Origin of the sequence: Sphingomonas faeni (assembly GCF_030817315.1) — a bacterium.
Lineage (GTDB): Bacteria > Pseudomonadota > Alphaproteobacteria > Sphingomonadales > Sphingomonadaceae > Sphingomonas > Sphingomonas faeni_C.
This window is the reverse complement of record NZ_JAUSZF010000001.1, coordinates 720,685-775,642: the sequence shown is the minus strand read 5'-3', so window position 1 is coordinate 775,642 and position 54,958 is coordinate 720,685. Positions and strand designations below refer to the sequence as shown.

Sequence of the window (54,958 nt, the reverse complement as noted above, 5' to 3'; positions counted from 1 at the left end):
CTTGAGCGCGCCGGTGTAGCGCCCGGTCGCCATGTTCGCGACCACGACCGCAGTCGCGTCGATCTTGTCCGAGCGGATCTTCAGGTTGTCCGAGAGGACGTTGACGCCCGAAATCGCGAAATCGCCATCGATCGCGACGTTGGTCGCAAGACCCCCAACCGCCGCGTTCAAGCCGGTCACGCGACGCGCCCGCGCCTTGACCGGCACGAGAATGCGATCCGAGTTCACACGGGCAAGGCCCTCGGCGTAGAGGTTCTCGACGCCCATATCGCCGAACGAGATCGTCGCCGCGCGAACCTTATAGTCCACCGTCGGCGTCGCGAACGCACCGTCGAAAACGACGCGCGCCGTGACGTCGCGACCGCGCAGGTTCGGCAGGATCGCCCCCGGCGTCAGCAGCTTCGCATTCACCGCGAAATTGCCGAACCGGCTGTTGGAGAGATCGATCAGGCCACCAGCGTCGACTGCCAGCGCGTCCGACTTCAGCGTCATCCGCGTATCGGCCTTGCGGTCGTTCAACGTCGTATCGATCGCCACGTCGAGCTGTGGCGCGGTCAGCCGCTCGACCGGTCCTTCGAGATACAGGCCCGGACGCGTCGACCCGCGCACCTGGATATGCCCGTTCTTCGCGGTCAGCCCGAGGTTCGCCAGTTGCCCGCCGCCCAGAGTCGCAATCGCTCGCCCCTGCCACGAAGCCCAACTGCCGCGACCATCGACGGTCGCAGTCAGCGGCGCCTTCAGCGAACCCATCGTCGCGACCACCCCGCCAACGGGTGCGGTCAGCTTCACGTTCACGTCGAGCTTGTTCTGCTCCGGCACCGCATTGAGCTTCAGCACCAGACGATCGCCACCTGCGATCCCCGGCCCCGTCAGCGCCGCCGCGTTGGTCGTCAACTGCGCGCGCTTGTCGGCGATGTGTACCGCGCCGTCGATCTTCACGATATGCGTCTGGCCGGTCACCGGCTTGGCGATCAGGAAGCGGTCGATCACCAGCCGGTTCACGTCGATGTCGAGATCGGGCAGCAACGGCGCGTTCGGATCGCTCGGCGTCGCGTTCAGCACGGGGCGGCGCTGCAACGTGACCAACGGCGTCGTCAGCGAGCGCACGTCGACATGGTTCCTGGCGAACGCGAACGGGCGCCAGTCGACGGCCAGCTTCGGGCTCGTCAGGAACACGCCCTTGGGATCCGACACCCGCACATCGCTAAGCGTCATCGCGCCGTAGATCGAACCGTCGATCCGCCCGACCTTGATGTTCAGCCCCGACGCGGTCGTATACCCGCCGATCTGGTCCGCGACGAGCCGCCGGCCGGGATCGGTGTTGATCCCGAACAGCACGATCAGCACGAGCGCGATCAGGCTCACGACCAGGATCGCGAGCCACTTCAGGATGCGCTGCCACAGCGGGCGCCGCTCGACAATGACGGTCTGCTCGACCGGGACCTGCTCAGCAGGAAGAGTGCCGTTGTCGGCCATCAGAATGCCTGCCCGATCGAGATATAGAGCGCGACCTTGCCGTCGCCCTCGCGTGGATTGAGCGGCGTTGCGATATCGACGCGCATCGGCCCGAAATTGGTATAGAAGCGCCCGCCGATGCCAGCGCCGTAACGCAGCGAGGACAGGTTCGGCGGTGCTGCTCTCATAGCTGTTGCCGGCGTCGATGAACGGCACGATGCCGAAATCGCCGAACCGGTAGCGCGCTTCGAGCGCGAACTCGTTGAGCGAGCGCCCGCCGACCGGATTGCCGTCGGGATCGAACGGCCCGAGCCGCTGATAGCCGTAGCCGCGCACCGATCCGCCGCCGCCGCCGTAATAGCGCCGCGATGGGGCCAGATCGTCACGATTGACGCCCTGGATCGAGCCGGCCTTGGCGCGACCGGCGATCACGATGCTGCTTGAGACGGGGTAGTAGAACGTCCCCTCGATCATCGTCCGGATGTACGGCTTCACCGATCCCTGCACCGACGTTTCCGGGCTGAGGTTGAGGGTCAGGCGGAAACCCTTGGACGGATTGAGCAGGCTGTCCGACCGATCGAACCGCACCTGGCCCGGTAGCGCGACGATGCCGTAGGTCCGCCGCACGCTCTCGCCGCGACCGAAATCATAGACGCTCTCGTTCGTCCCAACGAGCTCGCCACCGTAATAATAGGTCAGCGGCTTTTGCCAGATCGGCGTCGAATCATAGCTCCAGCGTACGCCGACGCTGGTCGTGAACGCCTCGTACGCGTCGTAGTTCGAATGGTTCGCACCCGCTGTGACGCTGAACGTGCGATCGCGGCGACCGGCGTTCGCGCGGCGGAACGTGCCCGACAGCCCCTGCTCCTGCGTACCCGCGATCACGGACCCGATCAGCGCGCCCTCGTACGGGAACCGGTTGCGGTGCTGCCACGTCCCCTCGGCACGGAAGCCCTGCCCCGTCGAATAGCCGAGATTGCCGCCGAGCGTCCGGACCTTGCCCGCGCTCTGGCGGACCAGCAGGTCGACCTGTTCGGTACCGTCGGCGTTGAGCGTACCCGTCCGCACCGGTTCCACCGACACGGTCGAGAACATCGACGTCGCGACGAGTGCATCGCGCAGATCGTCGGTCATCCGGTTGTCGTAGAGATCGCCTGCCTTGAACCGCGGGAAAACGTTCAGATGCTTGAGGTTGAAGACAGGATCGCCCTCGGTGCGCAACTGCCCGAACGACGACCTAGGACCCGTGTCGACGGGCAAGGTGTACGCGCCGGTCGGGGTCTGGTCGTCGAGCAGAATGTCGCGCTCGCCGACCTTGACGAACGGATAGCCGCGTTGTGGCAGGACGAGGCTGACATTCGCCTCGGCGCCTTCGACGCGCGCAGCCTCGATCGGATCGCCGACCTTCAGCGGCAACTGCGTCCGTACCAGATCGGGCGGTGTCGTCGCGTTCGCCTGCACGGTGACCGACGACAGTGAATAGAGCCGGCCGGGCTGCGCACTGACGGTCGCGCGCAGGCGACCCGCCTTGGTCGTGTCGGCGTTGGGGATCGTCTCGATCGTCGAAATCGCGGTCGCGTCGTAATAGCCGAGCGACTTCAGGAGCCGGACCGCCAGCGCCTCGTCCTCACGAGCGCGTGCCGCGACCTGCGTGGCATTCGCGGCCTTGCCCTTGCCTTCGGACAGCGCGGACAGCGCCTTGTAACGCGCCTCGAGCCCGTCGCCCGCCTCGTCCAGCCCCTTGATCGCGGTGTCGTACCGAATCTCGGGCGCATCCTTGTCGACAATGTCGGCCGCAGTCTGCAGCGGCGTAGTGTCGAAGCTCGACAGCGGCGTCAGCGGCTGCGCCAATTGCGGATCGCTTGGGCCGGTCGGGGGCAGCACGTCGCCGGTCACCGTGGTCGCGGGGGTCGTTGCCGTCGCAGGCGTCGCGGCTTGCGGCGTAGCGGTGGACATCGGTTCGAGCGGTGCGTTGAGATCGCTGCTTAGCGGCGGCAACGAACTGTCGAACTCGGCATCGGGCACGATCGCCGCATCGGACCGCGGGTCGTTCGCCTGCCCGTTCGCCTGCCCGTTCGACTGCGGCCGATCGCTGGGCTTGGGCGCGTTGGGACCCTTGGCCGGGGCGGTGCCCGGCTGTGCGATCTGCGCGGAAACCGGTCCCGCGAACCCCGTAGATGACGCTACCAACGCCAGAGCGAGCCAATGATGCCGGCTAGTCGAAGCTGTCACACGATCCCCTTCATGGGAGGTGTTCGTGTTCGACCAAACCCCCATCTCCGTCCCGTAACGCACGGACGACGGCTTGGTTTCACTAAAATTTACCTCAAACGCAGCCGATCAATCCGCCGACCGGTACGACCACGGTATCGCGGCTCGGGCGGTCGATCCGTAGCGTCGCCGCGGTGACGGTCGCGCCCGCGGTGATGTCGGCACGCGTCGAGATCGCGAGGTCCAGTGTCGCGGTCACGTCGTCACGTCGATACTGCGTGATTCCGCCAAAGCCGAAGCCGATCGGGTCCGACTGGGTCGCACGGGCGAAATCCAGGACCTTGCCGTCGATCGCGAGCCGGATCTGTGCGGGGTCGGCGCTCGCCATCGCCACCATCTGGCGGTTGACGTCGAGCGTCCAGAGATAGGCGGCACATCCCCGCGCGGGAAGTTTCTGCTGCCCGATCGCGCTGAGCGGACTCGCGCCCGGGTTTGGCCCCGGACTTTGCGGAATCGATGGTGTCGCGGCCTGGAGCGCGAGGACGAGGGCAAGCATCATGGCGCAAGACCTATCATGAAGAGCCAGGCCGGATAAGCCGCGATCGCCAGCAATGCGCCGAACGGCAGCGCGGTATCCGCGGCCATCGCCCGCCCCTTGAGATGCGCGGCGAGCACGACGCCGAGCCCGATCATGCTTGCGATCAACAGCACGGCAGGCAACATCTGCCAGCCGAGCCACAGGCCGATCGCGCCGAACAGCTTCGGATCGCCGCCGCCCATACCGTCACGTCCTCGCAAACGTCGATAGCCGAACGCGACCAGCCACAAAATGCCGAAGCCGGCCGCACCACCGATCAGTCGTTCGGCGATCGGCGGCTCGATGCCGAGTGCGGCACTCGCCAAGCCGGCCAGCGCCAGCAACAGCGTGAGACGATCGGGTAGCCAGAACGCGACGAGGTCGAGGCTGGCAAGCGCGAGCAGCAGCCAGCCGAACACCGCACCGGCGATCCCGACCGGCCCCGGCGCAACGATCCCTGCGGCTACGCCGATCGCTAGGGCGGCGAGCTCGATACGCCAGTGCACCGGACTGATCGCTACGCCGCACCCGCGACACCGTCCGCGCAGCACAAGCGCGCTCAGCAACGGCACCAGTTCAACAGGGTTAAGGATCCGCCCGCACCCGTCGCACGCCGACCGGCCCTGCATAACCGAACGATCGTCAGGCCAGCGGATCACCAACGCCGCGATGAAACTTCCGAGGATCGCGCCGAGCACGCCCAGCGCCATCGCCCAGACAGTGACCTCAGACATCGGCGACCTCAGACAGCGGTCATCTCAGACACCGGTCTTGCGGATAAGATAGCGATAGACGCCCAGGAGGTTGATGCCGAACAACACGATGTTCTGCGTGCCGAGCGCCCAGTCCCCGGTCAAGGCCGCCCCGCTCAGCCAGGCGATCGACGAGCCCACGAACAACACGAACCCCCACCCCGTCACGCGTCGCCCGAAATCGAGCGACACCATGAATGCCGCGATCACGCCAGAGGCTGCGGCACACCATTTGAGCGTCGTGATGAGTGTTTCCATGCCGACGGGTCTAGGCGCATCCCGCCCTGCTTTGTATTGCCGCACATCAACCCCAGATACGGGGGCATAAGAATATATGGAGAGTGAAGTGGCCGCCGATCGAGATCCCATCGTCATCCTGTCCTACGCGCGTACGCCGATGGGATCGTTCCAGGGCGCACTTGCTGGCGCTACCGCTACGCAACTCGGCGCCGACGTGGTGCGCGGTGCGGTCGAGCGCTCGGGCGTGCCCGCCGCCGAGATCGAGCGGATCTACATGGGCTGCGTACTGCCCGCGGGGCTCGGCCAGGCGCCTGCCCGACAGGCGGCGATCAACGCCGGGCTGGGCGATCACGTCGAGGCGACCACGGTCAACAAGATGTGTGGATCTGGCATGCAGGCGGCGATCCTTGCCGCGGATGCGCTGGCGGCCGGCTCGGTCGACCTGCTCGTCGCGGGCGGCATGGAGAGCATGACCAACGCGCCGTACCTGTCGAAGAGCCACCGCGGCGGAGCGCGGATCGGCCACGACCGAATGTACGATCACATGTATCTCGACGGGCTCGAGGATGCGTACGAACCCGGCAAGCTGATGGGCAATTTCGCGGAGGATACCGCGCACGAATACCAGTTCACGCGCAAGCAGATGGACGATTACGCGATCGAATCGCTCCACCGCGCGCAGGCCGCGCAGAAGTCCGGCGCGTTCGACCGAGAGATCGTCTCCGTCGATATTGCCGGCCGCAAGGGCACGACGACGGTCTCGCTCGACGAGCAGCCGGCCAAGGGCGACGTCGCCAAGATCCCGACGCTGAAGCCCGCCTTCTCGAAGGACGGCACGATCACCGCCGCCAACGCGTCGTCGATCTCCGACGGCGCGGCGGCCCTGGTCATGACGCGCGCGAGCGTCGCCGAGCGCCTCGGCATCACGCCGATCGCGCGCGTCGTCGCGCACGCCGCGCACGCGCACGCGCCGTCGCTGTTCACGACCGCGCCGGTATTCGCGATGCGCAAGGCGATGGAGAAGGCCGGCTGGTCCGCGTCGGACATCGACCTGTTCGAGGTCAACGAAGCCTTCGCCGTCGTCGCAATGATCGCGATGCGCGACCTGGGATTGCCGCATGACAGGGTGAACATTCACGGCGGCGCGTGTGCATTGGGCCATCCGATCGGCGCAAGCGGCGCGCGGATCCTCGCGACTTTGTTGTCGGCCCTCGAAACCACCGGCCAGAAGCGCGGCCTCGCCTCGCTCTGCATAGGCGGCGGCGAAGCGACAGCAATGGCCGTGGAATTGATGCGCTAGTCCTCTTCCCCCCTCCCTGAAAGGGAGGGGCCGGGGGTGGGTAGGCTTCCGCATCACGCGACACCCGCCCAAACCACGCCCCCCCAACCCCTCAGGGCAAAACCTCACCAGCCTCCACACCCCAAAGCCCGCCAATCTGAACGAACCCCGCCTGCCCCTTCACATCCATCCGGCACCACCCATTCCCGCACTGGCTAATCCGCCCGACCACCCCAGGCGCCGCGCGCCACAGCAACCGGCTCCCCGAAACGGGCTTCTCCCGCAACGCCACAGCCCCAGCCCCCCGCACGATCGCGGTCCGCGTGCCGCTCAACAAATTCGCCTGCATCCAGCCTTCGGTCCCGTCGGGATCGGCGATCCTGCGCCATTGCTTGAAGATCGCCACGACCTTGATCGGCAGATCCTGGCGTTGGTACAGCCAGCTCGCCGGATACGTCCGTGCAGGTCCCGTCCGCATCCGCGCACGGCTAGCCGAGATCGACGCATAATAGGGCACGCTTCGCTTGGTCGCGTCGGGCGCCGCCGCCGCCGGGTCGGGCACCAGCGCGGTGGCAACGAAAACGGAGAGCGCGGCGGCGAGAATGCGCATGGTCATGTCCTAACTGGCGAGGCGACGTCCTATCGCGACGAACCGCTTTCCTCAACCGAAGTTGACGGCCCGACGTTGACGGGCACGAACGGCTTCGCCAAGCCGTCCGCATGACCGACACACGCCGCTGTCCGAACCCGAAGGTCGTCGTCACTCGCGAGCTGGCCGATACGCTCATGGACCGGATGGAGGCGCTGTTCGACACGCACAACAACCGTGCCGACACCAAGCTCGACCGCGACCAGCTTGCCGCGGCGATGGCCGATTGCGACGTGCTGGTGCCGACCGTCACCGACGACATCGACGCGGCGCTCATTGCAGGCGCGGGCGACCGCCTGAAGCTGATCGCGAACTACGGCGCGGGCGTGAACCACATCGACCTGAAGGCGGCGCGGGCACGCGGGATCATCGTCACCAACACGCCGGGGGTCCTTACCGAGGACACGGCGGACATGACGATGGCGCTGATCCTGTCCGTCCCGCGCCGCCTGGCCGAGGGCGAGAAGCTGGTGCGCTCCGGCCAATGGAAGGGCTGGAGTCCCGGCGGGATGCTCGGCCACCGGATCGGCGGCAAGGCGCTCGGCATCGTCGGGATGGGACGGATCGGCCAGGCGGTCGCGCTCAGGGCGCGCGCGTTCGGGCTGACGATCCATTATCACAATCGGCAGCGCCTGCCCGCGGTCCGCGAGGCACAATTGGCAGCGACGTTCCATGCGTCGCTCGACGACATGCTTGCCGCCGTCGACATCGTCACGATCCACACGCCGCTCAATCCCGACAGCCGCAACCTGCTGGACGCGCGCCGGATCGCGCTGATGCGGCCGCATGTGTACCTGATCAACGCGGCGCGCGGCGGGATCGTCGACGAGGCGGCACTGGTCGAGGCGCTGGAGAACGGGCGGCTGGCTGGCGCGGGGCTCGACGTCTGGGCGCACGAGCCGGCGATCGATCCCCGACTGCTCGCCTTACCCAACGTCGTGATGTTGCCGCACATGGGGTCCGCCACGCTGGAAGGGAGGATGGCGTCCGGCGAACGCGTCATCCAGAATATCCGGATGTGGGCGGATGGCCACCGCCCGCCCGACCAAGTGCTCGACGGCTGGATCTGAGTCGGCCGATACAATCGGCGTCGATACTTCGGAACCGATACCGCGGTGCATCATTTGTTGGATATCCCCGGGAAAACAGGAGTATCCGAGATGAAGAAGTTTGCCGTTTCCGCCCTGCTGGTCGCTTCCGCCGTATCGATGAGCGCATGCTCGACGCTCAAGGGCGCGGGCATCGGCGCAGCCGGCGGCGCAGGCGTCGCCGCAGCGACCGGTGGTAGCGTCGAGAAGGGTGCGGCCGTTGGCGGCGCTGGTGGCGCCGTGGTCGGCACCGTCGCCGACTGACCTGAGCGTTTTTGCGGCCCCAGGTCGCGCCCCGGGGGGAGGACACGGAACCTAGGTTCCGCGTTCCTCCCCCCCGCCTGGCAAGTGCCAGCCACCTCCCCCTTGCGAGGGAGGATCAAGACAATTCCTTAAACCGCGCGCATCCAGTGCGTCCGTGCGACCGTTCCGGTCAGCACCTTCGATCCGAACGCCTTGATGATCTTCGCGGCATCCGCGCTGTTCATGAGCACGACCCTCGTTCCACCCGATGGCAGAGTCTCGATCGCGCTGATGATCGCGTCATGCTTCTTGCACATCGCGACGACCTGGGGCTGTTCGACGCTGACGTTCACCGCGCGCGAGATCGGCACGACCGTGTCGCTACCCGTCGTCACGATGCGACCCCTGAGATCACGATGGCAGAATAGATGGTCATGCGGCATTCCCGGCTTGGAGCGGGAGCGCAAAGCATCTCTCAGTCGCAGCCTGCCCGTACGAAGCGCCGCGATGCGTCAGCTATGCGCGCTATCGCGCCGAACGGCAATGGCGCAGCAAGCGTTGCTACGTTCGCACCCGCAGCAACGCGAGGCCGAAACCGATGAAGATCACGCCCGTCATACGGTCGAACGCACGACGCAGCGCCGGTCGTGTCAGCGACCGCGCGAGCGTCCGTCCACCGGCCGCATAGACGCCGTACCAGAAGCTCTCGAACACCGCGAAGGTCGCCACCAGGATCGCGAATTGCGGTACCCGCGGTGATGCGTTGTCGATGAACTGCGGAAGGAAAGCGGCCGCGAACAACAGCAGCTTGGGGTTGCTGATACCGATCGCGAACCCGCCCCGGAACAGCCGCGCGGCAGACCAGGTCGCGGGAAGGCTGTCGCTGCCGACGTCGAGCGGCGACCCTGCCCCACGCCAGGCCTTGATACCGAGGAAGATCAGGTATGCGACGCCCGCATAGCGTAGCGCATCGAAAACGCGCGGCCACGCCGCCAGCAACGCGGACACGCCCGCCGCCGATGCTGCGAGGACGAGGACCAACGCGGTAAGGCACCCGGCCATCGCCGCCATGCTGCGCCGCGCGCCGAACGCGATGCTGCGCGTCATGATGTGCAGCATGTTCGGCCCCGGCGTCCCGCACAACAGGAACACCGCGACCGCGAACAGCCACCATGCGTGCAGCGTCATATGCGGTTCCTATTCCCAGCGGCCGACCTGTTCGATGCTTTCCTCGTCGAAGCAAGGCGCAACCGCATTCGAACGACGGTTCGCCCCTCCCTTGTTCTCCCGCGAAGGCGGGAGCCCAGTCTGGGTCCCCGCCTTCGCGGGGAAACATGCGACTTTAGCCACCGCCTCACATTCAGGTCAGGCGGTGGCTGAAAATTGCACAACGCCCCAGCCTCAATCCCCCGTCAGGATCCGATCCACGAGCTGCCCGACACTCGGCACGAACCCGTTCGAATAGAACGGGTCCTTCTTGAAATTATACGCCGCATGCCCGGCGAACATCAGGTTCTGGTCGATGTCCCCGCCATGCGCGATGTCCTGCAACGTCTTCTGGATGCAGAAGCTTCGCGGATCGGCGAGGCGACCGGTCGAGTTCGTCTCGGTATCCGCCCAGCTCGAGAACGAGCATTGCGACAGACAACCCATGCAGTCCGCCTGATCCTTGCGGATCATGCCCTTCTCGGTCGGGCTGACGAACACGAGCGTATTGTCCGGCGTCTTCAGCGCGTCGGTATAGCCCTCGCCAAACCACTGGCGCGCGCTCAGCAGGTCGTTGCGCGTGACCCAGAAGTTCTTGCCCTTCACGCCGACGTCGAGCTGGAAGATATGATCGCCAGCTTCCTGCGTCGAAAACGCGATCTGGCGCTCGGACCGAGCTTCAAGCGAACGCAGGAACGGATTGCGCACCGCCGACGAATAGAACCCGGTCGGCGAGAATTTGTGCAGCAGCACGTCGCCTTCCTCGATCTGCGTCAGCGCGTCCTTCCACCCCTGCGGGATCGGGCTTTCGCGCGTCAGCAGCGGCCGCGTGCCGAACTGGAACGCGATCGTGCCCAGTTCCGGATTGTCGATCCAGTCGTTCCAGTCGCGCAGATACCAGACGCCGCCCGCCATCACGATCGGCACGTCGTCGCTGATGCCGCCTTCGCGCATCACGTCGCGCAGTTCCTTGACGCGCGGATACGGGTCCTGCGGCTTCAACGGGTCCTCGGCGTTCGACAGGCCGTTATGCCCGCCAGCAAGCCACGGATCCTCGTACACCACCGCCGCCAGCCACTCGGCCGCCTTCGAATAGGCACGCTTCCACAATGCGCGGAAGGCACGGCCGGAACTGACGATCGGAAGGTAGCTGACGCCGTAGGATGCGGTGATCTCGGACAGCTTGTACGGCATGCCTGCGCCGCAGGTGACGCCTGCGACCTTGCCGCGCGTGCGTTCGAGGACACCGTGCAGGATCCGCTGCGCGCCGCCCATCTCCCACAGCACGTTGATGTTGATCGCGCCCTTGCCGTCAGCGATCTCGTAGGCGCGCTCGACCTGCTGGACGGCGCCTTCGATCGCGTACTGGACGAGTTCCTCGTGGCGGTCGCGCCGCGTCAGCGCCGCATAGACTTGCGGGATGATCTTGCCTTCGGGATCGTAGCTGTCGGCGTTGACCGCAGAAACGGTGCCGATACCCCCGGCCGCAGCCCAGGCGCCGGCCGACGCGTGGTTGGTCGCGGCGACGCCCTTGCCGCCCTCAACCAGAGGCCAGACTTCCCGACCGTTATAGACGATAGGCTTCAGGCCCTTGAACACGACGTCACCTCTCCCGGAAAATACGGCCCCCTATATCGCAAGGACGCAGCGTGCGAGCAATATTACGACCTAGGTTAGCGCGCCCGGACGGTTCAGGGCATCTTCGTACAGCGCGCGATAGCGAGCGATCATAACCGCTTCGTCGAATTCAGCCCTCGCCTTGGCCTGGTTCGCCGCGCCTACGGCGGCTCGCAAGGCGGGATCGGCGACCAGTGCCTGCAACGCATCGCGCAGCCTCACCTCGTTGGCAATGTCGGTCACGAACGGTAGATTCTCAGGGGAAACCATCCGCTTGATGTCACCGACCGGATAGCTCGCGATCGGCAGGCCCGCCGCCATCGCCTCGACCACCGAGATCGGAAACTGTTCGCTGCGCGACGACACCGCCAGCATGTCGAAATGGCCGATATAGCGGTAGGGGCGATCGAGAAATCCGGGCAGCACCAGCTTGTCCGCCATCCCCATCGCCGCGGCCGCCTGCACGATGTTCGCGCGCTCCGGGCCCTCGCCGACGATCACGAGGCGCACGCGTCCGGACACACCGCCGACCGCACGGACCAGCGCGGTCAGATCCTTCACGTCGCGTAAGCCAGCCAGCGCGCCGATCACGACTTCCTTGGCATTGCGCGTGAAGCCCGGGATCGCCTTGGGTTCGGGCTTCTGCGCGTAATAGGCCGTGCCGATCCCGTTGACGATCCGGTGCACGCGCTCGCGCGGCTGTTTCCAGGTTTTCAGCGCGATGCCCTCGAGCACCTCGGAGGGCACCGCCAGCGCATGCGCCGCACCCAGCGCGAGCCGTCGATAGATGTTGCGCTCGATCTTGAGCCCGCCCACCTCGTCGGCGTTGAACCCATCCTCGTGATGCACCAGCGGCGGCGCACCCTTGGCGAACGCGCGGCGCGCCATCGCCCCGTCGATCGCACCCCAGTTGTAGGTCAGCACCAGGTCGAACCGTCGCATATACTGCGCGATCGCCTCGTAGCGCTTGACCGACGGCTTGCCCGTCAGCGGCGGCGGGTTCTGCGCGATCTCGTAACGGATACCCTTCGCGATCGAGTCCCGCGCGCTCAACGCGTCGGGTACTCCGGAAATGATGGTGTGTTTCGCGCGATCGCCGAACGCGTTCATCAACCGAACCGCCCGCGCCTCCTTGCCGCCGAGATCGAACGAGGAGTGGAGGTGGAGGATGTTCACGGGAGTGGCCATGGCGGACGCGATGCCGATTTCTCCGCGAGCTTTCAAGAGCTTCCGCATCGGCAGTGATCGCGGTCATAACTTTGGAGCACTATGATGACCGCCTCTTTCCATAAGCCATGACTAGATACTGTATTTCCATTAACTACGTGAATTTCGAGATGTTAGCTTTATGTATTCGTTTCGGATCATTAAACTACGGATATGGACCATGATGTGCACGCAACAACATCGAATCATTGCTAGTCATTACTTCCAAGAAAATCTTAGGAGGGACCTAGCCATGACTCATTATGATTTCGACAGCAAAGCAATCGATAGCGTACTTGAAGCAGCGCAGCAGCACAGCACTGCCCTCAAGCAGTCTTCGGTAAACCATCAGACCGATATCTCATCTGGTGGAAAGCTCGTTCTCGGCGCGACCTGCATCTCCGTCACCGTCCAAAACGGCAAGGTCTGCATCAACCTCCCGCTCGGCTTTGGCTCGGTCTGTCTGCCAATCCCGGCGATCTTCCCGAGCGGCACCGCGGCGCAGGCCTGCCTCGACATCTGCACGACGTGGGGCGTGCCGACCGGGATCAAAGTGAGCGTGTCAGTCGCCGGCCGGACCGTGGTCCAGCAGACGTTCGGCTATTGCTGAATTGAGGGAACCGGGTCGACGCGCTGCGGCGTGCACCGACCCGGCTTCCGTTCACGCCGCGAACACATCCTTGGCGACATGCGTGATCCGGCATGCCAAATCCGCCTCCCCGCTTGCCACCACGTAGAAGTCGCCTGCGTCGGCGATGCCCGTCGTGAAGACCACGTTGTCGACGTACATGCTGTCCTTCAAAGGCTCGGTCAAAGCCGGGTTGGCTTCCAGCAGCGCGCTATGCTCGGTCGCGACGGTGATCGACGGATCGTCCTTGTCCAGGATCGACCAGTACGTCCGATAGATCCCGACCACGCCCGACGGCTCCACCCCATGCCAGAGCGTAAGCCAGCCCCGATCGGTCAGGATCGGCGGCGAACCGCCACCCATTCGCGCGGTCGAGACGGTGGCGGCGTGCGGCCGGATGCCGGGCTTATCGTGCGGCTTCCAGTGCAGCGCGTCGGGTGAGCGCGACAGGTTGATCGACGGGCCGGCACGCCATTCGCTGCCCGGCGGATAGGCGAAATACAGGTCGCCGAGCGGCCGGGTCTGCGCCCAATACTGACCGTCGATCAGCCCCTCGAAGATCAGCATGTCCTTGTTCTGGTGATCGAGGACGATGCCCTCGAGCTGCCAGTCGAGCGCATCGGCGGACGAATACAGCGTCGTCGAATGTCGCTCCGGGCTGACCGAACACGTCGTCATCAGGTAGCGGTCCCCGACCTTTGAAATCCGCGCATCCTCGACGCCGTAGCATTGATAGGATTTCTGCGGGGCGATCGCCTTGTCGTAATGCACCGCGACGACCGAACGCCCCTCGGCATCCAGCTCGACCGGTAACAGCCACGACAGCGAGGTCAGCGCCATCACCTTCCACCCGCCGCCGGGGATCAGGAATTTGCGCGGATCCTTGGTATCCACCATCGACAACGGCCACGCATCGCGCAGATACGCGCCGTCCTGCCAGCGGATCGCGTGGACGTTGCCGTCCTTGATCGGCTGCTTCAACGCTTCGGCGACACGGACCATCAGCAACAGGTTGCCGTTCGCCAGCCGCGTCATCCCCGGATTGAACGCGCCGAGCACATAGGTCTCGGCACCGACCTTCCCCGCCAACGGCGAGCGCGACAGGTCGATGTCGGCGGGAGTGAAGACGAGCTGATCGAACATGCTATTCTCCTTGGTACGTTGTTGCAGACATTACGTCCCAACCATCTTCGTCCCCGTTTCCGTCCGCCCCCCCCTTCCGTTCGCCCTGAGCGAAGTCGAAGGGTGTGCCCCAAGCGACGGTGCTTCGACTTCGCTCAGCACGAACGGAATTGGGAGACCGATCAGGATCGACGACTCGTCATTCCCCTTCGAGCGCCCGCGGCACGATCACGATCTGCTGGATCACCGACCGGGTCGGCTGCGTCAGCAGGAACTCCACCCCGGCCGCGATGTCCTCGGCGCGCAGCATCTGCTCCGCCTCGATCATCTGGCGCTGCTTGTCGTCGGGCACGTCGGGATACTGCATGTCCGACCCGACCTTGCCCGGCTCGACCAGCGACACCCGGATCCCCTTGGGACCGAGTTCGCGCCGCAGCGCCTCCGAGAAACCGGCGATCCCCGACTTGATCCCGGCATACACCGTGGAGCTGGGCCCGAGGATATGCGCGCTCAGCGAGCCGATGATGACCATGTCGCCAATCGGGGCCATCCGGTGCGCGGCATGGTGTGCGCTGAGCAGGTATGCGGTGAAGTCGACCGCGATCGCGTAGCGCAGTTCGTCCTCGGTCATCTGCATCAGCCCACCGGCCGCGACCGCCGCGTTGACGACGGTGATGTCGAACCCGCCGAGATACGCCTCGCCCGCATCGAAGAACGCACGGACCTTGTCGGGGTCGGCAAGCTCGGTGATCATCCCGTCGCCTTCGCCGACCTCTCGGATATGGGCCAGCGCGTCGCGCAGATACCGCTCGTCGCGCCCGCAGACATAGACCTTCGCGCCTTGGGCAGCGAGCATCACCGCGATCGCCCGGCCGATCCCGGTCGTGCCCCCGGTAATGATCGCACGGCGACCCTTTAGCGGGCGGGCGGTCGTGTGGAGGTCGGCGCGTTCGGTCATCGAGTTTCCCGGCTTGTCAGTAGCGTCCACGCCTAACGCGCAGGTTTAGCGGGCTGTCCCTAGGCGCGGATCGCCGCACCCTCAAGCGCACGCGCCAGCAGCCGGTCGATCGGATCCTGCAGCATCGCTTCGCTGAGCGTCGGCGCGTGTCCCACGCCCGGCACCGTCACCAGCTCGGCATGGTCGATCGACGCCGCCATCCGCTCCGCCGTCGCCGCCGACAGCAGGTCCGATCGCCCGCCACGCACGATCAGCGTCGGCACGTCGCGGAGCGAGGCCAGCGCCTGCCACATGTCCGGCCCGGCCTCGTTGCCCGGCACCCGAAACGGCTCGGCGATCTTCAGGTCGTAATCCAGCACGATCCGCCCCGAACTGTTCAACCGGTACAGCCGCTTGGCCATCGCCAGCCAATCCTCGATCGCGAAGTCGGGATAGACGTCACCGTTGTTCTCCGCGACGCAGCGCGCTGCGTGCATCCAGGTCGGAAAGACGCTCGCCTTGCCAACATAGCCGCGGATCCGCGACAGCCCCTGCGCGTCGATCTCCGGCCCCACGTCGTTGAGCAACGCCGCCATCATCCGCCCCCGCGACGGCCCCGCCATCAGCATCGTCACGATCCCGCCGAGCGACGTACCGAACGCGATGTAGCGATTGATACCCTGTTCGATGAGCAACGCCTCGACGTCCTGCACGTACGTCAGCGGCACGTACGACATCGGGTCCTTCGCATACGCGCTCTCGCCCCGCCCGCGAAAGTCGATCGCGATGACCCGCCAGCGCCCTGCCAGCCTTGCCGCCAGCGCATCGAAATCGCGCGCATTCCGCGTCAGCCCCGGCATGCAAATGATCGGCGGCTGCCCTTCCGCTCCGCCCGGATAGTTCCGCGCGTGCAGTCTCAGCCCATCATTGGACCACCAATAGAGGTTTTCGTAAGCAGCCATGGTTGCGTCCTTTGGGTAGCGGCCACCATATCGCCGCATGCCCATCCGCCCGCAAGCCTATCGCCCCGAAACCGAACTCCTGACGCTCGGCGACGGCTTCTTCGATCCCGTAGCCCCCGCCGACTTCCCCGAGACCCGGCTCCGCTTCCGCAACGACCGCGCCGCCGCACAGGTTGGCCTCGACGCGCTCACCGACGACGAGTGGACCCGCCACTTCGGCCGGTTCGAGCCGCTCGCCGACACACTCCCCCAGCCCTTCGCGCTCCGCTATCACGGCCACCAGTTCCGCAGCTACAACCCCGATCTCGGCGACGGCCGCGGCTTCACCTTCGCGCAGATGCGCGACGACCGCGGCCGGCTGATGGACCTCGGCACCAAGGGCTCGGGCCAGACTCCCTGGAGCCGCGCCGGCGACGGCCGCCTCACGCTCAAGGGCGGCGTCCGCGAAATTCTCGCGACCGAGATGCTCGAGGCACTCAATGTCCCCACCTCGCGCACGCTCTCGCTGATCGAGACCGGCGAGCAGTTACAACGCGGCGACGAGCCCAGCCCGACACGCTCCGCCGTCCTCGTCCGCCTCAACCACAGCCATGTCCGCATCGGCAGCTTCCAGCGCCTCGCCTACCACCGCGACGAAGCCGCCTTGCGCAAGCTCGTTGGCTACACGCTGCGCAACCTGTATGACGAAGACAGCGACGACCCGGTCCGCCTGCTCGACCTCGTCGTCGGCCGAACCGCGCGGCTCGCGGCGCGCTACATGGCGGCGGGCTTCGTCCACGGCGTCCTCAATTCCGACAACATCAACGTCACCGGAGAGAGCTTCGACTACGGCCCCTGGCGCTTCGCCCCGACCTGGGACCCTGCCTTCACCGCCGCATATTTCGACCATCAGGGTCTCTACGCGTTCGGCCGCCAGCCCGAGGCGATCCATTGGGACGTGATGCAACTCGCCGTCGCCCTCCGCCAGATCGCCGACAGCGACCCGCTAGTGGCCGCGCTCGACCAGTTCGGCCCGCGCTACCAACCCGAAGTCACGCAGGCGATCCTGTGGCGGCTCGGCGTCCGCCCCCGCGATCCGGACACCGACCAGACCCTCGTCCAGGCCACCGAACGCGCACTCCGCGCTTCGGGCGTCGGCATCGACCGCTTCTTCTTCGACGCATTCGGCGGAGCCCTGCCCGAAACCTACGCCGAACCCTGGGCCGAAGTCCGCGCCGCGCTGGCCTCCTACGAACCACGGAAAGACCGCTCGCACCCCTATTGGTCTGGCGAGCCTTGCAGCATGCTGATCGACGAGGTCGAAGCGATCTGGGCACCGATCGCCGACCAGGACGACTGGACCCTGCTCAACGCCAAGGTCACCGCGATCCGCAACATGGGCGAAGCGCTAGCCGAATAACCGCTCCCCTCCCTGGAAGGGAGGGGTTGGGGGTGGGCCGGCCCGTGAGATGCTCTATCGCCCGCCAAACAGCCGACCCACCCCCGACCCCTCCCTTTCAGGGAGGGGGGAAGAAGGCGCAAAGACCGCCCGCATCCCCAATTGGTCGGGCGAGCCGTGCAACAGGGGCCAAGCGCTAGCCGAATAACCACTCCCTTCCCTGGAAGGGAGGGGCTGGGGGTGGGTCGGCCCGTGAGATGCGCTATCGCCCGACAACCAGCCGACCCACCCCCGACCCCTCCCTTCCAGGGAGGGGGGAAGAAGGCGCAAAGACCGCCCGCACCCCCAATCGGTCGGGCGAGCCGTGCAACATGGGCAAAGCGCTAGCCAAATAACCGCTCCCCTCCCTGGAAGGGAGGGGCTGGGGGTGGGTCGGCCGGTTCGAGCCGCAAACGTCTGAACCCATGGAACCCGGCCCACCCCCGCCCCCTCCCTTTCAGGAAGGGGAGAAGCAGCGCGGCGCATCCCAGTGGAAACCCGCCGCGAATCAAGGCAAAGAGTAACGCATGCCCGACGAGATCATCTCCTACGAGCCGGCCACCGGGGCGGTCCTCTGGCGCCAGCCGATCGGCGACGTCGATGCCGAAATCGCATGCGCCCGCGCCGGCTGGTCGAGCTGGGCCTCGAAACCGCTCGCCTTCCGGATCGAGACGATGCGGCGCTTCGCCAACATCGTCCGCCAGCGCAACGACGCCTTCACCGACCTGATCGCCCGCGAAACCGGCAAGCCGATCTGGGAAGCGCGCGGCGAAGTCGAGACCGTCATTGCCAAGGTCGACATCTCGGTCAGCGCCTATGCCGATCGCACGGCACAGCGCCGGCTGGAAGCGACGATGGGCTCGCGGATCGCCGTCCGCCACAAGCCGCACGGCGTGCTCGCGGTGCTCGGGCCGTACAACTTCCCCGCGCACCTCCCCAACGGCCACATCGTCCCGGCGCTGATCGCCGGCAACGCGGTCGTCTTCAAGCCGTCCGAAAAGACGCCCGCAGTCGGTGCGCTCCTCGTCGAATGCTTCCGCGCCGCCGGAGTCCCCGCGGAGTGTATTCGCCTCGTCATCGGCGGCCCGAACGAAGGCAAGGCGCTCGCCGCGCACCCCGACATCGACGGTCTGCTGTTCACCGGCTCGGCCAGCACCGGCCTCGCGCTCAACCGCGCCTTCGCCGACAAGCCGGAGAAGATCCTCGCGCTGGAGATGGGCGGCAACAACCCGATCGTCGTCTGGGACACGCCCGACCTGCACACCGCAGCGATCCTCGTCATCCAGTCCGCCTTCACCACCGCAGGCCAGCGTTGCACCGCGGCCCGTCGGCTGATCGTCGACACCAAGCTCTATGAGCCCTTGATCGCCACCGTCGACAAGATGGTCGGCCGGATCATCGTCGGGGAGCCGCACGCCAATCCCGCCCCATTCATGGGCCCGGTGATCGACAACGAAGCCGCCGGGCAACTGACCGACAGCTTCCTCGAACTGCTCAAGCGCGGCGGCCGCCCGATCCGCCACCTCGAACGCCCGGTCGAGGACATGCCATTCCTCAAGCCCGCGCTGATCGACGTCACCGACATCGCCGACCGCCCCGATATCGAGCTGTTCGGCCCGATCCTGCAGGTCATCCGCGTCGACGATTTCGACGCCGCGATCGCCGAGGCGAACAACACGCGCTACGGCCTGTCCGCATCGTTGATCAGCCAGACGCCCGCGCTCTACGACCGCTTCTGGGCCAACATCCGCGCCGGGATCGTCAACTGGAACAAGCCGACCAATGGCGCTTCGTCGGGCGCACCGTTCGGCGGCATCGGCTGGTCGGGCAACCACCGCCCAAGCGCCTACTACGCGGCCGACTACTGCGCCTACCCCGTCGTCAGCAGCGAATCCGAAAGCGCCCGCGCGAGCATCGGCATTGGCCTAGCCGACGGGTGACGGCAAAATTGGCGTAGCCCATGATATCGATTGGGGGCTCGGTAAATACGCCATCCGTCATTCCCGCGCAGGCGGGAACCCATACTGGCAAGCTTTGCCGCAGGATTGCATTCGTCCGAGGACATGGGTCCCCGCCTCCGCGGGGATGACGAGTGGTCGTCAGGCCTGCCGACCCGGCGCAAAAGCAATCCTACCCACCGCCAAAGCATCATTCGGTTGCAGCACAGCGCCCATCCGCCCATCTCCGGTCGCATGGCAAGCCTCCTAGACCCTACCGCCCGCGGGCGCGTCATCCTCGTCGGGGCGGGCCCGGGCGATCCCGGTCTCCTGACCGTCCGCGCGGTCGAGGCGTTGAAGACCGCCGACGTCGTCGTGCATGACGGACTGATCGACCCACGCGTGCTCGACATCGCGCCGCCGTCGGCACAGCGCATCTCGGTCGCCAAGCAGCGCGCACGCCACACGCTGCCGCAGGAGGCGATCAACGCGCTGATCATCGCGCACGTGAAGACTGGCGCGATCGTCATTCGCCTCAAGGGCGGCGACCCGTTCGTGTTCGGTCGCGGCGGTGAGGAAGTCGAGGCGGTCCGCGCTGCCGGCCTCCCGGTCGAGGTGATCCCCGGCGTATCCGCTGCGCTCGGTTGCGCCGCCGAAGCGATGCTGCCGCTCACCCACCGCGATCATTCCAGCGCGGTCAGCTTCGTTGCAGGCCAGTGCAAAGGTCTCAGCGACCAGAACTGGGCCGGACTTGCTGGCCAAGGCCGCACGCTCGTCATCTACATGGGCATCGCGTCGGCTACCGACATTGCCGACAAACTGATGGCCGATGGTGTCGCGCCCGACATGCCGGTTGCCGTGCTCGAGCGCGGCACGTTGCAAGGCAGCCGGGCGATCCGCACGCTACTGGCCGACCTCGGTGCGATGGTGACTCGCGAGGCCGTCAAAAGCCCCGCGATCATCGTCGTCGGCGAAGTCGTCGAACTGTCGGACGCCGAAGACAAACTCGCCCGCTGGGCTCGCGTAGCAGAGGACGCCGCCGCATGAAGCTGTTGACCGGAAACGACCTTCCCACCGGCGATGTCGTGTGGTGGACCGGCAACGGCTGGTCGCGCCATGTCGAGCACGCGGTCGACGTCGGCGTTGCAGGTGAATCCATCCTCCAGGCCGAGGAAGGCGCACGCCGCGTCAACGTGCCCTATTTGATCGGGGCGACGCAAACCGACGAAGGCCCCCGCCCCGCCCACATCAAGGACCGCATCCGCGCTTTAGGCCCGACGATGCGGCCCGATCTGACCCTCAAACCCGCCGACCCGACCGCCGGCAGCTGGGTGATATGATTCACGCAAAGCCTGTCCTGAGCGAAGTCGAAGGAGCGCGATGGCGCGAAGAGGTTAGCGAGAAGGTGTTTCACGCGGAGACGCGGAGACGCGGAGGTGTTGCGCTTGCCGCGCAGCGGCCTTCACACTCGCTAGCCGCTTCAGCTTTGCTGCCCGCAAGCGCGGGTGCTTTCTCCTCCGCGTCTCCGTGTCTCCGCGCGAACAGAATTCTTCTGAATCTCTTCGCGCCATCGCGCCTTCGCGTGAACCAATCCTTCTCCGGAACCCCGCATGTATAAATACGACGAATACGACCAGGCGATCGTCGACCAGCGCGTCGACGAATTTCGCGATCAGGTCCGCCGCCGCCTCTCTGGCGAGCTGACCGAGGATCAGTTCAAGCCGTTGCGGCTGATGAACGGCCTGTACCTCCAGCTGCACGCATACATGCTGCGCGTCGCGGTGCCGTACGGGACGCTCGACGGCCGTCAGATGCGGATGCTCGGGCATATCGCGCGCAAGTACGATCGCGGCTACGGGCACTTCACCACGCGGCAGAACATCCAGTTCAACTGGATCCAGCTCGACCAGACCCCGGACATCCTCCAGGAGTTGGCGACGGTCGAGATGCACGCCATCCAGACCAGCGGCAACTGCATCCGCAACATCAGTTCGGATCAGTTCGCCGGCGCCGCCGCGGACGAGGTCGCCGATCCGCGTCCCTGGGCCGAGCTGATCCGCCAATGGTCGACCTTCCATCCGGAATTCACGTACCTCCCGCGCAAATTCAAGATCTGCGTGATCGCGGCGGACGAGGATCGGGCGGCGATGCGCCTCCACGACATCGGCATTGGGCTGCACGTTCGCGACGGCGAACTCGGCGCGAAGATCTATGTCGGGGGCGGCATGGGCCGCACGCCGATGATCAGCCACGAGATCCGCGACTTCGTCCCCGCCGACGACCTGATGAGCTATCTCGAAGCGTGCCTGCGCGTCTACAATCGCTACGGCCGCCGCGACAACATCTACAAGGCGCGGATCAAGATCCTGCTCCACGAGATCGGCCCCGACGAATATTGCCGTCAGGTCGAGGAGGAGTTCGCCGCGGTGAAGGGCTTGGGCCTCGATCCGCCGCGCGCCGAACTCGAGCGCATCACCAGCCACTTCGGCGCGCCCGATTTCGACCAGAACGCGTCGACCGATATCGACCGCAGCGATCCCGACTTCGCCGTCTGGCTCGACCAGAACGTGAAGGCGCACAAGCAGCCGGGCTATGCGATCGTCAACATCAGCCTGAAGCCGATCGGCGGCATCCCGGGCGACGCGTCGGCGGACCAGATCGACGTGATGGCCGACCTCGGCACACGCTACAGCTTTGACGAACTGCGGGTCACGCATGCGCAGAACATCGTCTTGCCGCATGTTCGCAGTGCCGACCTGCACGCGGTGTGGTCGGCGCTGAACGACGCCGGGCTCGCTGAGGCCAATCTCGACCTGATCAGCGATATCATCGCCTGCCCCGGCCTCGATTATTGCAGCCTCGCCAATGCGCGCTCGATCCCGCTCGCACAGAAGATCGCGACCCGCTTCGGCAGCCTCGATCGCCAGCGCGACCTAGGCGAACTGAAGCTCAAGATCAGCGGCTGCATCAACGCGTGCGGGCATCATCACGCGGGCCACATCGGCATTCTCGGCGTCGACAAGAAGGGCACTGAGAATTACCAGCTCTCGCTCGGCGGCTCGGGCGCAGAGGACGTCAGTCTCGCGAAGATTACCGGCCCCGGCTTCTCGGAGGACGGCGTGGTCGACGCGATCGAGCGCGTTACCGACCGCTATCTTCAGGTCCGCGAGACCGGCGAGCGCTTCCTCGACACCTACCGCCGCGTCGGCTTCGAGACGTTCAAGGAGGCGATCTATGGTTGAGTATCCGGACCAGACGCTGCTCCGCTTCCGCGACGACGAGCCGCATGACGAGCCCGCGGTGACGCTCGACTCGTTCATCGGCCAGAGCAACGCGGCGGCCGTGCGGTTGGAAGCGGGCGACGATGCACGCGCGCTGTTGCCGCAGATCGACCAGCTCGCGCTGATCGAGGTGAGCTTTCCCGGCTACCGCGACGGGCGTGGCTATTCGTCCGCGCGCATCCTTCGTGAGGCGGGGTATACCGGCGAATTGCGGGCACAGGGCGACGTGCTGGTCGACCAGATCCCGCTGATGCGGCGCTGCGGGTTCGACAGCTTCGCACCCCAGGCACCGATCGACATCGACGTGCTGCGCGCCAGCCTGGAGCGCTACGACACGCCGTACCAGAAGGCGGCGGACGGTGCGGTGCCGGTGTGGAAGCTGCGCCATGGGTGAGCCAGCACGCAAGCTCGACATGATCGACGTGACGCCCGCATTCACGCGCGCCGACGCGATGGCGATGCAGGACCGGTTCGAGGGCGTCTCCGCGCAGGAGATGCTGTTCGAACTGCTGGTCGGTGAGTTGCGCGGACGGATCGCCGCGGTGTCCTCGTTCGGCGCCGAATCCGCGGTGCTCCTCCACATGATCGCCCAGGTCGACGTCGAAGTTCCCGTTATATTCACCAACACCCAAAAAATGTTCGGCGAAACCTTGGCGTACCGCGACGAGCTTTCGGAGAAACTCGGGTTGACCGACCTGCGCGTGTTTCGTCCCGATCCGCGCTTGCTGGCGATCAAGGACAAGACGGGGTTGCGGTGGTCGTACGATCCGGATGGGTGTTGCGATCTTCGCAAGGTGGAGCCGTTGCGTCGCGCGCTCGCCCCGTTCGATGCGTGGATTTCGGGGCGTAAGGGGTTCCAGTCGGGGACTCGTACCGCGCTCCCCCGCTTCGAGGAGGACGAGGGCCGCTTGAAGATCAATCCGCTCGCCGACTGGGACAAGGCCAAGCTCGACGCCTATTTCGCCGAGCACGAACTGCCGCGGCATCCGCTCGAGGCGCAGGGGTATCTCTCGATCGGCTGCGCGCCTTGTACGACCAAGGTTGCGCCGGGAGAAGACCCGCGCGCAGGCCGCTGGCGCAGTTTCGACAAGGTGGAATGCGGCATCCACGCGCCGACCGATTACGATCCGATGATTTGATCCAATTCCTTCGCCCCTTCGGGGAGAGGGAGTTGGGATGCAACGTCCCGAGCCTCACTCCCCTCTCCCTTCCCACCGCAAGGGCGGCGGGGCCCTTCCCTCTCCCCGGAGGGGTGAGGGACTTAAGCAATCAATACTCCGCGAGATCCGAGAACTTCGTGATCGTCGGGTCGAACTTCATCCGCACCTTGCCGGTCGCGCCGTGGCGCTGCTTGGCGATGATCAATTCCGCCAGACCATACACCCGCTCCATCTCCGCCGCCCACGACGCATGGTCCTCGAAAATCTTCGAGCTATCCCCTTCCGCCGGCCGCTTGGGCTCCTTCGACGCGACGTAATAATCCTCGCGGTACACGAACCAGACCATATCGGCGTCCTGCTCGATCGAGCCGGACTCGCGCAGATCCGAGAGCATCGGCGTCTTGTCCTCACGTGATTCGACAGCGCGCGACAGCTGCGACAGCGCCAGTACCGGCACGTTCAGGTCCTTCGCCAACGTCTTCAGCCCGCGCGAAATCTCGGAAATCTCCTGGACGCGGTTGCCGTCCTTGCTCTTGCCCGATCCGGACAGCAGCTGGAGGTAGTCGACCACCACGAGCCCGATCTCGTTGTTGTGGCGGCGCTGCAACCGGCGCACGCGCGTATGCAGCGCGCCGATCGACAGGCCGCCGGTGTCGTCGATGAACAGGGGCAAATTCTCAAGCTCAGCAGCGGCGGCGGCCAACTGCGCGAACTCGGTCCGACTGATCTTACCCATGCGGAGCGATTCGGACGAGATCTGCGACTGTTCGGCGAGGATACGCGTCGCGAGCTGATCCGCGGACATTTCCAACGAGAAAAACGCGACCTTCGCGCCGACCGAGTCCTTAGGGGCGATCCCGTCGGCCATGTCGCGCATCCAGCGCCGCGCGGCGTTGAACGCGATGTTCGTGGCGAGCGACGTCTTGCCCATGCCCGGACGACCGGCGAGGATCATGAGATCGCTGTGATGCATGCCGCCGATCTTGGCGTTGATCGAATCGATGCCCGTGGTGACGCCCGACAGATTGCCGCCGGAGTTGAGCGCGCGCTCGGCCATCTTGACCGCCGCAGTCGTCGCCTGCGCGAACGACTTCACGGTGTTCTCGGACCCGCCATCCGCCGCGACCTTGAACAGTTCTTCCTCGGCGAGCTCGATCTGCGCGCGCGGATTGACCTCTTCCGAGGTATCCATCGCACGGTCGACCAGCGTCCGTCCGACCGAAACGAGCGCGCGGAGCATGGCGAGGTCGTAGATCTGCTGCGCGAACTGGCGCGCGCCGATCAGCCCCGCACCGCTGCCCGTCAGCCCGGCCAGATACGCCGGCCCGCCAAGCTCGCGCATACCCTCGTCGGCATCAAACATCGGCCGTAGCGTTACCGGCGTCACCAGCATGTCGTTGCCACGCAGCGTCTTGATCGCGGCGAAGATCCGCCCGTGGACGGGTTCGAAGAAATGACCCGGTTCGAGCTTGTCGACGAGATCGTCCGCCAGCCGGTTGTCGATCATCATCGCGCCGAGCATCGCGGCTTCCGCCTCGACGTTGCGGGGAAGCTGTTGGGGTTCGGGGACAGCGGGAACGGGGAATGCGAGAGTTGCCATCTGCTTCACCTACGCGATGGACGGGTCCTCGTCCAAGCTGCTCGCGCCGGAATGCTGGGGATAAGTGACAGGGCGAATGCGCGCCGCTATCGAACCGGTATGGCCGACCCGCGGATCATCGATGTGCAACTTGACGAGACCAGTCTCGGCTGGCGCTCGCCCGATGTCGAGCAGGAGCGGCGGATCGCAATCTTCGATTTGATCGAGGGCAATCACTTCGCCCCGCAGCGTGCCTACCCGGACGGCTATGCCGGCCCCTACAAGATCAAGCTCCAGTCGGAGGAAGGACGCCTCGGCATCCATATCCACCGCGAGAACGACACGCATCTCGAGACTTTGGTGCTAGCGCTCGGCCGTTTTCGCCGCCCGATCCGCGACTATTTCGCGATCTGCGACAGCTATTACCAGGCGATCCGGCAATCCTCCCCGGCGCAGATCGAAACGGTCGACATGGCGCGCCGCGGCGTCCACAACGAAGCCGCCGAGCTGCTCAAGGAGCGTCTCGACGGCAAGATCGAGGTCGATTTCGACACCGCGCGACGGCTGTTCACGCTGATCTGCGTTCTCCACATCCGCAACTAGAAGACCCATGGCTCACGGACTTTTGAAATTCGCGGCCGCGCTGGCCGCAACCGGCTTTGTCGGTATCTGCGGCTGGACCGCGGCAACTGGATGGCACCCCAACGTCAAACACTATCCGTTGCAGGGCATCGACCTTGCGGAGAACCCCGGCTCGGTCGAATGGGGCACGGTGCGCGCGAGTGGTGCCGACTTCGCCTATATCGTCGCGACGTCGGGCACCGACCGCCGCGATCCGACATTTGAGGGGAATTGGGCGGCGCTTCCCGAGGCCGGCCTGCGACGCGGTGCGGTCCATGTCTATTCGCTGTGCCAGCGCGCGGACGAGCAGGCGAACGCTTTCAACACCTTCGTGCCGCGTACGTCGGACGCATTGCCGACCGCGGTCGATATCGCGTTCCACGACGACTGCACCGCGCGGCCCGACCGCGCGACGCTGATCGCCGACATCGCGCAGTTCGTGACCATGGTTGAAACGCACACGAGGCAGCCGGTGATGCTGCGAATCAGCAAGGCAGTGGACGGGAAATACACGCTGTCGGACGCGGTGCCCCGGCCGCTATGGGCGGTGGAAAATATCCTCAAGCCCGACTACACCGCGCGACCGTGGCGGATGTGGCGGGCGAGCGATTTCCGCCGTATCGACGGGATTGAGGGACCAGTGAATTGGGACGTGGTGGCATCGTGACTGATCAAGCAACGCAACTCGTGGCCGCAGCGCGCGACGCCTCGCGCAACGCTCACGCGCCCTATTCGCGGTTCGCGGTCGGTGCGGCCGTGCTGCTCGATGACGGCAGCGTCATTACCGGCGCGAACTTCGAGAACGCCAGCTATGGTCTGTCACTGTGCGCCGAAACCGTCGCGATCGCCACGGCCAGCGCTGCGGGTCGGCTGCGCGATATCGTCGCGATCGGCGTGATCGGCGGCGCGATGGACGCCGAGGGCCGCGTAACCGGCGGTTCCCCGGTGAGCCCCTGTGGGCGCTGCCGTCAGATCATCAACGAGGCCGCGCAGATGGGGAAGCGCGACCTCCCCGTGCACTGCGGCGCGGCGGAAGGCGATGCGATCCGCACCTATGTCGTATCTGAATTGCTTCCCGACGCGTTCGGTCCCGCCGATCTCGGGATCAGCTAGGCCGCGCGTCCGGTTGGAAAGCCGCCGGTACTGCCTTTCCGGCGATGCCTGGCATGATACTCGACGCGGCCGAACAGCAGATCGAGATCCTCGCGGCTGACGTCGAGCGTCTCGCCGAGATCGGCTAGCGCCTTGTCCAGGTCCTCGGCCTGCAGCGCAGCATTGATCGGCGCAGGTGCGATCCCGGCAACACGGTGCGGATAACTGTGCCCGGAGAACCGGTGGAACAGGACTCCGCACAATGTCAGGATGACCGAGTTCACCCCAATCGGTATGAGTACGAACGCGAAGCCAGCGTCGAGGACGGCAGGGCCGCTGACGATCGCGGTCAGCGCCACCGCGCCAGCAGGCGGATGAAGCGAGCGGGTCAGCGACATCACGAGGATCGCCGCGCCTACCGCGAGCGGCGCCGCGAGTTCGGGCGCCGGTACGAGCATCCTTACGGCGACACCCACGAGCGCAGAGACCGTGTTTCCGCCGATCACCGGCCAAGGCTGTGCGAGCGGGCTTGCCGGGACGGCGAACACGAGCACCGCGGCGGCTCCCATCGGTGCCGCAATCAGTAGGAATGCGCCGTGCGGGTGAACGAACGCTGCACTGATTACGCTGGTTAAGCCGATGCCGAGCAGCGCGCCCAGACACGCCAGGAGGCGATCCTTGAGGTTTGCTCCCGCGAGATTGGGATCGAAGAATTTGCGCATGCGGGACACCTGTGAATGATGCCTCGCCCTTATGGCCAGATCGTCGGCAAGTCACGGCGACCATGTCCGACCGGGTCAGGCTTGAACGACCTTTTCGTAAAATCCTCGGAACCGCATGCTGGGCGCAAACACGTAAGTCTGGCCAATAACGGTTTGACCGACCCCCATCACCAATATGCCTTCAGGCCTCATAGCCTTCGCGATTTTCGGAAACACCGCGCTCTTCGTGTCGGCGGACGAGTACAGCAGCATGTTGCGGCACAGGACGATGTCGAACTGTCCGGACGGTGGCGGATCGGATACTAGGTTCATCCGGCGGAATGCGATCATTCCGAGGAGTTCGGGTTTGGCGATCCAGTCGCCTCCGGCCGTGTCGAAGCAGCGGATCATGCGACGCACCGGCAGGCCGCGCTTGATGTCGAACTGCAAGAACCGGCCGGACCGCGCGCGCGCGATCCCGGCGTCAGACACGTCCGTGGCGAGGATCTCCGGCATAGGCGCTCCGCCGGCGTGCCGCTCGGCGAACTTCATCGCTAGCGACAGCGGCTCCTGCCCCGTCGAACAGCCTGCGCACCAGATACGTGCTCGACGGCTATCGCGCTCCGCTGCGGCGACCGCCTCGGCAAGCATTTCGAATACCTGCGCATCGCGGAAGAACGAGGTCTCCTGATTAACCAGCGCATCCACGATCGAGCGCCGATCGATCGGTCGCCCTGCAGCAACTGCGTCACCAACTGATCGAGATTGTCGAGTTTGCAGGCGCGCAGCAACGGTTTCAGTGCGGTGTCGAGGTGCCATGAGCCATATGCGGGAATCTGCTGACTGGTGCTGACCACGAGCAAGGCGGTCAGGATGTCGATCGTCGTCTGCGATGCCGCAAGTGACGAAGCAGTGCCCGACATCATTGCCGACGCGCGGTTGCGACCAGCCGATCGATCGCGCCGGGGGCCAGCACCGCGTCCGCGACACCCGCCGAGCCGATCGCCCCCGGCATGCCCCACACGACCGAGCTTTGCCGATCCTGCACGACAACGCAGCCGCCGCTATCGTGCACGCGCCGCGCACCTCCGCGCCGTCGCGCCCCATGCCGCTCAGCACAACCGCGAGCAAGCGTGGACCGTAGACGTCGGCGAGCGAGGCCATCATCGGGTCGACCGCGGGTATGAAGCCGCTTGCCACCGACTCGTGCTTGAGACGGAGCGCTGCTCCGCCTTCGGACAGTTTCACGGTTTTCAGATGCGCATCGCCCGGCGCGATGCTGATCTGACCCGGGCGAATCACATCCGATCGACCGCCACGTCGCAGGACGCCCGGCAAGCAGCGCAATCTGAGAGGCAAAATACGGCATGAACGATACCGGCAGATGCTGTGTGATGACGATCGGCAGGTGGAACTCGGTGGATAGCTCGCGAAACGCCTGGCTCAGCACGTGGAGGCCGCCGGTCGGGGCACCGATCGCGACCATGTTATAGTCTTCGCTCGTCGACACCGCGCGTCTCGGCAGCACCTCCTCCTCGGAAGGATGCGCGGTGGGCTAGCGCGACACCGATTCTGGTGGCATCGGCCCCTGATATTCGCGCAGCATATCGAGCTTGCTGACGAGTGCCGAACCAAACCGCGTGGACAACGCGCTCGTCGAAGGCTGGGTTAGCGTATCGGCCACGCCGAGCGCGAGCGCCCGGACCGCGGTAGCCCCGCCCTCGTCGGCACTCGACGACACGATCATGACCTTCGCGCCCTGCCCCGCCGCAATCAGTTCGGGCAACGCGGTAAGCCCATCGATCCCAGGCATCTCGATATCGAGCAGGATGAAGTCGACCTCTGCGCACTCCAGGACCGTCAAGGCCCCAGCGACATTGCCCACCGCGCCGACGACCGAGAACCGGTCGCTTGTATCGATCAGCCGCGCGATCACTGGGCGGGCGACCACCGAATCGTCGACGATGAGCACCCGTGCCGCATCGGCGATATCGCGACCGGCGTCTTCCGAACGAAGCGCCGTCAGCGACGAAGGGTGGGACGTGCCGGCCACAATCGAGGCCGGATCAAGCCATGCCGACGATCTGGAGCTTCGATTCCAGCGTGTCACGGTCGAACGGCTTCATGACGTATTCGTCGGCGCCCGCCTCGATCGCCGCACGGATATACGCCATCCCATTATCGGTCGTGCAGAACACCACCTTCGGACGCCGCGGCACGTCCGCCTCGCGCAGCGCACGGAGGAAATCCATACCGCTCATTACCGGCATGTTCCAATCGAGCAGGATCACGTCGGGGATCGACGCCATGCACGAGGCCGATGCTTCGCGACCGTCACAAGCTACGGAAACGGTGTAGTCCAGCGTCTCCAGAATATGACGTGCGACCTTGCGGATCACGTTGGAATCATCGACGACGAGATAGGTCTTCATGGAAAGCCTTCCGGGGTAGATCGTGAGTTCCATCTACGCAGAAAAGCGTAAGCAGCGGGCTAAGCAGCCGAAATATCAGGTTCTGGCGACAGCAACTGGAATAACGGCCGCGAGATCGAGGATCAGCAGCGGTTCCCCGTCGCGTTCTAGGAGGCCGATCCCGGCGTCGGCCCACCCGCCGTCCAGCGCCAGACCCGAGGACAGCGGTAGCGGCACGAACGGCGCCACGTCCTCGACCGAGTCGACCAGGAAGCGCAGTGATGTCCCTCCGTCACCGTGATCACTGCGCGCCGTACCGTCTCGGACGTCGGCGTCAGACCGAGCGCAGTGCCGGTGTCGATTACCGTTACGACCCGGCTGCGCAAGGCCGCCAGCCCGCGGACGAACGCGCCGGCTAGGGGCACGGCAACGATCTCCCCGATATCGACCACCGGATCGACTTGTGCCGCAGCAACAGCGACGCCCCGACCGGCGATATGCGGCACCAGGAAAAGTTCGGTCACTCCGACCTCCGAGCCGCGAGGGCCGGTATCAATGCCGGCCGGTGGTGGCGGTAGATGCTCGCATCTTCGGCATCGTCGGCACCATCCGCGCTTTTCGAGCGTCGCAACGTTACTAGCGGCGAACGCGTGTCGCGCAACGGCGTATCCTCTATCGCCAGCGCAACCGCAGCGGTCTCCCATTGGCGAGCGCAGTGACGCACCGGTAGCCGGACGCTTCCAGCGCGGGCTTGAGGAACGTCTCCCTCCAGCCCGAACCGTCGACCTGCAACAGGCATATCCGCGTCGATACGATCGTCACCGGCAGACTCGAAAACAGCGCGTGAGGACCAATTAACTCGACCGGTTCGCCCGCGATCAACACCACGCCCGATCGGACCTACGCCACGGGCAGGTGCAATATCGGCGGGCAGCTCGACGATCTCGATCGCCTCGGCGATTGCATAGGCCATCTCGCTAACCCCGTCGGTCAAGCGGAGCACCGAGACGTCGCGCCGCGTGCCCAGATCGCCGACAGCGTATAACGGAATGATCGCTTCGCCGACCGTCAGCCTCATCGCACCTGCAGACCAGCGGATCGCATCGTTCGAAACGGGCTTGATACGGTCGATGACGGCGAAGGCGATCGCGCGGCGTTGTCGATCGAGATCATCGAACAACAGCACAGGGACGCCTGGCACAGCCGCTTCGGCATCGATGCATTGATGGCCGCGCGCGGCGCAAAGCGAAGGCCGGTGATTGCGGCTATGCCAGAGGCGTCGAGCAGCAGCATCGGTAACCCGTTGTCCGGCAACGTCATTCCCGTATAGATACCGGCCGCCATCACTGCCGGCGACGCGGGCTTTACGACCAGTTCCTCGGTATCCAGAACAGTATCGATGCCGAGCGCGTAATCGCCCTCACGTGTCGATACGATGACCAGTGTGGGTGGCGCAGTGCAGCCGAGCGAGAAGAGCGTTGCCAGCGAGACGAGAGGCATCCGGCGCCCCCGCACCGTTGCGGTCGCCGCATCACCGATCGTGTCAAACCGCACCCGATCGCCGCGGACCATGACGATCTCCCCCATCGCCTGACGCGGCAGAGCAAAACATTGCGAGCCGACGCCCAAGACGATCGTCGACAGGATCGAGGGGTCAGCGGTACATGGATGACGATCCGCAAACCTCGCCCGGGATCGTTTGCCAGCACCACACGGCCGCCGATCTGCTCGATATTGGCACGTACCATGTCCATGCTTATGCCACGGCCCGACCTTGCCGTAACCGCATCACGGCTCGACAAAGCAGGAGCGAAGATCAATTCCGGTTGCGACGCCTCGCTCATCGCGGCGAGTTCGGCCTGATTATACAGTCCCTTTTCGACAGCCTTTGCGACGATCCGGGCGACGTCTATGCCCCGCCCATCATCGCTGATCTCGATGAGTATCTGGTTGCCCGACTGACGCGCGGATACAACCAAACGGCCGGTTTCGGGCTTTCCCGCCATGCGACGGGCCGCCGGGGTCTCGATGCCGTGATCGATCGATTTGCGAATTATATGGACGAGTGGATCGCGCATCAGTTCAATCATCTCGCGGTCGAGCTCGACATCGGCCCCCTCGATCACGAGGTTCACCGCCTTGCACAGCTCCGCGCTGGTATCGCGTACCATCCGTGGCAGTACCGAGAACAGCGCCTCGACTTTTGCATGCGGGTTCGCGTCACGGTATCGCGCATGTCCACGACGGTCAGTGACAGCGCGTTCGAGTGCCGCCTCGACCTTTGGATCGATGTCGCCGTCGCGGAGCCTGCGGCGAGTTCGTTGCGAGCCAGCACCATGTCCGACATGCCGCTCATCATGTGATCGAGCAGGTTGACGTTCAGTCGGACGCTGCGGCTGGCGCTGCGTCCAACGGGCATCGCAGCAACGAGCACCTTGGGTAGTGAACTGGCGTAAGCGCGGCGATCAACAAGTCCTCGCGCGCCTCGTTCAGCGGTGCGCCGGCATCGAGCGCATCGACGATCGCGGTGATCCGATCGGCGATCCCGAATACCGCGTCGACGAGCGAAGTATCGGGAACGCGTTTGTCGTCACGGACGCAGCGAGCACGTCTTCGGCCGCATGGCTCAGTCGGGCGAGCCGCGGGAGATCGAGGAAGCCGCAACTCCCTTTGACGGTATGGACGAAGTGCAAGATCGCGTCGAGGCGCGTGCGATCGGTAGGATCGGCTTCCCATGCGACGATTTCGCCGGAGATTCCCTCCAACGTTTCGCGCGTCTCGGCGATGAATTCCTCTAACAGATCGTCCATGCGAGCCCCGCGTTCCGAACCTGCCATGCAGGGAGAAGGTTAAGGGTGCTTTATTCCTGCTGCGGCTGCGATCACTTACCGCGCGTCGAACACCGCGCCGAAGATCATGATGCCGTCGGCGGGTTCCGATACAATCACCGTACCGCCCGCATCCTTGACGAGTGTGTTGATCATGTAGGCGGCAGCCGCGCGCGGAGTGACGTCGTGTACGCCCTCGCCCTCAACCAGGGTCCGGCGGATTTCCGGGTCCAGCACGATCCGACCGCCTTCGATCTTCACGACAATCTCGAGCCGGCTATCATTCTCCTCGCCGCCCACTTCCATCGTGCCGCCACGTACCAGCGATTCGGTCGCGATCAGAGCAAGGTTCAGCAGGACCTTCACTGCCGATTTGGGCATTGCCGGTGTTTCGACACCCCAGACGAAATTGATCCGCTTGTTCTCAGCAACGAGGCCTTCGATCGCATTGCGTGCCTCGTGCGTGTCGACATGTTCGCCGAACCCGCCGGCAGCGCCGAATGCCAGGCGGAAGAATTTCAGCTTACTCGCGGACGCGCGCGCGCTGTCGGCGAGCAATTCCATGACCCGCTCGCGCATCGCCGGATCGGTCTCGTCGGCAAGCAGTTCCAGCCCGTTGTTGAGCGCACCGACCGGTGACATCAGGTCGTGGCACAGGCGCGAACAGAGCAGGCTTGCGAAGTCGACAGGGCTGACCGTCATGAAATTCCCCTAATTCTGGAGGGCCTTGTGGCGGGGGTGCGGCAAGTGCGCAATGCCAACTTTTGGGGTTCGAGTGCCTTATGGGTCGGGTCGACAACGCTATTTCTGCCATGCCTGTCTGGAAAGGATTGAGGATGCTTCTTCGCCCATCCCTGGAGGGGAAGGGTTGGGGGGTGGGTTGATTTCCGCATGTTTAGTGCGTCGTGGATTAAACCGGCCGATCCACCCCTGGCTTATCCCTTCCAGGCAGGGGGGGGGAAGGAGAATGGCGCTCCCCTCAGACATGCTCGATCGTCTCTTCGACGAACGCGCCGATCTCCACCGACCGCCAAGAGCGCGCGATCCCACTGCCGAGGATCAACCAAACCGCCCCATCACCCATCGCCTGCGCCGCATCGCGCGGAGACGGAACCGGCAGACCAGATGGATGCGAATGATAATGGCCGATTACGGGGACGCCCCCTCCCCGCGCCCGCCGATGCGCGGCGAACAAGGCAACCGGATCGATTTCGAACGCCCGCGCAGGATTCGCCGCGACGTTCGCACAAGCCTCCGCCGTCTCGATCCGCTCGGCCGCCCCGAACAGCAGTCCACAAATCTCCGCGTGGGGCGACGCGCCGGCCGCCGCGATCAATCGTTGAACCAATTCGCTTGAAATCGTCACGCTCATCGCCACATCGCTACGACATGGACCGGGGGGTTTCCATCGTCGAAGCATCGATTACGCCGGCCACCGATGGCTGGAGGCTTGATCGTGCGCTAGCCGAAGTGCTGCCAGACATGTCGCGCGAGCGGTTGAAGGCTTTGATTGCCGCGGGTCAAGTGACGCTCAACGGCCGCGAATGGCGTGATTCGGCGAAGAAGACCGCCGTTGGCCAGGTGTTCGCTGTTGATATCCCGCCGCCCACGCCACTGCACAACGAAGCGCAGGATATTCCGCTGGTCGTCGCCTACGAAGACGACGAGTTGATCGTGATCGACAAGCCCGCGGGCCTCGTCGTCCATCCCGCAGCAGGTAATTTCGACGGCACGCTAGTCAACGCCCTGCTCCACCACTGCGCCGGCAACCTGTCTGGAATTGGCGGCGTCGCGCGGCCCGGGATCGTCCACCGGATCGACAAGGATACGTCGGGGCTGATGATCGCCGCTAAGACCGACCGCGCGCACGAAGGCCTCGCAAAGCAGTTCCATGACCACAGCATCGATCGTCGCTACAAGGCCATCGTCGGCGGCATCCCACGCCCACTGAGCGGCACCGTGAACGCGCCGCTCGCTCGAAGTCCGCAGAACCGCAAGAAGATCGCGATCGTCGAGGGCGGCAAGCGCGCGGTGACGCATTTCTCGACCATAAAGGCATTGCGCAAGGCGGCACTGATTGAGTGTCGGCTCGAAACCGGGCGGACGCATCAGGTCCGCGTGCACATGGCGTCGATCGGCCATGCGTTGCTCGGCGACCCGGTCTATGGTAGAACAAATCAAGCTCAGAGGTCGCTGCTCGAAACGCTCGGTTTCCGCCGGCAGGCCTTGCACGCGGCGCATCTGGGGTTCATCCATCCGGTGAATAGCATCGCTTTGGCGTTCGAAAGCGAAATGCCCGCAGACATGCAGGAACTGTTCACCCAGCTTGACGTATAGATAATCGACACCATGCCGCAGTGCGGCAATTGGGGTCAGCAGAAAGGGATTACGACAATGGCAGCCCGCTCCAACGTTCCAGCGACGATTCCTGCGCTCGGCAGCGAGGCGGGTCTCAATCGCTATCTCGCCGAGATCAAGAAATTCCCGCTGCTGAAACCCGAGCAGGAATATATGCTCGCCAAGCGCTTCCAGGAGCATGGCGACACCGAGGCTGCGGCGCAGCTGGTGACCTCGCATCTTCGTCTCGTGGCGAAGATCGCGATGGGCTATCGCGGCTATGGCCTGCCGACGTCGGAGCTGATCTCCGAGGGCAATATCGGCCTCATGCAGGGCGTGAAGAAGTTCGAGCCCGAGCGTGGTTTCCGTCTCGCGACCTATGCGATGTGGTGGATCCGTGCGTCGATCCAGGAATACATCCTGCGGTCGTGGAGCCTCGTTAAGATGGGCACCACTGCGGCGCAGAAGAAGCTGTTCTTCAACCTGCGCCGGATGAAGAGCCGCCTCGACGCGTTCGAAGACGGCGATCTGCGTCCCGAGCACGTTACCAAGATCGCGACCGATCTCGGCGTTGCGGAGACCGACGTCGTCAGCATGAACCGCCGCATGGCGATGGGCGGCGATACGTCGCTCAACGTGCCGATGCGCGAGGACGGCGAGGGTCAGTGGCAGGATTGGCTGCAGGACGATGCGCCATTGCAGGACAAGATCGTCGCCGATGCGCAGGAGGCCGACGTTCGCCACTCGATGCTGGTGTCGGCGATGGACGACCTCAACGAGCGCGAGCAGCATATTCTGACGGAGCGTCGCCTGACGGATGATCCGAAGACGCTCGAGGAACTGTCGCAGGTCTACGGCGTATCGCGCGAGCGCGTCAGGCAGATCGAGGTGCGCGCGTTCGAGAAACTGCAAAAGGCGATGATGCGCATCGCCGGCGAGAAGCGCCTGCTGGCTGCTTAAGGTGGCGCGCACCGTCGTAGTCGGCGGCGGTGCAGCCGGTATTGCTGCGGCGCGTACGCTGCACGACGCCGGACGCGACGTTCTGCTCATCGAGGCGAGCGACCGCCTCGGCGGCCGAGCCCACAGCTTGTCACTGACCTCCTTGTTCCCCCGCGAAGGCGGGGGCTCATACTGGACTCCCGCCTTCGCGGGGGACCATGTCGACGCCGGTTGCGGCTGGCTGCACTCTGCCCAACGCAATCCATGGACTTCGATCGCAGAGGCGACGGGTTTCACCGTAGATCGCTCCGACGCAAACTGGCGCACCCAGTGGCGCGACCTCGACTTCCCGCCCGAAGACCAAGCGTCCTCCGCCGCCGCCTACCGAGCCTGGAACGAACATGCACTCGTCGCCCTCGAAGGCCCCGACCGCCCCCTCTCCGACTTCATCGCTCCGAATAATAGATGGCTCCCGAAGATCGACGCGATCTCCGGTTATGCCAATGGTGCGAACCTCAGCCAGGTCTCACTCCACGACTGGGCCGCCTACGAAGAAGCCGCCACCGACGACAACTGGACGGTCAAGGAAGGTTACGGCACACTGATTGCCAGCCACGCCATCGGCCTGAATATCCGCCTTTCGACACCCGTTACCCGCATCGACCACAGCGGCCGCGTCCTCAAACTCGACACCCCCGCCGGAACGATCGACGCTGACCACGTCATCGTCTGCGTCCCCACCACCGTCCTCGCGAAATCGCAGATCGTCTTCGACCCGCCCCTCCCCGACAAGCACACCGCGGCGGCCGATCTCCCGCTCGGGCTCGCGGACAAGGTATTCCTCCACGTCGACCGCCCTGAATGGCCGACCAACGCGCACCTGATCGGCAACCCGTACAGCGCGTGCACCGCCAGCCACCGGTTGTCGCCGTTCGGCTGGCCGATCGTCGAGAGTTTCTTCGGGGGCGATTGTGCGGAGATGCTGGAGGACGGCGATGCGGCGCAGTTCGCGATCGACGAACTCGTCGGCCTGCTCGGCAGCGACTGGCGCAAGCGCTTCACGCCGCTCGCCGCGACCCGCTGGCGCAACGAACCCTTTATCGGCGGCAGTTACAGCCATGCGCGCGTCGGTCGGGCCGGACAACGCGCGGTTCTTGCCGCACCGGTCGATGGCCGCATCCACTTCGCTGGCGAAGCATGCCACCCGTTCGACTTCTCGACCGCGCACGGGGCATACGAGACCGGCGTCGCGGCGGCACGGGCGCTCATTGGCGAGTCCGTGACGATCGCATAAGGAACGCCGATGGGCTTCCTCCGCATCTTCGCCAAGATCGTCTTCACGCTCGTGCTGGTCACGGTCGCCTGGGTCGGGCTTTACCGCTTCGTACCTGTGCCGTTCACCTGGACGATGATGGGCGACCTGATGTCCGGGCACACGATCACCAAGGACTGGATGCCGCTGTCTGAGATGGACCCGGACATGGCGCGCGCGGCGATCGCCGGGGAGGATTCGCGGTTCTGTTCGCATCACGGGTTCGATTTCAAGGCGATGGCGGGCGCGGCGGCGCGGAATGCGCAGGGCGGGCGGATCCGCGGTGGCTCGACGATCAGCCAGCAGACGGCGAAGAACGCGTTCCTGTTCCAGGGCGGCGGCTATGTGCGCAAAGCGTTCGAGGCGTATTTTACCGTGCTGATCGAAGTGCTGTGGCCGAAGCGGCGGATCATGGAGGTGTATCTGAACATCGCCGAGACCGGGATCGGGACATACGGCGCGAACGCCGGGGCGATCCGGTATTTCAACCACGACGCGTCGAAACTGTCGCCGACCGAGGCCGGGCGAATCGCCGCGGTGCTGCCATTGCCGAAGAAGCGCGCTGCGATCGACCCGCATGGGTTCGTGCGGAAGCACGGGAATACGCTGTCGCGGCGGGTTTCGGTGGTGCGGAACGACGGGTTGGACGGCTGCCTGCGCACGTCCTGACAAACACCGTCACCCCAGCGAAAGCCAGGGTGACGGTGCAAGGTTAGGTTGCAGATATCAGAACGGCAGCTTGAAGCCTGGTGGCAGCTGCAACCCGCTGGTCATCTTCGACATTTCGCTGCCCGACACTGCGTCGGCCTTCGCACGCGCGTCGTTGAACGCTGCCGTCAGCAGGTCCTCGAGCATCTGCTTCTCGCTCACTTGCATCAGCGAATCGTCGATCGCGATGTTGATGATGCGGCCCTTTGCGGAGGCCTTGATCTTGACCAGGCCGCCGCCGGATGCGCCCTCGACCTCGATCGTGTCGAGATTGGCCTGCGCCTTTTCCATCTCGCTCTGGACGTTCTGCGCCATGGCGAGGATTTCATCGATATTCTTCATGCGTTGCTCCTTTGACCTGGCCACGATTCGAGCTGAGCGTCCGGAAACGCAGCCACCGCGGCCTTCATGATGGGGGATTCGAGAATAGCCTGGCGCACCGCGGCGTCCGCGGCGTCCTGCGCCTCGCGCAATGTCGGCTCGCCGGGTGCGTCGACGATCGAGACCTTCCACGCCGTTCGCGTCACCGCCTTCAACAGCGTGTTGAGTTCGGCGAGCGTGTCCGCCGAGACCGGGCGGCTGCCGCTGAGCGCGAATTCGGGCGGCGCGTAGCTTACGACACGCGCACCGTGACGGAGGCGCGCGGCAATCGCGAGCCCGCCCGATTCGTCGAGCAGATCGACCAGCGCCTCAAACGTCGGCGGCAGGATCGGGCCGGTGGCCACGGGTTCGGGCGCCTTCGCAGCGGATGCCGCGTTCCAGGGCGGCGCTTCGCCGGACGGGGACACAGGTGGCGGCGGCGGTGACGACGCTGGTGCGGCCGCGGGGGCGCTGCCGCTGGCGATTTGCCGCGCCAACTCGCCGGGGTCCGGCAGCGTCGAGGCGTAAATCGCGCGCAGCAGCGCCATCTCCGCCGCCTCGATCGGGAGCGCCGCCTTGGCGACCTCGTCATGGCCCTTGAGGAACAGCTGCCACAGACGGTGGAGCGCGGGATAGCCGAGCGACGCCGCCCATTCCTCGCGCGCCGCACGCTCTTCCATCGGCTGCGCGGCATCGGGGGGCGTGCCGACCTTGGTCAGCGTAATGCCGTGGACGGTTTCGAGCAGCGAGCGGAGTACCGACAGCGGGTCGACGCCGTAATCATATTGCCGGCGCATCGAGGCGAGCGCCCCTGCCCCGTCGCCCGCGAGGATCAGCGTCAGCAGGTCGCGCACCGCGCCGCGATCGGACAAGCCGAGCATCTGGCGCACGGCATCGGCCGTCACGCCACCGCCTTCGAGCCCGGCATGCGCGATAGCCTGGTCAAGGATCGACAGGCCGTCGCGCGCCGAGCCCTCCGCGGCGCGGGCGATCAGCATCAGCGCCTCGGGCTCGGCGACGACGCCCTCTTGTTCGGAAACCCAGGCGAAGTGCTTCGACAACTGTTCGGCGGAGATGCGGCGCAGGTCGAAACGCTGGCAGCGTGAGAGGACCGTCACCGGCACCTTGTTCACTTCGGTCGTCGCGAACAGAAATTTCACATGGGGAGGTGGTTCCTCCAGCGTCTTCAGCAGCGCGTTGAACGCGTTCTTCGACAGCATGTGGACTTCGTCGATGATGTAGATCTTGAAGCGCGCGGTGACCGCCGAATAGCGCGACGCGTCGATGATCTCGCGGACATCGTCGACGCCGGTATGGCTGGCGGCATCCATCTCGATCACGTCGATATGGCGGCCTTCGGCGATCGCGCGGCACGGCTCGCAGATGCCGCAGGGGTCGATCGTCGGGCCACCGTCGCCGTCGGGGCCGATGCAGTTGAGCGCCTTGGCGATCAGTCGCGCGGTCGAGGTTTTGCCGACGCCGCGGACGCCGGTCATCAGGAAGGCGTGGGCGAGCCGGTCGCGCTTGATCGCGTTGCCGAGCGTCTGGACCATCGCGTCCTGGCCGATCAGCTCGGAAAAGGTCTGCGGACGGTATTTGCGCGCGAGCACGCGGTAGGCGACGTCCCCTGTTTGGGCTGGCGCCTTAGCCGGCTGCGGGGGTTCGCCCAGGTCGAAGGAATCTGACATTGGGGGCGTCATAGCGGGTGCTGCGCGTGCTGTCGAAGGGGAGTGAAGTATAGGAAGTATAGATGCTGGGAAGAGTCTGTACTTCGCTTGGCGCGGCGGCTTGCGGGGGCGGTTTTGGCGGGGGTGTGGTGCATCAGCCGGGCTTGGCACGGGGTGATCGTGTAGGACACTGGTTTGGAACGTTTGGGGAACGGGTGGTTGCGTTCCGGGTCGCGAATGGTGTCGGCGACTTACTGAGAAGAGAAGGTAGCGCGCTGCGGCTAAGCCGCATCGTCAGACGGCGCTTTGCGCCGCTGGCCGCGCTCATGTCAGCTTTCTGACATTCGCGGTGGGAGCCGGGACGACCCGTAGCTGAGTCGTTGTGGCTGCTTCCTTCCGGATCTGACCAAGTTGGCGACGACCACGTCCGCCCGACTCCCGCGGCGCATATGGCGGGGTCGGGCGGGATGATCAAGCCGCTTTAGGCGCGGGCTCGGACTTAGCGGTTGATGCGGACCGTGCGGCAGACGCGCTGGCGGTGATGGTTGCGGTAGACGTTGCGGCAAACCTGGCGCGTGCGCACGGCGTGACGACGATAGCCCGGGCGGTTGCCGTTGTGACGCACGACGGTGCGCTCATGGACGACGGTGCGCTGTGCCGATGCTTCGGCGGCGATGCCGACCGGAGCGAGCCCGGTGAGTGCGACGAGACCGGCGGCGGCGAGGGTGAACAACTTCATGATAATCTCCTACTGGGTGCGAACTCCGCTGAGCCCTGCAACCTATGTTAATAAACTAGGCTCGGTCGTTACGGTTCCGTATCAGCGCGCGATTTAGCGGCGGAAGCAGCGACGGACCGGCCCGTAATAGCCACGTTCGATCCGGCATACGACGCGCGTGCGGCCATAGCCGCGGGGTCCGCGATACCCGTAGCCGCCACCACGATACCCGCCGCGGTAGCCGCGATAGCCGTGACGCGGACCGTCCCAGCCACGACGGCCGTGCCAGCCGCGGTTACCGCGCGGCCCATGCCAGCCGGGGCCGCCGCGTGGGCCGTCCCAGCCGTGGCGCTGGGCGTCGGCGGGGGCTGCGGCAAAAACGGTTCCCGCGGCCAAGGCACCAGCGGCGAACATTGCGATGATCTTCATGTCCGGTACTCCTCTCAAGACCTCGTACATTGAGGCGATGAGGGGATAATCCGCTTCCGGCCGTGCACGTTCCATGAACCGGCCGTTGTCTTCCTGTAAGCTTTGCTGTCCGAGTTTGGCTGACTTAGTTGGGGATCCGCACGGTAAGTCCGTCGAGCGCGTCGGTCAGCCGGATCTGGCAGGCGAGACGGCTGGTGCGCGTCGCATCGTGCGCGAGATCGAGCATGTCCTCCTCGTCCTCGCTCGCGGGCGGCAGTCGGGCGAAATCGGCGGGGTCGACGATGACGTGGCAGGTCGCGCAGGACAGCTGGCCTTCGCAAGTGCCTTCGAGTGGCTGGTTATGCGCCTGCGCGGCATCGAGCAGGCGGTCGCCGGGGTCTGCGGCGGCCGTGGTCGCGGTGCCGTCGCGGGCGATGAAGCGGACGATCATGGCCATTGCGCCTCGGCTGCGGCGACGATCGCATCGATTGCGTCGCGGAGTTCGGTTTCGGTGGTGTATCGGCCGAAGCCCAGGCGGATGCTGGAGCGCGCTTCTTTTTCCGTGAGGCCGATCGCGCGGAGGACGTGGCTGGAGCGGCCGGAGCCGCTGGCGCAGGCGGAACCGGCGGAGAAGGCGATGTCGCGCAAGTCGGACATGAGGCGATTCACGTCGAGGCCTTCGCGGCGGATGTTGAGGTTGCCGTGATAGCGGAAGTCGGTCGCGCCGTTGATCGTCCAGCCGGGGCCGAGGCGGTCGAGCGCGAGCGACCAGAGACGGTCGATGTGCGCGGCATCCTGATCCTTGCGGTCGGCCATGAGTTGCGCGGCAACGCCGAAGCCTACGCATAGTGCGGGCGAGAGTGTGCCGGAGCGGCCGGGGGCTTCCTGTCCGCCGCCGTGCATCAAGGGGGCGAGGTCGATGCCGTCTCGGATCCAGAGTGCGCCGATGCCCTTGGGGCCGTGGATCTTGTGTGCGGAGATGGCGATGAGGTCGACGGTGCTTGGGATTGCTACCCGGCCATAGCCCTGGACCGCGTCGCAGAGCATCAGCGCGCCGGCTGCGTGGGTGGCGTCGGCGAGCGCGGCGATCGGCTGGATGACGCCGATCTCGTTGTTGACGAGCATCGCGGCGACGAGGCCGGTGCCGGTGGGGATCGCGGCGCGGGATGTGTCGGGGTCGACTGGCGTAGATCGACTTTCGACTTCCCCCCTCCCTGGCAGGGAGGGGCTGGGGGTGGGTTGGCCAGCTTTTGCCGCCGTCGTTCGATCATACGGAAGCCGACCCACCCCCGACCCCTCCCTTCCAGGGAGGGGGGAAGAGTCGTGCTGACTGCCGGCACCTCGACTGTCACTCCCACCAAGGCCGTCTGCGCCGACTGGGAGGATCGTGACGCGGCGCCCCCTCGCCGCCTCCGCCGCGACAGTGTCGAGGACGGCCGCGTGTTCGGTAGCCAACGTCACGATCGGTCCGGTCGTGCCCTTGATCGCCCAGTTGAGCGCCTCGGTCGCGCCGCTGGTGAAGGCGATGCGGCCACCGGGGGGGAGCAGTGCGGCGACCTGGTTGCGGGCGACTTCGACGGCGGCTTTCGCGCGGCGGCCTTCGCGGTGGGGGGAATGCGGGTTGGCGTGTTGCGATTCGAGCCAGGGGAGCATCGCGGCGAGCGCTTCGGGCGCGAGGGGGGTGGTCGCCTGGTAGTCGAGATAGGTCATGCGGCTCGCCTTATGTCGGTGGCGATGCGCGTCCAGGCCTCGGCGAACTTGGCGACATCTTCGGCCGTCGTGGTCCAGCCGAAGCTGACGCGGACGACTTCGGCGGCGGCTTGCGCGGAATAGCCCATCGCGGCGAGGACGTGGCTCGGGCGCATGCTGCCGGACGAACAGGCGCTGCCCGCGGAGACGGCGAACCCGGCCATGTCGAGGCGGATAAGCTGCGCGGCGGAGCTGATTCCGGGCATGCGGTAGGAGGCTATCGTCGGGATGCGCGGGGCGTGGTGCGCGACGATCTCACCGCCGCCTGTGAGGATCGCTTCGTCGAGCTTGGCGCGGAGATCGGCCATGCCGGCGAACCAGTCTCGCGGAGCCTCCAGCGCGGTGGCGAAGCCTAGCGCGCCGGGGAGGTTCTCAGTGCCGCCGCGATAGCCGCGTTCCTGTCCACCGGTCGGGTCGAGGAGGCCGAGGTCGCGGACCAGCAACGCGCCTATGCCGGGGGGGCCGCCGAGCTTGTGCGCGGAGACGATGATGAGGTCGGCGTCGGGGAGCGGGAGCTTGCCGGCGGTCTGCGAGCAGTCGGCGATCCAGAGGCCGGTGGGGCGATCCTGCAATACGCCGGTTTCGCTGTTGGCGGACTGGAGCGCGATCGTCTGCGTGGTCTGGCTGGGGGCGACGATTCCGCGGTCGTCGACGTTCAGCGTTATCGGGCGTTCGGCCGCCCGGAGCACCGCGTCGTGTTCCACCGCGGCCACGCCGAGGCTGGGCCGCCCTTTCAACGCAAGCGCCGCGGACTCGCTCGCGCCGCTCGTCAGGATCACGTGGTGCGGCCAGTCAAGCGCCTTGGCGATACGCTTCCGCGCATCCTCGAGCGCAGCCCGTGCCGCGCGTCCCTCGGCATGCGGCGAGGACGGGTTCGCCCAGCGCGCCATGCCGTCCGCAACCGCCGCCATCGCCTCGGGGCGCATCGGCGTGGTGGCAGCGTGATCGAGGTAGATGCGGGACAGGACCGGTTCCAATTGCGAAAAGGGGCTCGAACGCTATATAGCGCGCATAATCAGGCACTCTACCCGAGTGCGTATCCCAGCTCGCGAGTGCCCATGCCAGAAGTCATTTTCCCCGGCCCCGAAGGCCGTCTCGAAGGTCGTTTTGCGCCGGGCCCGCGTCCGCGCGCGCCGGTCGCGATGATCCTGCATCCGCATCCGTCGGCCGGTGGCACGATGAACAACGCGATCGTGCAGCAGCTCTACAAGACCTTCCAGCGGCGTGGCTTCGCGACGCTCCGGTTCAACTTTCGCGGTGTCGGCAAGAGCCAGGGCGTGTTCGACAACGGCGTCGGCGAATTGTCCGACGCTGCGAGTGCACTCGACTGGGTGCAGAGCTTCCATCCCGAGGCACAGACGACCTGGATCGCGGGCGTCAGCTTCGGTGCGTGGATCGGCATGCAGCTGCTGATGCGCCGTCCGGAGATCCGTGGGTTCATCTCGGTCGCTCCGCCGGCGAATTTGTACGACTTCACGTTCCTAGCGCCGTGCCCGTCGAGCGGGATCATCATCCAGGGTGAAGCCGACGAGGTCGCGACGCCCGGTGCTACGCAGAAGCTGGTCGACAAGCTGCGGACGCAGAAGCATATCACGATCCATCACGACACGATCCCGAAGGCGAACCACTTCTTCGAGCATGAGATGCCGGAGCTGATGGGGTCGGTGGACAAGTATCTGGATATGCGGCTGGACCCGAACTCGCCGATTAGGTGATTCTGTCCTTCTCCCCTCGGGGAGAAGGTGGCGCGACAGCGTCGGATGAGGGGGAGTTGGGGATAGATATGCTCTCCCCAACCCCCTCTCCCTTCCCACCGCAAGCGCGGCGGGCCCCTTCCCTCTCCCTGCAGGGGCGAGGGAGTTAGAGTGTCCAGATCGCTACGTTGGCTAGCAAAACGGCGGCCATTACCAGCATCAGCACGCCTTTTTTCGTGTCCTGCTTCTTCACGATCAGCGCTACTCCGCCGATCAGGCACGCGAACATTCCCAGCATGGCGATGGCGGGCGCCGCGGCGGCGATCGAGGTCAGTGCAGGGTTCATGCGGCCATTGCCTTTGCGTACGCGGCGAGGTCGACGTTGCCGCCGGAGAGGATGACGAGCAGGCCGGGTTCCAGCTTTACCTTGCCGGCGAGCACCGCGGCCAGCCCGACCGCGCCGCCGGGTTCGATCACCAGACGCAGTTTCTCCGCGGCCCAGCGTTGAGCAGCGGCGATCTCCGGCTCGCTGACAGCAACGCCAGTCGCGTCGCGGCGGGAGAGGACGTCGAAGGTCAGTGGCGACACGCGTAACGTCTGGAGCGAATCACACGCGGTTGGCGGCGGGTTGGGGCCGACGGGTTCGATCCAGGAGGCCTCGAGCGAGCGGCGCATGTCGTCCCAGCCTTCGGGTTCGACGACGGTGATCGCGCTGTCCTTCAAGGCCAGCGCGATGCCTGCCGAGAGGCCGCCACCGCCGCACGGGATTATCACGCGGCTGGGGGTGCCCATGCCCAGCTCCGCCATCTGCGTTGCGGCCTCGATCCCGGCGCTCCCCTGCCCCTCGATGATCCACGGATCGTCGAAGCTCGGCACCAGTGTCGCACCCCGTGCTTCGGCCAGTCCGGCAGCGATCGCCTCGCGGCTTTCGGTTGCGCGGTCGTAGGTGACCACCTCCGCTCCCAGCGCGAGCGTCGATTCGCGTTTGAGTCGAGGCGCATCCGAGGGCATCACGATCGTTGCCGAGATGCCGAGCCGCTTGGCTGCCCAGGCAACGCCCTGCGCGTGATTGCCCGAGGAAAACGCGACCACGCCTTTTTTCCGCGCGGCTTCGTCCAATGCGGTGAGCCGATGCCATGCACCGCGAATCTTGAAGGCGCCGATCGGTTGCAACGATTCGGCCTTGAACGCGACCGGCACACCTTTGATTTCGCTCAAAAAGAGCGGCGTCGGCGGCAGGATCCGCGCGATCTTTTCCGCGGCGTCCCGTACCCCCGCCCGCGTTGGCTGTCGCAAAATCGTCACACACTGGCTCCTATGCGCCCAACCCTATTTACATGGGGGGCAAGCGACCGTAGATCGCGCTTCCGCTGCCCCATGGGACTTCCAACCGCAAGGCAGTGTTTTCGTAATTTGTCTCAGGACATTGGAGGTCCCTTGAATTGGTCAAGCATCATATCGCGCTGGGGTTAGCGAAAGCCCATTCGACCGCCGACACCTCCCGCATCGGGAGCGGCATCGACATCGCTAAAGGGCGCCCGGTCAACCCGGTAACGCTCGTTCGTCCGCACGCTGCTGCGCGCGCCGCTCGGTTCTTCGTCGAGAAGTTCCCGGGTCGCTCGATGTATGCGGTCAAGGCGAACCCGTCTCCCGAGCTCCTGCAGATCCTGTGGGACAACGGCATCACGCATTACGACGTGGCGTCAATCGCCGAGGTGCGCCTGGTCGCACGGACGCTCCCTGAGGCTACGCTCTGCTTCATGCACCCGGTCAAGGCCGAGGAAGCGATCGCCGAGGCGTATTTCACGCATGGCGTCCGCACCTTCAGCCTCGACAGCCTGGAAGAGCTGGACAAGGTCGTTCGTGCCACCCGCGAAGCCACCGACCTGACGTTGTGCGTGCGTTTGCGCGTGTCGTCGGAGCATTCGAAGCTGTCGCTGGCGTCGAAGTTCGGTGCAGCGCCGCATGAAGCCAAGGAGCTGCTGTTCGCGGCCCGCCAGGCTGCGGACGCGCTAGGCATCTGCTTCCATGTCGGTTCGCAGGCGATGACCCCGGAGGCCTATTCGAACGCGATGGAGCGCGTCCGCGCGGCGATCGTCGAGGCGGCGGTCACGGTCGACGTGATCGACGTCGGCGGCGGCTTTCCGTCGTCGTATCCCGGCATGGAGCCCCCCCCGCTCGAGCATTTCTTCGAGACGATCCATCGCGCGTTCGAATCGCTGCCCGTCAGCTATTCGTCCGAGCTGTGGTGCGAGCCGGGCCGGGCATTGTGCGCGGAATATTCGTCGATCATCGTGCGCGTCGAAAAGCGTCGCGGGACCGAGCTGTACATCAACGACGGCGCGTATGGCGCACTGTTCGATGCGGCGCATATCGGCTGGCGTTTCCCGACCGAGTTGCTCCGCGAGCCGGACAGCCGCGCGAAGGACATGGAGTTCAGCTTCTATGGTCCGACGTGCGACGACATGGACTATATGGTCGGCCCGTTCATGCTGCCGGCGGACACGCAGGCGGGTGACTATATCGAGATCGGCATGCTGGGCGCGTACGGCTCGGCGATGCGGACCGCGTTCAACGGGTTCGGATCGGACGAGACGGTGATCGTTACGGATGAGCCGATGGTCTCGCTGTATGACGAGCGGTTTCAGGACCTCGCGTCGAACGTCGTCAAGCTGTAATCAACACCAAGTAATCGCTCGCTCTTCGTCTTCCCCTCCCGCTCGCGGGAGGGGACCGAGGGTTGGGCGCGCGTTTTCCACATCCGGAGCGTTCGCGGCGAGCGGGCGCCCACCCCCTAGCCCCCTCCCGCAGGCGGGAGGGGGGATCAGGAGAAATTAGACATGACCGAAGACACCCGCATCGACGCGCAGCGCAAGGCGGAACTCCTTTCCACCACCGTCGAGCATATCGACATCAAGAGCTTCGACGCGCGGCCGATCGTCGACGCGATGAAGAAGATGTCGTTCACCAGCCGCGACCTCGGCCGTGCGACCGACATCTACAACCAGATGCTGGCCGACAAGGACTGCACGATCTTCCTCGTGATCGCGGGCTCGACCTCGGCCGGCGGTTGCATGGACCTGTATGCCGAGCTGCTGCGCAACAACATGATCGACGGCATCGTCGCGACCGGCGCGACGATCGTCGACATGGATTTCTTCGAGGGCCTCGGCCATAAGCATTACCAGGCGCTCGAAGTGCCGCACGACGACGTGCTGCGCTCGCTGATGATCGACCGGATCTACGACACGTACATCGACGAGGAAGAACTCCAGCACGTCGACCACACGATCTTCGAGATCGCCGAGACGCTCGAGCCGCGCGCCTATTCGAGCCGCGAGTTCATCCGCGAGATGGGCAAGTATCTCGTCGAGCACGGCAAGAAGGAGAACAGCCTCGTCAAGCTCGCCTACGAGCATGACGTGCCGATTTTCTGCCCGGCGTTCGTCGACTCGTCGGCAGGCTTCGGTCTGGTCAAGCACCAGGTCGACGCGGTGAAGGCGGGCAAGCCGTACATGGTCCTCGACGCGATCGCCGACTTCCGCGAGCTGACCGAGATCAAGATCAAGGCGGGCACCACCGGGCTGCTGATGATCGGCGGCGGCGTGCCGAAGAACTTCATCCAGGACACCGTGGTTTGCGCCGAGATCCTCGGGCACGACGACGTCCAGGTGCACAAGTACGCGGTGCAGATCACCGTTGCCGACGTGCGCGACGGTGCGTGCTCGTCGTCGACGCTGCAGGAAGCGGCTTCGTGGGGCAAGGTGAACACGGGCATCGAGCAGATGGTGTTCGCCGAAGCCGGTTCGGTGATGCCGTTGCTGGCGTCTGACGCGTATCATCGTGGGCTCTGGAAGGACCGTCCGGTCCGCAAGTGGGGCGCGAGCTTCGACAAGGCCTGAGGCTGGCTGATCCTCCCCCGCTAGGGGGAGGTGGCGCGAAGCGACGGAGGGGGGCGGCGATACAACCGGTTTGCCCTTTCCTCCCCCTCCGCCAGGCAAGTGCCTGCCACCTCCCGCTGGCGGGGGAGGATCAGAGATAGCGTTGCCCCTTCCGGGCAATTGATGCAGCCTCCTCCGGGTAACCGGGGGAGGCTTTTTCATGCATAGCGAGATCCTGCGACCGATGGTCGTCCTCATCGCGTGGACGCTCGTGATGCTGGGCTGGATGCTCGTCACCCGGCTACCGGCGATGAAGGCGGCGGGCGTCGACATGGGTACGCTCGTCGGGACCAAGGCCTCCGATGCCGACCGGTCGTTGCCGCCTCAGGCGCAGTGGAAGGCGCACAACTACAATCATCTGATGGAACAGCCGACGCTGTTCTACGCGGTATGCGCCGTGCTCGCGCTCAGCGGCACGGGCAACGGCGTCAACGCGTGGATCGCGTGGGCCTATGTCGGGCTGCGGATCGCTCACAGCCTGGCGCAGGCGACCAGTAATCGCGTCCGCATCCGCTTCCTGTTCTTCATGCTCTCGAGCGTGATGCTCGCCGCGCTCACGCTGCACGCGGCTTTGGCGGTGTTTTGAGGTGTCGATGCGAATAATCGCCGTTCGCGTCATACGCCCCTCCCCCGGCGCCGATCGATCGTCTAGAAATCCGGCATGACCTTCGACCGCCGCTCGCTCCTCACCCTTCCCCTCGCCGCTGGGCTGACGCTACCGGCGTTCGCGCGGACAGGTGCGCAATCGACCGCTGGCCAGCCTCGCGCAACGGATTTGCCGATGTGGCCGCCGGCCGAGCGATTCGCGCTGTGGCCCGGTATTCCGCAGGGCGCGCCGAACCCGTTGCCGGTCCCGCAACCCCGCATGCCGCGATACCCCGACGGCTATCGCGATTTCCAGATGCGCGGCGTGGTGCGCCCCGAGGTCGGCGTGTTCCGGTCTGCACGTCCCGACGGCCGCGCGGTGCTGATCGTGCCCGGCGGCGGCTATTCGATCACGTCGCTGCGCAACGAGGGCATCGACGTCGCGCACGCACTGAACGCGTTCGGGATCACCGCGTTCGTGCTGAGCTATCGCTTGCCGGGCGAAGGTTGGGCGGATCGCGCCGATGTACCGCTGGCCGACGCTCAGCGGGCAATGCGGCTGATCCGCGCCAACGCACGCAGCTATGGGATCAGGGCGGAGAAGCTTGGCGTGCTCGGCTTCTCGGCTGGCGGACACCTGGCAGGGTCGTTGACAATATTGCCCGACTACAAGGCCTACCGGACCGTCGACGCGGCCGATCGCCATTCCGCCCGTCCCGCCTGGGCCGGACTCATGTATGCGGTTTCGAACATGGATCCGGGCCGCAGCCATGGTGGGTCGCGCGCGAACCTGCTCGGGCCCGACCCGCTGCCCGTGGTGCAGGCGCGCTATGCGATCGACCGCCAGCTCAAGGCCGGCGCTCCACCCTTGTTCCTCGTCCATGCCGAGGACGACAACACCGTTCCGGTCGCCAACAGCGTCGACACGCTCGCCGCCGCACGCCGCGCCGGTATCCCGGCCGAAGCGCACTTCCTGCAACATGGCGGCCACGGCTTCGGCACGCGCCTGTCGCCGCGTTCGCCGGGGTCTTTGTGGCCGCAGCTGTTCGACCGATGGATGGGCGAACTCGTTTCCGGCTGATGGCTTTGGCGCGATGCTCGGCAGAGCTTGCCGGGTTACAGGGAGCTTGCGGCCTGACGACGCGTTGATCCCGCGACGGGAGACTTGCGATGACATTGCCCTTTGCCGAACCACGCAATGTGTTTCACGAAAACGGGGAGGTCATCATCGACGGCCCCAATGGCTGCGTGATCGCGATGACGCCGGAAGCCGCATTGCGGACGGCCGGACGTCTAGACGAAGCCGCGCTGAACGAACTGATCGCTCGCGTTGCGAACGCTGCTGGTAGCCGGCCGGAGTGAGTGGATACTGGTAGCCTCAGGCGGTCGTGACGAGCGTCAGGGTTCCGTCCGACCCGAGGGTGGTTGAAATACCGAGATAGTTCGGCACGTGCGGATGGAGACCGCGAACGCCGTGCCCTGGCCGATGCGTCGCCGTGATGACGAGCACGTCAGCGCCAGCGGCTTCGCCCGCGGCGATGCCGGCGGCCGCATCCTCGAACACCAGGCAATCGCCTGCGGCGACGCCGAGCCGTTCGGCGGCGACCAGGAAACAGTCGGGGGCGGGCTTGCCGTTGGGGATGTCGTCCGCGGCGATCATCGTTGCGGGGATCGGCAGGCCCGCTGCCCTGAGGCGGACTTCGGCGAGCGCGCGCGGGGCCGAAGTCACGATCGTCCAGCGTTCGGGTGGCAGGCTGGCGAGGAACGCGGCTGCACCGGCGATCGGATCGATGTCGTCCACATCCACCATCTCGGCAGCAGTGATCGCGGCGGCTTCGGCGACTGGGTCGACGCCGGGGAGGTTCAGGCGTCGGACCGTCTCGACCGACTGTACGCCGTGGATCGTCGGCACGAACGTCGCGGCGTCGAGGCCGTGCGCGATCGCCCACTTAGTCCAGGTGCGCTCGGCGGAGGCAATCGAGGTGAGGATCGTGCCGTCCATGTCGAACAGGAACGCGGCGTAGCTGCGGGTGGGGAGGGTCATGTGGGCGCTCGTGATGGGGTTTGGGTTGGGGAGCAAGGTCGCTTACTCCAATCACTCGTCATTCCCGCGGAGGCGGGAACCCATATGGGCTGACGGTGGAGGTCGATCGAGATCGTATAGATTATGGGTCCCCGCCTGCGCGGGGATGACGATGGTGTGAGGTGGTAGCAGTGACCTGAACCCGTTACGCAAAGAAAAGGCCGCTTCGGTTTCCCGAAGCGGCCTGTATTCTCACATCAAGCGAAAGCTTAGATGTCGTCGCCGAGCGCGCCCTTGACGCTACCCTTGACGTTCTGCGCAGTACCCTTGGTCTGCTGCGCCTCGCCTTCGGCTACCAACCGGTCGTTGTCGGTTGCCTTGCCGACGGCTTCCTTGACGTTGCCTGCGACCTTGTTGCCGGCTGCTGCAACCTTATCGGTGAACTCGCCCATGAAGGCCTCCATTGTCTATGCGAACCCGACTGCCGGGCCGCTTGATCTTGCGAAGGTATAACGGCTGTCTTTACCGTGGGTTCCGTGACGTTTGCGTCATGACCGGGTTTGCGATCAGGCGGGTCAGATCAGCCCCGCCAGCGGGCTTGACGGGTCGGCATAGCGGCGTTGCCCCATCCGCCCGGCGCGATAGGCGAGCCGCCCCGATTCGACCGCGGCCTTCATCGCCGCCGCCATCATCAGCGGATCCTTTGCCTCTGCGATCGCGGTGTTCATCAGCACGCCGTCGCACCCGAGCTCCATCGCTACCGCCGCATCCGACGCGGTGCCGACGCCCGCATCGACCAGCACGGGCACCCCTGCCCCCTCGACGATGAGCCGGATCGTCACGCGGTTCTGGATGCCGAGGCCCGAGCCGATCGGTGCGCCGAGTGGCATGATCGCGACCGCGCCGGCATTCTCCAGCCGCTTGGTGGCGATCGGATCGTCCACGCAATAGACCATCGGCTTGAAACCCTCGTTGGCGAGGATCTCGGTCGCGCGCAATGTCTCGACCATGTCCGGATACAGCGTCTTCGCCTCGCCGAGCACTTCGAGCTTCACCAGCTCCCAGCCACCAGCCTCGCGCGCCAGTCGCAGCGTGCGAATCGCCGATTCGGCATCGAAGCAGCCAGCGGTGTTGGGGAGGTAGGTGATCTTCTTCGGGTCGATGAAGTCGGTCAGCATCGGCGCGTTGCGATCCGACACGTTGACGCGGCGGACAGCGACGGTGACGATCTCTGCGCCGGATGCCTCGACTGCGGCGGCATTCTGCGCGAAATCCTTGTACTTGCCGGTGCCGACTATCAGCCGCGACTTGAACGTCTGCCCAGCGACCGTCCAGCTATCCTCGTGGTCGCCGCCACCGACGAAATGCACGATCTCGAGGTCGTCGCCGTCCTCCACCATCACGTCGGCCAGCGTCGAGCGCGGCACGACCTCGAAGTTCCGCTCGACCGCGATCTTCTCGGGCACGAGGCCGAGTTCGGTCGCAAGTCCTGCCAGCGAAAGTCCGGCGGAGACGCGCTTGTGCTCGCCGTTGACGGTGATCGAGACGGTGCCATCGGAATGGGGCATGGGTGTGTGATCCACTATACTGCAAAGGCGCGGCTCGACTTGTCGCGAGACGGGCCTGTAAGGAATGGCGTGACGCGCATATAGAGGCCGCACCACAGCGCCCGCAACCGACCCGTAACCGAAAGGCCACCCTTGCCCGATACGATATTCGTCCTGAACGGCCCCAACCTCAACCTGCTGGGAACGCGCGAGCCGGAAATCTATGGCGACGAGACGCTCGACGATATCGCCGGTATGCTGGAAGACCGCGCCCGCGAGCTCGACCTGGAGATCGACATGCGCCAGTCGAATCACGAGGGGCACCTCGTCGACTGGATCCAGGAGGCGCAGGCGCGCGGTGCCAAGGCCGTCATCCTCAACGCCGGTGCTTTCACGCATACTTCGGTCGCGGTGCACGACGCGATCAAGGGCGTGAAGACGCCGGTGATCGAAGTGCATCTTTCCAACCCCCATTCACGCGAATCGTTCAGGCATGTGAGCCTGGTCGGGCAGGCGGCGAAGGGAACGATCGCGGGTTTCGGCGCGCTTTCGTATCTGCTCGCGCTTGAAGCCGTCGCACGGTTCTGACAGGAGGCCCCGCCATGACCGACAATACAGAAAACACCGGTGCGATGCAGGTCGACGTGACCCTGGTGCGCCAGCTCGCCGAACTGCTCGACACCACGCAGCTGACCGAGATCGAAGTCGAGGACGGTTCGCGCCGGATTCGCGTCGCGCGCAAGGCCGCCCAGGCCGCACCCGTCGCGCACTACGCGCCGTCGCCCGCTCCGGCCCCCGTCTCGGCGCCGCTGTCGATCCCGCAGGCCGAGGTCGGCGCGTCCGCTCCCGCGATCAGCGCAAGCGCGGTCAAGTCGCCGATGGTCGGCACCGTCTATCTCGCCGCCAACCCCGAGGCGAAGCCGTTCTCGACGGTCGGCCAGAAGGTCGCTGCCGGCGACACGCTGCTGATCATCGAGGCGATGAAGGTGATGAACACGATCGTCGCGCCATCGGCTGGCACCGTGACCGCGATCCTGGTCGAGAACGGCCAGCCGGTCGAGTTCGACCAGCCGCTGGTCGTGGTGGAATAATGCCGCAAATCAAGAAGCTGCTCATTGCGAATCGCGGCGAGATCGCGCTGCGGATTCACCGTGCCTGCCACGAGATGGGCATCAAGACGGTCGCGGTGCACTCGACCGCCGACGCCGACGCGATGCACGTGCGGCTCGCCGACGAGGCGATCTGCATCGGACCGCCGTCCGCCGCCGACAGCTATCTTAACATCCCGAACATCATCTCGGCCGCCGAGATCTCGGGCGCGGACGCGATCCATCCGGGCTACGGCTTTCTCAGCGAGAACGCGCAGTTCGCCGAGATCGTCGAGCTGCACAACATCCTGTTCGTCGGTCCCAAGCCCGAACACATCCGCACGATGGGCGACAAGGTCCAGGCCAAGCGCACCGCGGGCGCACTCGGGTTGCCGCTCGTCCCCGGCTCGGACGGCGCGATCAGCGACATCGCCGAGGCCAAGCGGATCGCCGAGGACATCGGCTATCCGGTGATCATCAAGGCGGCATCGGGCGGCGGCGGTCGCGGGATGAAGGTCGTCAACGATGCCGACGATCTCGAGACGCAGATGCAGCAGGCCGGCAGCGAGGCGAAGGCCGCGTTCGGCGACGCCACCGTCTACATGGAAAAATACCTCGGCAATCCGCGGCATATCGAATTCCAGATCTTCGGCGACGGCAACGGCAACGCGATCCACTTGGGC

The 54,958-nt window shown here is 65.5% G+C and carries 61 protein-coding genes, 1 other RNA gene and 5 pseudogenes (2 of these 67 running past the window's edge); 27 read left to right on the top strand and 40 right to left on the bottom strand.

Annotated features, from left to right (window positions below):
* The 5 genes and pseudogenes from QFZ54_RS03690 to QFZ54_RS03675 all read right to left on the bottom strand — a co-directional run.
* On the bottom strand, positions 1–1,476 hold the start of the coding sequence (locus QFZ54_RS03690) for a translocation/assembly module TamB domain-containing protein (protein ID WP_307089249.1). 2,772 nt of this gene lie to the left of the window's left edge; the window shows 1,476 of its 4,248 coding nt (coding positions 1–1,476); its start codon is at positions 1,474–1,476; the stop codon falls past the left edge of the window.
* Positions 1,477–1,680: 204 nt separating this feature from the next.
* Positions 1,681–2,550: pseudogene (locus QFZ54_RS20330) on the bottom strand (autotransporter assembly complex protein TamA); the annotation flags it as partial.
* A 1,231-nt stretch (positions 2,551–3,781) separates the two neighbouring features.
* Complete coding sequence (locus tag QFZ54_RS03685; RefSeq protein WP_307084535.1) at positions 3,782–4,225, bottom strand: hypothetical protein; 444 nt, start codon at positions 4,223–4,225, stop codon at positions 3,782–3,784.
* Positions 4,222–4,977, bottom strand: coding sequence for a prepilin peptidase (locus tag QFZ54_RS03680; protein WP_307084533.1), 756 nt, complete (start codon positions 4,975–4,977; stop codon positions 4,222–4,224). Before QFZ54_RS03680 ends, QFZ54_RS03685 begins: the two co-directional genes overlap by 4 nt.
* 24 nt (positions 4,978–5,001) lie before the next feature.
* On the bottom strand, positions 5,002–5,253 hold the full coding sequence (locus tag QFZ54_RS03675) for a hypothetical protein (protein WP_307084531.1): 252 nt from the start codon (positions 5,251–5,253) through the stop codon (positions 5,002–5,004).
* Positions 5,254–5,341: 88 nt separating this feature from the next.
* On the opposite strand from QFZ54_RS03675, the gene QFZ54_RS03670 reads away from it, so the two are divergent.
* Positions 5,342–6,535 carry an acetyl-CoA C-acyltransferase gene (locus QFZ54_RS03670; protein WP_373458432.1) on the top strand — a complete coding sequence of 398 codons (1,194 nt, stop codon included), beginning with the start codon at positions 5,342–5,344 and terminating at the stop codon, positions 6,533–6,535.
* 91 nt (positions 6,536–6,626) lie between these two features.
* On the opposite strand, the gene QFZ54_RS03665 is transcribed toward QFZ54_RS03670, so the two are convergent.
* Positions 6,627–7,130, bottom strand: coding sequence for an SH3 domain-containing protein (locus QFZ54_RS03665; RefSeq protein ID WP_307084527.1), 504 nt, complete (start codon positions 7,128–7,130; stop codon positions 6,627–6,629).
* 104 nt (positions 7,131–7,234) lie between these two features.
* Here QFZ54_RS03665 and QFZ54_RS03660 point away from each other — a divergent pair, with 104 nt between their 5' ends.
* Entirely contained in the window at positions 7,235–8,233 is a 999-nt protein-coding gene (locus tag QFZ54_RS03660) for a 2-hydroxyacid dehydrogenase (RefSeq protein WP_307084525.1), read from the top strand.
* Between the two features lie 90 nt (positions 8,234–8,323).
* Positions 8,324–8,515: a hypothetical protein gene (locus tag QFZ54_RS03655; protein ID WP_093399163.1), complete on the top strand. Its 192-nt coding sequence runs from the start codon at positions 8,324–8,326 to the stop codon at positions 8,513–8,515.
* Positions 8,516–8,643: 128 nt separating this feature from the next.
* Here the strand turns inward: QFZ54_RS03655 and QFZ54_RS03650 are convergent, their stop codons facing one another.
* From QFZ54_RS03650 to QFZ54_RS03635, 4 genes are all read right to left on the bottom strand, one after another.
* Positions 8,644–8,889 (bottom strand): hypothetical protein, encoded by a 246-nt coding sequence (locus tag QFZ54_RS03650; RefSeq protein WP_307084522.1) that lies wholly within the window; start codon positions 8,887–8,889, stop codon positions 8,644–8,646.
* A gap of 166 nt (positions 8,890–9,055) precedes the next feature.
* Complete coding sequence (locus QFZ54_RS03645) at positions 9,056–9,682, bottom strand: LysE family translocator (protein ID WP_307084520.1); 627 nt, start codon at positions 9,680–9,682, stop codon at positions 9,056–9,058.
* 213 nt (positions 9,683–9,895) lie between these two features.
* Positions 9,896–11,299 (bottom strand): NAD(P)H-dependent flavin oxidoreductase, encoded by a 1,404-nt coding sequence (locus QFZ54_RS03640; RefSeq protein ID WP_307084518.1) that lies wholly within the window; start codon positions 11,297–11,299, stop codon positions 9,896–9,898.
* A 69-nt stretch (positions 11,300–11,368) separates the two neighbouring features.
* Positions 11,369–12,505 carry a glycosyltransferase gene (locus QFZ54_RS03635; protein ID WP_307084516.1) on the bottom strand — a complete coding sequence of 379 codons (1,137 nt, stop codon included), beginning with the start codon at positions 12,503–12,505 and terminating at the stop codon, positions 11,369–11,371.
* A gap of 271 nt (positions 12,506–12,776) precedes the next feature.
* Here QFZ54_RS03635 and QFZ54_RS03630 point away from each other — a divergent pair, with 271 nt between their 5' ends.
* Positions 12,777–13,133 carry a hypothetical protein gene (locus tag QFZ54_RS03630; protein ID WP_307084513.1) on the top strand — a complete coding sequence of 119 codons (357 nt, stop codon included), beginning with the start codon at positions 12,777–12,779 and terminating at the stop codon, positions 13,131–13,133.
* A 51-nt stretch (positions 13,134–13,184) separates the two neighbouring features.
* Here the strand turns inward: QFZ54_RS03630 and QFZ54_RS03625 are convergent, their stop codons facing one another.
* The 3 genes from QFZ54_RS03625 to QFZ54_RS03615 form a co-directional block, all read right to left on the bottom strand.
* Complete coding sequence (locus QFZ54_RS03625) at positions 13,185–14,294, bottom strand: glycoside hydrolase family 130 protein (RefSeq protein WP_307084511.1); 1,110 nt, start codon at positions 14,292–14,294, stop codon at positions 13,185–13,187.
* 178 nt (positions 14,295–14,472) lie between these two features.
* Positions 14,473–15,231 (bottom strand): SDR family oxidoreductase, encoded by a 759-nt coding sequence (locus tag QFZ54_RS03620; protein ID WP_307084508.1) that lies wholly within the window; start codon positions 15,229–15,231, stop codon positions 14,473–14,475.
* Positions 15,232–15,290: 59 nt separating this feature from the next.
* Positions 15,291–16,172, bottom strand: a complete 882-nt coding sequence (locus QFZ54_RS03615) for an alpha/beta fold hydrolase (RefSeq protein WP_307084506.1) — start codon at positions 16,170–16,172, stop codon at positions 15,291–15,293.
* A 37-nt stretch (positions 16,173–16,209) separates the two neighbouring features.
* Here QFZ54_RS03615 and QFZ54_RS03610 point away from each other — a divergent pair, with 37 nt between their 5' ends.
* The 7 genes from QFZ54_RS03610 (at position 16,210) to QFZ54_RS03580 (ending at position 23,946) form a co-directional block, all read left to right on the top strand.
* Entirely contained in the window at positions 16,210–17,571 is a 1,362-nt protein-coding gene (locus QFZ54_RS03610) for a protein adenylyltransferase SelO (RefSeq protein ID WP_307084503.1), read from the top strand.
* Positions 17,572–18,116: 545 nt separating this feature from the next.
* Positions 18,117–19,529 (top strand): succinylglutamate-semialdehyde dehydrogenase, encoded by a 1,413-nt coding sequence (gene astD / locus QFZ54_RS03605; protein ID WP_307084501.1) that lies wholly within the window; start codon positions 18,117–18,119, stop codon positions 19,527–19,529.
* 252 nt (positions 19,530–19,781) lie between these two features.
* Positions 19,782–20,573, top strand: coding sequence for a uroporphyrinogen-III C-methyltransferase (cobA, locus tag QFZ54_RS03600; RefSeq protein WP_307084499.1), 792 nt, complete (start codon positions 19,782–19,784; stop codon positions 20,571–20,573).
* Positions 20,570–20,866, top strand: a complete 297-nt coding sequence (locus QFZ54_RS03595; protein ID WP_307084497.1) for a DUF2849 domain-containing protein — start codon at positions 20,570–20,572, stop codon at positions 20,864–20,866. Before cobA ends, QFZ54_RS03595 begins: the two co-directional genes overlap by 4 nt.
* 270 nt (positions 20,867–21,136) lie before the next feature.
* Complete coding sequence (locus QFZ54_RS03590; RefSeq protein ID WP_307084495.1) at positions 21,137–22,768, top strand: nitrite/sulfite reductase; 1,632 nt, start codon at positions 21,137–21,139, stop codon at positions 22,766–22,768.
* Positions 22,761–23,201 carry a DUF934 domain-containing protein gene (locus tag QFZ54_RS03585; RefSeq protein WP_056050673.1) on the top strand — a complete coding sequence of 147 codons (441 nt, stop codon included), beginning with the start codon at positions 22,761–22,763 and terminating at the stop codon, positions 23,199–23,201. Before QFZ54_RS03590 ends, QFZ54_RS03585 begins: the two co-directional genes overlap by 8 nt.
* A complete protein-coding gene (locus tag QFZ54_RS03580; protein ID WP_307084488.1) occupies positions 23,194–23,946 on the top strand; it encodes a phosphoadenylyl-sulfate reductase in 753 nt (250 codons plus the stop codon). The genes QFZ54_RS03585 and QFZ54_RS03580 overlap by 8 nt, the downstream gene beginning before the upstream one ends.
* A 130-nt stretch (positions 23,947–24,076) precedes the next feature.
* Here the strand turns inward: QFZ54_RS03580 and QFZ54_RS03575 are convergent, their stop codons facing one another.
* Entirely contained in the window at positions 24,077–25,567 is a 1,491-nt protein-coding gene (locus tag QFZ54_RS03575; protein WP_056050676.1) for a replicative DNA helicase, read from the bottom strand.
* 99 nt (positions 25,568–25,666) lie between these two features.
* On the opposite strand from QFZ54_RS03575, the gene QFZ54_RS03570 reads away from it, so the two are divergent.
* The 3 genes from QFZ54_RS03570 to QFZ54_RS03560 are packed head-to-tail and all read left to right on the top strand — an operon-like array spanning position 25,667 to position 27,280.
* Positions 25,667–26,149, top strand: coding sequence for a UPF0262 family protein (locus tag QFZ54_RS03570; protein ID WP_307084484.1), 483 nt, complete (start codon positions 25,667–25,669; stop codon positions 26,147–26,149).
* Positions 26,150–26,156: 7 nt separating this feature from the next.
* A complete protein-coding gene (locus QFZ54_RS03565) occupies positions 26,157–26,834 on the top strand; it encodes a glycoside hydrolase family 25 protein (protein ID WP_307084481.1) in 678 nt (225 codons plus the stop codon).
* Positions 26,831–27,280, top strand: a complete 450-nt coding sequence (locus QFZ54_RS03560; protein WP_307084479.1) for a cytidine deaminase — start codon at positions 26,831–26,833, stop codon at positions 27,278–27,280. Before QFZ54_RS03565 ends, QFZ54_RS03560 begins: the two co-directional genes overlap by 4 nt.
* Here the strand turns inward: QFZ54_RS03560 and QFZ54_RS03555 are convergent.
* The 13 genes and pseudogenes from QFZ54_RS03555 to QFZ54_RS03490 form a co-directional block, all read right to left on the bottom strand.
* The gene (locus tag QFZ54_RS03555; protein ID WP_307084477.1) at positions 27,277–27,981 is read right to left on the bottom strand and encodes an HPP family protein; all 705 of its coding nucleotides are present in this window, start codon (positions 27,979–27,981) and stop codon (positions 27,277–27,279) included. The genes QFZ54_RS03560 and QFZ54_RS03555 overlap by 4 nt on opposite strands.
* A 75-nt stretch (positions 27,982–28,056) precedes the next feature.
* The gene (locus QFZ54_RS03550) at positions 28,057–28,668 is read right to left on the bottom strand and encodes a CheR family methyltransferase (protein WP_307084475.1); all 612 of its coding nucleotides are present in this window, start codon (positions 28,666–28,668) and stop codon (positions 28,057–28,059) included.
* A 214-nt stretch (positions 28,669–28,882) separates the two neighbouring features.
* A pseudogene (locus tag QFZ54_RS03545) lies at positions 28,883–29,208 on the bottom strand (chemotaxis protein CheB).
* A gap of 106 nt (positions 29,209–29,314) precedes the next feature.
* Positions 29,315–29,446, bottom strand: a pseudogene (locus tag QFZ54_RS03540) (chemotaxis protein CheB); the annotation flags it as partial.
* 69 nt (positions 29,447–29,515) lie between these two features.
* Entirely contained in the window at positions 29,516–30,013 is a 498-nt protein-coding gene (locus QFZ54_RS03535; RefSeq protein ID WP_307084473.1) for a response regulator, read from the bottom strand.
* Positions 30,014–30,026: 13 nt separating this feature from the next.
* Positions 30,027–30,392, bottom strand: coding sequence for a response regulator (locus QFZ54_RS03530; protein WP_307084471.1), 366 nt, complete (start codon positions 30,390–30,392; stop codon positions 30,027–30,029).
* A gap of 146 nt (positions 30,393–30,538) precedes the next feature.
* On the bottom strand, positions 30,539–30,895 hold the full coding sequence (locus tag QFZ54_RS03525) for a chemotaxis protein CheW (protein ID WP_307084470.1): 357 nt from the start codon (positions 30,893–30,895) through the stop codon (positions 30,539–30,541).
* Complete coding sequence (locus QFZ54_RS03520) at positions 30,892–31,557, bottom strand: hypothetical protein (protein WP_307084468.1); 666 nt, start codon at positions 31,555–31,557, stop codon at positions 30,892–30,894. Before QFZ54_RS03520 ends, QFZ54_RS03525 begins: the two co-directional genes overlap by 4 nt.
* Complete coding sequence (locus QFZ54_RS03515; protein ID WP_373458431.1) at positions 31,446–31,958, bottom strand: chemotaxis protein CheW; 513 nt, start codon at positions 31,956–31,958, stop codon at positions 31,446–31,448. The genes QFZ54_RS03520 and QFZ54_RS03515 overlap by 112 nt, the downstream gene beginning before the upstream one ends.
* Positions 31,959–32,083: 125 nt before the next feature.
* Positions 32,084–32,449, bottom strand: a pseudogene (locus QFZ54_RS03510) (ATP-binding protein); the annotation flags it as partial.
* A 411-nt stretch (positions 32,450–32,860) separates the two neighbouring features.
* Positions 32,861–33,181 (bottom strand): Hpt domain-containing protein, encoded by a 321-nt coding sequence (locus QFZ54_RS03500; protein WP_307084462.1) that lies wholly within the window; start codon positions 33,179–33,181, stop codon positions 32,861–32,863.
* A gap of 75 nt (positions 33,182–33,256) precedes the next feature.
* On the bottom strand, positions 33,257–33,901 hold the full coding sequence (locus QFZ54_RS03495) for a histidine phosphotransferase family protein (protein ID WP_307084460.1): 645 nt from the start codon (positions 33,899–33,901) through the stop codon (positions 33,257–33,259).
* Between the two features lie 277 nt (positions 33,902–34,178).
* Entirely contained in the window at positions 34,179–34,571 is a 393-nt protein-coding gene (locus tag QFZ54_RS03490; RefSeq protein WP_307084458.1) for a M67 family metallopeptidase, read from the bottom strand.
* A gap of 17 nt (positions 34,572–34,588) precedes the next feature.
* Here QFZ54_RS03490 and QFZ54_RS03485 point away from each other — a divergent pair, with 17 nt between their 5' ends.
* Genes QFZ54_RS03485 through mtgA form a run of 4 tightly spaced genes read left to right on the top strand, consistent with a single transcriptional unit; the run spans position 34,589 to position 38,456 of the window.
* Positions 34,589–35,536, top strand: coding sequence for an RluA family pseudouridine synthase (locus QFZ54_RS03485; RefSeq protein ID WP_307084456.1), 948 nt, complete (start codon positions 34,589–34,591; stop codon positions 35,534–35,536).
* Between the two features lie 57 nt (positions 35,537–35,593).
* Complete coding sequence (gene rpoH / locus QFZ54_RS03480) at positions 35,594–36,496, top strand: RNA polymerase sigma factor RpoH (RefSeq protein WP_056048373.1); 903 nt, start codon at positions 35,594–35,596, stop codon at positions 36,494–36,496.
* A gap of 1 nt (position 36,497) precedes the next feature.
* Positions 36,498–37,769 carry a flavin monoamine oxidase family protein gene (locus QFZ54_RS03475; protein WP_307084441.1) on the top strand — a complete coding sequence of 424 codons (1,272 nt, stop codon included), beginning with the start codon at positions 36,498–36,500 and terminating at the stop codon, positions 37,767–37,769.
* Positions 37,770–37,778: 9 nt separating this feature from the next.
* Positions 37,779–38,456, top strand: a complete 678-nt coding sequence (gene mtgA / locus QFZ54_RS03470; protein ID WP_307084439.1) for a monofunctional biosynthetic peptidoglycan transglycosylase — start codon at positions 37,779–37,781, stop codon at positions 38,454–38,456.
* Between the two features lie 57 nt (positions 38,457–38,513).
* Here the strand turns inward: mtgA and QFZ54_RS03465 are convergent, their stop codons facing one another.
* From QFZ54_RS03465 to QFZ54_RS03430, 8 genes are all read right to left on the bottom strand, one after another.
* The gene (locus QFZ54_RS03465) at positions 38,514–38,837 is read right to left on the bottom strand and encodes a YbaB/EbfC family nucleoid-associated protein (RefSeq protein WP_056063013.1); all 324 of its coding nucleotides are present in this window, start codon (positions 38,835–38,837) and stop codon (positions 38,514–38,516) included.
* Positions 38,834–40,543: a DNA polymerase III subunit gamma/tau gene (locus tag QFZ54_RS03460; RefSeq protein ID WP_307084435.1), complete on the bottom strand. Its 1,710-nt coding sequence runs from the start codon at positions 40,541–40,543 to the stop codon at positions 38,834–38,836. The genes QFZ54_RS03465 and QFZ54_RS03460 overlap by 4 nt, the downstream gene beginning before the upstream one ends.
* Before the next feature lie 326 nt (positions 40,544–40,869).
* Positions 40,870–40,963, bottom strand: an RNA gene (gene ffs, locus QFZ54_RS03455) — signal recognition particle sRNA small type.
* A 58-nt stretch (positions 40,964–41,021) separates the two neighbouring features.
* Complete coding sequence (locus tag QFZ54_RS03450; RefSeq protein ID WP_307084434.1) at positions 41,022–41,261, bottom strand: hypothetical protein; 240 nt, start codon at positions 41,259–41,261, stop codon at positions 41,022–41,024.
* Between the two features lie 93 nt (positions 41,262–41,354).
* Positions 41,355–41,669: a hypothetical protein gene (locus tag QFZ54_RS03445; RefSeq protein ID WP_307084432.1), complete on the bottom strand. Its 315-nt coding sequence runs from the start codon at positions 41,667–41,669 to the stop codon at positions 41,355–41,357.
* Positions 41,670–41,793: 124 nt separating this feature from the next.
* Complete coding sequence (locus QFZ54_RS03440; protein ID WP_307089247.1) at positions 41,794–42,099, bottom strand: 2Fe-2S iron-sulfur cluster-binding protein; 306 nt, start codon at positions 42,097–42,099, stop codon at positions 41,794–41,796.
* On the bottom strand, positions 42,096–43,358 hold the full coding sequence (locus QFZ54_RS03435; RefSeq protein WP_307084430.1) for a cysteine desulfurase family protein: 1,263 nt from the start codon (positions 43,356–43,358) through the stop codon (positions 42,096–42,098). Before QFZ54_RS03435 ends, QFZ54_RS03440 begins: the two co-directional genes overlap by 4 nt.
* On the bottom strand, positions 43,355–44,353 hold the full coding sequence (locus QFZ54_RS03430; RefSeq protein ID WP_307089246.1) for a cysteine desulfurase family protein: 999 nt from the start codon (positions 44,351–44,353) through the stop codon (positions 43,355–43,357). Before QFZ54_RS03430 ends, QFZ54_RS03435 begins: the two co-directional genes overlap by 4 nt.
* Between QFZ54_RS03430 and QFZ54_RS03425 the strand changes: the two are divergent.
* Positions 44,237–45,112: pseudogene (locus QFZ54_RS03425) on the top strand (alpha/beta hydrolase); the annotation flags it as partial. The gene QFZ54_RS03430 and the pseudogene QFZ54_RS03425 sit on opposite strands and share 117 nt — an antisense overlap.
* 145 nt (positions 45,113–45,257) lie before the next feature.
* Here QFZ54_RS03425 and QFZ54_RS03420 read toward each other — a convergent pair.
* Together QFZ54_RS03420 and QFZ54_RS03415 are read right to left on the bottom strand one after the other, a co-directional pair.
* Positions 45,258–45,437, bottom strand: coding sequence for a hypothetical protein (locus QFZ54_RS03420; RefSeq protein WP_307084428.1), 180 nt, complete (start codon positions 45,435–45,437; stop codon positions 45,258–45,260).
* Complete coding sequence (locus QFZ54_RS03415; RefSeq protein WP_307084426.1) at positions 45,434–46,396, bottom strand: threonine ammonia-lyase; 963 nt, start codon at positions 46,394–46,396, stop codon at positions 45,434–45,436. The genes QFZ54_RS03420 and QFZ54_RS03415 overlap by 4 nt, the downstream gene beginning before the upstream one ends.
* 137 nt (positions 46,397–46,533) lie before the next feature.
* On the opposite strand from QFZ54_RS03415, the gene QFZ54_RS03410 reads away from it, so the two are divergent.
* The 5 genes from QFZ54_RS03410 to QFZ54_RS03390 all read left to right on the top strand — a co-directional run bounded on the left by QFZ54_RS03410 (position 46,534) and on the right by QFZ54_RS03390 (position 50,979).
* Positions 46,534–47,769, top strand: a complete 1,236-nt coding sequence (locus QFZ54_RS03410) for a type III PLP-dependent enzyme (protein ID WP_187502317.1) — start codon at positions 46,534–46,536, stop codon at positions 47,767–47,769.
* Between the two features lie 162 nt (positions 47,770–47,931).
* On the top strand, positions 47,932–48,993 hold the full coding sequence (locus QFZ54_RS03405) for a 1,9-bis(guanidino)-5-aza-nonane synthase (RefSeq protein ID WP_307084423.1): 1,062 nt from the start codon (positions 47,932–47,934) through the stop codon (positions 48,991–48,993).
* A gap of 199 nt (positions 48,994–49,192) precedes the next feature.
* Positions 49,193–49,618, top strand: a complete 426-nt coding sequence (locus QFZ54_RS03400) for an MAPEG family protein (protein WP_307084421.1) — start codon at positions 49,193–49,195, stop codon at positions 49,616–49,618.
* 75 nt (positions 49,619–49,693) lie between these two features.
* The gene (locus QFZ54_RS03395; protein ID WP_307084419.1) at positions 49,694–50,698 is read left to right on the top strand and encodes an alpha/beta hydrolase; all 1,005 of its coding nucleotides are present in this window, start codon (positions 49,694–49,696) and stop codon (positions 50,696–50,698) included.
* Positions 50,699–50,787: 89 nt separating this feature from the next.
* Positions 50,788–50,979 (top strand): hypothetical protein, encoded by a 192-nt coding sequence (locus QFZ54_RS03390; RefSeq protein WP_307084417.1) that lies wholly within the window; start codon positions 50,788–50,790, stop codon positions 50,977–50,979.
* A 16-nt stretch (positions 50,980–50,995) separates the two neighbouring features.
* Here the strand turns inward: QFZ54_RS03390 and QFZ54_RS03385 are convergent, their stop codons facing one another.
* The 3 genes from QFZ54_RS03385 to thiS form a co-directional block, all read right to left on the bottom strand.
* The gene (locus QFZ54_RS03385; protein ID WP_307084415.1) at positions 50,996–51,661 is read right to left on the bottom strand and encodes an HAD-IA family hydrolase; all 666 of its coding nucleotides are present in this window, start codon (positions 51,659–51,661) and stop codon (positions 50,996–50,998) included.
* A gap of 248 nt (positions 51,662–51,909) precedes the next feature.
* A complete protein-coding gene (locus QFZ54_RS03380) occupies positions 51,910–52,092 on the bottom strand; it encodes a CsbD family protein (protein ID WP_307084414.1) in 183 nt (60 codons plus the stop codon).
* 123 nt (positions 52,093–52,215) lie between these two features.
* Positions 52,216–53,208, bottom strand: coding sequence for a sulfur carrier protein ThiS (gene thiS, locus QFZ54_RS03375; RefSeq protein WP_307084412.1), 993 nt, complete (start codon positions 53,206–53,208; stop codon positions 52,216–52,218).
* A gap of 132 nt (positions 53,209–53,340) precedes the next feature.
* Here thiS and aroQ point away from each other — a divergent pair, with 132 nt between their 5' ends.
* The 3 genes in view from aroQ to accC are tightly spaced (at most 14 nt apart) and all read left to right on the top strand, a layout consistent with a single transcriptional unit that may run on beyond the window.
* Positions 53,341–53,775, top strand: a complete 435-nt coding sequence (aroQ, locus tag QFZ54_RS03370) for a type II 3-dehydroquinate dehydratase (protein WP_307084409.1) — start codon at positions 53,341–53,343, stop codon at positions 53,773–53,775.
* Between the two features lie 14 nt (positions 53,776–53,789).
* A complete protein-coding gene (gene accB, locus QFZ54_RS03365; protein ID WP_307084407.1) occupies positions 53,790–54,278 on the top strand; it encodes an acetyl-CoA carboxylase biotin carboxyl carrier protein in 489 nt (162 codons plus the stop codon).
* Positions 54,278–54,958, top strand: the 5' portion of a protein-coding gene (gene accC, locus QFZ54_RS03360) for an acetyl-CoA carboxylase biotin carboxylase subunit (protein WP_253072259.1). 672 nt of this gene lie beyond the right edge of the window; 681 of the gene's 1,353 nt are visible here — the first part of the coding sequence; the start codon lies at positions 54,278–54,280; its stop codon lies beyond the right edge, outside the window. Before accB ends, accC begins: the two co-directional genes overlap by 1 nt.

Coding starts and splice junctions, on each gene's coding strand:
- QFZ54_RS03685 (WP_307084535.1), bottom strand. CDS start 4,225: ATGATGCTTGCCCTCGTCCTCGCGCTCCAGGCCGCGACACCATCGATT.
- QFZ54_RS03680 (WP_307084533.1), bottom strand. CDS start 4,977: ATGTCTGAGGTCACTGTCTGGGCGATGGCGCTGGGCGTGCTCGGCGCG.
- QFZ54_RS03675 (WP_307084531.1), bottom strand. CDS start 5,253: ATGGAAACACTCATCACGACGCTCAAATGGTGTGCCGCAGCCTCTGGC.
- QFZ54_RS03665 (WP_307084527.1), bottom strand. CDS start 7,130: ATGACCATGCGCATTCTCGCCGCCGCGCTCTCCGTTTTCGTTGCCACC.
- QFZ54_RS03660 (WP_307084525.1), top strand. CDS start 7,235: ATGACCGACACACGCCGCTGTCCGAACCCGAAGGTCGTCGTCACTCGC.
- QFZ54_RS03655 (WP_093399163.1), top strand. CDS start 8,324: ATGAAGAAGTTTGCCGTTTCCGCCCTGCTGGTCGCTTCCGCCGTATCG.
- QFZ54_RS03645 (WP_307084520.1), bottom strand. CDS start 9,682: ATGACGCTGCACGCATGGTGGCTGTTCGCGGTCGCGGTGTTCCTGTTG.
- QFZ54_RS03635 (WP_307084516.1), bottom strand. CDS start 12,505: ATGGCCACTCCCGTGAACATCCTCCACCTCCACTCCTCGTTCGATCTC.
- QFZ54_RS03630 (WP_307084513.1), top strand. CDS start 12,777: ATGACTCATTATGATTTCGACAGCAAAGCAATCGATAGCGTACTTGAA.
- QFZ54_RS03625 (WP_307084511.1), bottom strand. CDS start 14,294: ATGTTCGATCAGCTCGTCTTCACTCCCGCCGACATCGACCTGTCGCGC.
- QFZ54_RS03620 (WP_307084508.1), bottom strand. CDS start 15,231: ATGACCGAACGCGCCGACCTCCACACGACCGCCCGCCCGCTAAAGGGT.
- QFZ54_RS03615 (WP_307084506.1), bottom strand. CDS start 16,172: ATGGCTGCTTACGAAAACCTCTATTGGTGGTCCAATGATGGGCTGAGA.
- QFZ54_RS03610 (WP_307084503.1), top strand. CDS start 16,210: ATGCCCATCCGCCCGCAAGCCTATCGCCCCGAAACCGAACTCCTGACG.
- astD (WP_307084501.1), top strand. CDS start 18,117: ATGCCCGACGAGATCATCTCCTACGAGCCGGCCACCGGGGCGGTCCTC.
- cobA (WP_307084499.1), top strand. CDS start 19,782: ATGGCAAGCCTCCTAGACCCTACCGCCCGCGGGCGCGTCATCCTCGTC.
- QFZ54_RS03595 (WP_307084497.1), top strand. CDS start 20,570: ATGAAGCTGTTGACCGGAAACGACCTTCCCACCGGCGATGTCGTGTGG.
- QFZ54_RS03590 (WP_307084495.1), top strand. CDS start 21,137: ATGTATAAATACGACGAATACGACCAGGCGATCGTCGACCAGCGCGTC.
- QFZ54_RS03585 (WP_056050673.1), top strand. CDS start 22,761: ATGGTTGAGTATCCGGACCAGACGCTGCTCCGCTTCCGCGACGACGAG.
- QFZ54_RS03580 (WP_307084488.1), top strand. CDS start 23,194: ATGGGTGAGCCAGCACGCAAGCTCGACATGATCGACGTGACGCCCGCA.
- QFZ54_RS03575 (WP_056050676.1), bottom strand. CDS start 25,567: ATGGCAACTCTCGCATTCCCCGTTCCCGCTGTCCCCGAACCCCAACAG.
- QFZ54_RS03570 (WP_307084484.1), top strand. CDS start 25,667: ATGGCCGACCCGCGGATCATCGATGTGCAACTTGACGAGACCAGTCTC.
- QFZ54_RS03565 (WP_307084481.1), top strand. CDS start 26,157: ATGGCTCACGGACTTTTGAAATTCGCGGCCGCGCTGGCCGCAACCGGC.
- QFZ54_RS03555 (WP_307084477.1), bottom strand. CDS start 27,981: ATGCGCAAATTCTTCGATCCCAATCTCGCGGGAGCAAACCTCAAGGAT.
- QFZ54_RS03530 (WP_307084471.1), bottom strand. CDS start 30,392: ATGAAGACCTATCTCGTCGTCGATGATTCCAACGTGATCCGCAAGGTC.
- QFZ54_RS03515 (WP_373458431.1), bottom strand. CDS start 31,958: ATGGGGGAGATCGTCATGGTCCGCGGCGATCGGGTGCGGTTTGACACG.
- QFZ54_RS03500 (WP_307084462.1), bottom strand. CDS start 33,181: ATGGACGATCTGTTAGAGGAATTCATCGCCGAGACGCGCGAAACGTTG.
- QFZ54_RS03495 (WP_307084460.1), bottom strand. CDS start 33,901: ATGACGGTCAGCCCTGTCGACTTCGCAAGCCTGCTCTGTTCGCGCCTG.
- QFZ54_RS03490 (WP_307084458.1), bottom strand. CDS start 34,571: ATGAGCGTGACGATTTCAAGCGAATTGGTTCAACGATTGATCGCGGCG.
- QFZ54_RS03485 (WP_307084456.1), top strand. CDS start 34,589: ATGGACCGGGGGGTTTCCATCGTCGAAGCATCGATTACGCCGGCCACC.
- rpoH (WP_056048373.1), top strand. CDS start 35,594: ATGGCAGCCCGCTCCAACGTTCCAGCGACGATTCCTGCGCTCGGCAGC.
- mtgA (WP_307084439.1), top strand. CDS start 37,779: ATGGGCTTCCTCCGCATCTTCGCCAAGATCGTCTTCACGCTCGTGCTG.
- QFZ54_RS03465 (WP_056063013.1), bottom strand. CDS start 38,837: ATGAAGAATATCGATGAAATCCTCGCCATGGCGCAGAACGTCCAGAGC.
- QFZ54_RS03460 (WP_307084435.1), bottom strand. CDS start 40,543: ATGTCAGATTCCTTCGACCTGGGCGAACCCCCGCAGCCGGCTAAGGCG.
- QFZ54_RS03450 (WP_307084434.1), bottom strand. CDS start 41,261: ATGAAGTTGTTCACCCTCGCCGCCGCCGGTCTCGTCGCACTCACCGGG.
- QFZ54_RS03445 (WP_307084432.1), bottom strand. CDS start 41,669: ATGAAGATCATCGCAATGTTCGCCGCTGGTGCCTTGGCCGCGGGAACC.
- QFZ54_RS03440 (WP_307089247.1), bottom strand. CDS start 42,099: ATGATCGTCCGCTTCATCGCCCGCGACGGCACCGCGACCACGGCCGCC.
- QFZ54_RS03435 (WP_307084430.1), bottom strand. CDS start 43,358: ATGACCTATCTCGACTACCAGGCGACCACCCCCCTCGCGCCCGAAGCG.
- QFZ54_RS03420 (WP_307084428.1), bottom strand. CDS start 45,437: ATGAACCCTGCACTGACCTCGATCGCCGCCGCGGCGCCCGCCATCGCC.
- QFZ54_RS03405 (WP_307084423.1), top strand. CDS start 47,932: ATGACCGAAGACACCCGCATCGACGCGCAGCGCAAGGCGGAACTCCTT.
- QFZ54_RS03400 (WP_307084421.1), top strand. CDS start 49,193: ATGCATAGCGAGATCCTGCGACCGATGGTCGTCCTCATCGCGTGGACG.
- QFZ54_RS03395 (WP_307084419.1), top strand. CDS start 49,694: ATGACCTTCGACCGCCGCTCGCTCCTCACCCTTCCCCTCGCCGCTGGG.
- QFZ54_RS03390 (WP_307084417.1), top strand. CDS start 50,788: ATGACATTGCCCTTTGCCGAACCACGCAATGTGTTTCACGAAAACGGG.
- QFZ54_RS03385 (WP_307084415.1), bottom strand. CDS start 51,661: ATGACCCTCCCCACCCGCAGCTACGCCGCGTTCCTGTTCGACATGGAC.
- QFZ54_RS03380 (WP_307084414.1), bottom strand. CDS start 52,092: ATGGGCGAGTTCACCGATAAGGTTGCAGCAGCCGGCAACAAGGTCGCA.
- thiS (WP_307084412.1), bottom strand. CDS start 53,208: ATGCCCCATTCCGATGGCACCGTCTCGATCACCGTCAACGGCGAGCAC.
- accB (WP_307084407.1), top strand. CDS start 53,790: ATGACCGACAATACAGAAAACACCGGTGCGATGCAGGTCGACGTGACC.